This is a genomic window from Microbacterium sp. str. 'China' (genome assembly GCF_002993305.1).
Classification (GTDB): domain Bacteria; phylum Actinomycetota; class Actinomycetes; order Actinomycetales; family Microbacteriaceae; genus Microbacterium; species Microbacterium paraoxydans.
Genome location: NZ_CP027434.1, coordinates 3,255,406 through 3,310,771 on the forward strand (window position 1 = coordinate 3,255,406; position 55,366 = coordinate 3,310,771).

The window sequence follows — 55,366 nt, forward strand, 5'->3', positions numbered from 1 at the left end:
GTCCACATCGAGGGTGTGCGGAGGGTCTGCTCCCCGGTCGCGACGAGGAACATCGTCGTGCCGTACATCAGCATGAGGTCGCCGACCTCGTGGGCGCCGACGCTCACCGCCTCGGTCCAGGCGTCGATCGTGCCGGTGATGACCGGGGTCCCCTCGGGCAGGCCGGTCAGGGCCGCCGCAGCGGCGGTCACGATGCCCGCGCTCTCCCCCGCCCAGCGCAGCGGCGGCTGCTCGACCGTCCCGGCGAACCGCTGCCACCAGGGCTCGTGCCAGCGCTCACCCTCGATGTCGTACAGCGGCGAGACCTGGCTGGCGGACTGGTGGTCGAGGACGTAGGCGCCGGTGAGCTTGCGGGCCAGCCAGGAGGCGGGCATGTAGAGCCGCCGCGCGCGCTGCCAGGCTCCCGGCTCCTCCTCGGCGACCCAGGCGATCTTGGGCCCACCGGCCTGCGAGGTGAGGGTCGAGCCGCCGACGCGGGTGATCTCCTCGACGCCGAGCTCCGCCGTCATGCGCTCGATCTGAGCGGTGGAACGGGTGTCCACGCCGTAGAGGATCGCGGGGCGCACGGGCTCGTCGTCCTCGTCGGCGAGCAGGATGCACGGACCCATGCCGCTCACGCCGACGCCCACGACCTCCGCGTCGGGCACCGCGGCGAGAAGGTCCGCGGCCAGCTCGACGAACTCGTCCCACCAGATCCGGCCGTCCATCTCGACCCATCCGGACTGCGGACGGGAGACGTCGTGCGCGCGGGTCGCGGTCGCGAGGATCGTGCCGGCGGGATCCACGAGGACGCCCTTGCTGCTGGACGTGCCGATGTCCACCCCGAGGGTGCAGCGCATGGTCTCTCCTTCGATACCGACGGTCCGTGCAGGCCTGCACCCAGGCTACGCGAAATCGATTTCACGACGCAAGGAGCTGACTGCTTCTGCACCACGAGGACCGATATCGAGAGTCTCCACGATCTTCGCCTCCGGCCGGAAAAACGCCGGTTCAGCACCGGAATACCGTGACATCCTGACCCCTCCGATCGAGACTGGAGGCATGCCCTTGAACGACCCGCAGGTATGGACGCTGATCGGCATCTTCGTGACGACGATGCTCGGCGGCATGACCCTCATGACGACGCAGTTCGGTCGCGTGCTCCGTGCGGAGATCGGCGGACTGCGGGGAGAGATGACCGGCGAGATCGGCACCCTCCGCACTGATATGACCACCGAGATCGCCGGCCTCCGCACCGAGATGACCACCGAGACCACACGACTACGCAGTGAGATCGGCACCCTCCGCACCGACATGACCACCCAGATCGCCGGCCTCCGCACCGAGATGACCACCGAGACCACACGACTACGCAACGAGATCGGCGCCCTCCGCACCGACATGACCACCGAGATCGCGGGCCTCCGCACCGATACGACGACCGAGGTCAGCGGACTCCACGGGGCGTTGGCGGCGCTGCACGCGGCGATGATGCGCGAGGTCGGAGGGCTGCGCGCGGCGATGGGTGCGCTGCACGGAGCGATGATCGGGCTGCGTGGCGAGATGATCGGCCTGCGTGGCGAGATGACCGCACGGCTCGACGGCCTCGATCACCGCCTCGACCGATTGGAGGTGAAGGTCGACGATCTCGACAAGGAGATGACGAACCTCGCGGCGCGATTCTGGCGCTCGCAGTAGCGACGCTGCGTTCAGGCGCGCGCGGCCGCGCGCTGCACCTCGCCGGAGAGGACGATCGTCCGGGCCGGTTGCTCGTCGCCCTTGATCCGATCCAGCAGCATCCGCGCCGCTGTCACACCCATGAGGCGCGCGGGGAGCCTGACGACGGTGACGGCGGACGGCGACAGCGTCGTGAAGGGCAGCGACCCGATCACCGCGACGCCGAGCTGCGGCGGGGTGAGTCCGCGCTCCGTGAGGACCTGGATCGCGCCGACACCGATGAGGTTGTTCCCGGCGACCACCGCGTCCGGCGGCTCCGGCAGCGCGAGGAGCTCCTCCATGGCCGCGCGCCCGCCCTCGACGCGGAACGTGGCGAAGCGCTGGAGCGAGGAGAGGTCATGATCGGGATCCGTCGCCGAGAGCGCTTCCCGCCAGCCTTCCGCACGCTCCGCCGCGGTGTCGATGTGCGCGGGGCCACCGATGTACGCGATGCGCCGATACCCGGCGTCGAGAAGGCTCTGCGTCGCTGCGGCGCCCGCCTCCCGGTTGGCCATGACCACACCGTCGATGTCGGCGCCCGTGCGACGGTCCACCGCGACGACCGGCCGTCCCATCGCCCGCACCGGCGCCAGATCCGAGTGCTCGTCCGCCGTCGCGATGATGACGCCCGACATGTTCTCGGCGATCGCGATCCGGAGGTACGTCGCCTCCTTCTCAGCCTGGGCGTCGGAGTTGCACAGCACGACGGAGTACCCCGCTTCGGACGCCGCATCCTCCACGCCGCGCGCCATCTCGGTGAAGTACGGGTTCTCGATGTCCGGGATCACCAGGGCGATGACTTCGGAGCTCTGGGTCCGCAGCGTACGCGCCGTCCGGTTCGGGGTGAAGCGCAGTTCCTCGGCCGCCGCCCGCACCGCCGCCGCCTTCTCCTCCGACACGCTCGTGCCGTTGAAGACGCGCGAGACCGTGGCCGGGGAGACGCCGGCCCGCCGCGCGACGTCGTAGATCGTGGCCATGGGCACCCACTGTAACCGGTTTCAGCCTCAGCTCTCCGCGAGGAATCGATCGAGAGTCGTTCCGAGAGCATCGAGCCGGGTTCGAGCCGCACCCGAGAGCGGTCGGAACGGACGACGACAGTCCCCCAGCGCTCCGGCACCTCCCGCACTGCGACCGGAGAGGTACTTCGCCGCGGGGAAGACGTCGATCGCGACGAGCTCGGCGATGACATGGTTGATCCGGCTCTGCACCCGCTGCGCTCCGACCAGGTCTCCGGCGTCGAGGAGGCGCCGCGCCGCCTGGAAGAGCTCGACCTGGAGCCCCACGGTCGTGCCGATCGTCCCGCGAGCACCGGCGGCGAGCGCGGGCACGAACACCTCGTCGAACCCGTTGATGTAGGCCTTGTCGGGGAACGCCGCCTTCATGCGCTCGAGGGCGTACATGTTGTGCGCGGTCTGCTTGAGACCGATCACGCGATCGTCGCCCAGGAGTTCTCCGGCCGTCTCGAGCGTGAACTCGGTCCCCGTGAACTGCGGGATGTTGTAGACGATGAGCGGGAGGTCCACGGCGTCCAGCACCGCGCGGTAGTGGTCGAGGACGGCCTCGATGCCGAAGGCGTAGTAGATCGGCGGGATCATCGAGAGGGCGGAGGCGCCGGCGCGCTGCGCCCGCCGTCCGAGTTCGATCGCCTCCCGCGTTGACAGCGCGCCGACGTGGGCGACGACGGGGATGCGCCCCTCGGCGGCGCGCACGGCGGTCTCCACCACCGCGGTCCGTTCATCCGCCGACAGGAGGAGACCCTCCCCCGACGACCCGCAGCAGTAGATCCCCTCGACGCCGCGGGAGACATAGTCCTCCACGAGCGTCGAGAGCAGTCCGGTGTCCACCGCCCCGTCCGCGTCGTACGGGGTGGCGATCGCGGCCATCAGCACCCCGAGGTCCGCCGCCGTGGTCACCATGCGGTCCACCCCCCGTCCACGACGAGGTTCGCTCCGGTCGTGTAGCGCGAGGCGTCCGAGAGCAGGAAGACCGCGGCCCCGTTGAAGTCGGTCGCCTCCGCCATGCGTCCGATCGGGATGCGCGCCGTGTAGTTCTGCCGGAAGGTCGCGTCCTGCGAGTCCCGACCGACGCCGGAGGGCGTGAGGGTGTTGACCCTGATGCCCTGCCGGCCCCAGTACGTCGCGCAGTACCGGGTGAGGTTGTACAGCCCCGACTTCGCCGCCGAGTAGGCCACCGGCTTCACGAACGGCACCCCGGTCTGCTCCTCCTTGTACGCGTAGATGTCCTGCACCGGCGACACCATCCCGTAGATCGAGCCGACGTTGATGATCGAGCCCGGCTTCCCGGCGGAGCGCATCCGGGCGCCGGCCGCCTGCGTGACGAGGAAGGTGCCGACGAGGTTCACGTCGACCACCTCCCGGAACACGTCGAGGGGGAAGTCCTCGAAGGGACCGGAGACCTCGGGTGGCGCGCTCGGCTGGGTGTCCAGACCGGCGTTGTTGATCACGCCGTCGGGCGCCGCACCCCACACATCGACGATCGCGTCGAGGCCGGCCTCGACGCTGTCCTTCGAGACGATGTCCATGGAGACGCCGAGGAGGCGCGGGCTGTCGGCGATCTCGGGGAACGCCTCCTGCAGGCGCGCGGCGTCGACGGTGCGCGATGCCACGGCCACCCGGGCGCCGCGTCCGTGGAGCTCCCGGACGAAGGCCGATCCGATCTGGCCGAGGCCGCCGGTGACCAGGATGATGCGGTCGGTGAGGTCGAAGATGTCCGCCATGTCGTTCGTCTCCCTCAGCTCACCGCGTGCCGCGCGAGGTTCTCGCGGTCGTACTCCAGGCCGTTCCCCGGCGCTCCGGTCGGCACGAAGAACCCGTTCTGCGGCCGCTGCGGCACGATGACGCCGAGATCGCTGAGCGTGCCGCCGTCCGTCATCTCGCCGAACAGGGCGTTGGGCACCGCGCAGAGCACGTTGGCCGTGAGCTCCATCACGAAGTGCGGCGTCATCGGAGCGTTGTACGCCCGGCCCAGGGCAGCGATGTCCATGTAGGGCGTGATACCGCCCACGCGACCGACGTCGGCCTGGATGAAGTCGCACGCGTCGGCGAGGAGGTACTGGTTGAACTGCTGGAGCGTGTAGACGTTCTCGCCCAGCCCGATCGGGATCGGCGAGCGGGCCCGGAGGCGGGCGTGCGAGGCGACGTCGTCCACGCGCAGCGGCTCCTCCACCCAGTAGAGGTTGAGGTCGCGGAACCGGGTGACCGCCCGGACCGCCTCCCCATAGGTCCATCCCTGGTTGGCGTCGACCATGAGCGGATACTCGCCGACCGCCTCGCGGATCTTGGTGAGCCGGTAGACGTCCTCCTCGAGGTCCGGCTTGCCGACCTTGACCTTCCCGGCGGCGTACCCGTCGGTCTTCCACTCCTTGACCTGCTCGACGACCTCCTCGGCGGAGAGGTTCAGGTTGATGCCGCTGCCGTACAGCGCGACCCGGTCGCGCACCTGGCCGAGGAGCTTCGCGAGCGGCTGCTGGTAGTGCAGCCCCAGCAGGTCCCACAGCGCCACGTCGATCGCGGCGAGGGCGAGCGTCGTGGTCCCGCCGGGGCCGTTGTCGCGCAGGTGCTGCCAGGAGTGCTGCCAGACGGCCCGCGGATTGACCTCGCGGCCGATGAGCGTGGGGATGAGCTCGCGCAGCGCCGCCACCATCATCTGGCCGCCGACACCGGACGTGTGGCTGAAGCCGGTGCCGACCAGCCCGGTGTCGGTGGTGATGTCGGCGAGGATGATCTCGATGTGGGTCACCCGATGGATCTGGTCTCCCCACGGCCCCTTGGGGAGGGGGATGCGGGAGAGCTGGAGGTCGATCGATTCGATTTTCATGCGTGGTCCTTCCGGGACGACGAGGAGGGGACGGGAGCTTCAGCCCTTGACGGCGCCGGCAGCGAGACCGGCGACGAGGCGCTTCTGCACGAGGAGGAAGCCGACGACGACGGGGAGCACCGAGAGCACGCCGCCGGCGGTGAGGAGGTCCCAACGGATCTGGTACTCGCCGATGAACAGGTGCAGGCCGACCGGCAGGGTGCGGGTCGCCGTCTGCGACGTGAAGGTGAGGGCGTAGAGGAACTCGTTCCAGGTGAGGATGAACGCGTAGGTTCCCGCCGCCACCATCCCGGGCCGCAGCAGGGGCAGCAGCAGGATGCGAACGATCTGCGCGGACGAGGCCCCGTCGATCTGGCCCGCCTCCTCTATCTCCCGGGGGATGGAGTCCGCGAACCCTTTGAGCAGCCAGGTGGCGAACGGTGTGGCGAACGCGGCGTGCACGAGGGCGAGACCGAGCGTCGTATCCATCAGCCCCATCCCGCGCAGCTGCCCCTGCAGCGAGATCACGAGCAGCACGGCGGGGAACATCTGCGCGAGCAGCAGCCCGATCATGACGGCACCGCGACCGCGGAAGTCGAACCGGGACATCGCGATCGCGGCGCCGGTGGAGACCACGAGGGTCACCGGGACGGCGATCGCGGCCACGGTGAGGCTGTTCCGCAGATAGGTCAGGAACGGCGTCGTCGACAGCAGCTCGGCGTAGGAGGCGGTCGTGAACTCCGAGGGGATGAGGTTCGCTCCGGCGCCGGCGAGCTGGTCCCGGGGCGTGAGTGACGTCAGCAACATGACGATGTACGGCCCGAGCACCATCGCGAGCACGCCGAGGAGGGCGATCGCGAAGCCGGTCCTTCCCGCGAGGCGGCCGAAGCGGACGGGGGCGGTCGTCGTGGTCATCGCGTGGTGTCCTTCCGGGTGAGGCGCACGTAGAGCGCGATGAAGACGGCGAGGAACAGGGCCTGGATGACGGCGTACGCCGCGCCGGCACCGAAGTCGCTGGCCTTGTAGGTCGTGAGATACGACTCGAGCGCCAGGGTCGTCGAGGACGTGCCCGGCCCGCCGCCGGTGAGGATGAAGATGAGGTCGACGTAGTTCGAGGTCCAGATCAGGCGCAGAAGCGTCGTGATGAGGATCGTCGGGAGGATGGCGGGCAGCACGACGTGGCGGAAGACCCCGACGGGGCCGCATCCGTCGATCTGCGCGGACTCCTTGAGCTCGCCGGACCCGCTCTGCAGCGCCGCGAGGATCATGATCGCGAAGAGCGGGATGCCCTGCCAGACGTCGATCATCACGAGCGTCGGCAGCGCGGTGCTGTTCTGCGACAGGAACTCGATCGGGGCGTCGATGACGCCGGCGTTCAGGAGCCACTGGTTGAGGACGCCGTTGTTGGGGTCGAGGATCCACTTCCACATCAGCGCGACCAGGACGCTCGGCGTCGCCCACGGGATCATGATGAGCCCGCGGTACACGCCCCGCAGGGGGAAGCGGTTGTTCAGCATGAGCGCGAGCGACAGCCCGCCGATCAGCTGGAGCGCGACGGCACCGAAGGTCCAGAACGCCGTGCGGCCCAGCGTGGGGACGAACTCCGCGGTGCCGATGACGCTGGCGAAGTTCTGGAACCCGACGAACTCGAGCACGCCGGTGAAGACGCTCACGTCGTTGAACGAGAACCAGATCGAGCGGACGAGCGGATATCCGGCGAAGACCGCGACGAGCACGATCGCCGGCGCGAGCAGGACGAGGGGGGCGACCGAGCCGCGGCGCGCGCGTCGCCGGGGCCGGGTCACCGGCCGGCGCGGGGCCGGCCGGCCGGTGACGACCGCTTCCGTGAGGGTGGAGCTTGCCATGTCGGTCCTCAGCGCAGCACGTCGGACATCTTCGTCAGCACGTCCTGGCTGCTGATCTCACCCTGGAACGCCTGCTGGATGAGCGGGTTCCACTCCTTCGCGGCGAGCTCGGCCACCCCCTCCAGCGCCGGCCACGTCCTGGCGGTGGGAATGGCGTCGACCGCGACCGCGAGCTGCGGGTCGGACGAGTACGCCTCGGTGTCGATCACCGACTCGAGCACCGGAAGCTGACCCTGCGGCGAGGCGGAGATCTTCTCCATCTGCGCCTCCTCGCTCAGCCAGGAGATCCACTCCCAGGCGGCGTCCTTCTTGTCGGAGCCCTCGAGGATGACGTTGCCGCTCATGCTGCCGAGCGTCGCGCCGGGCTTGCCGTCGGCCGTGGGGATCGGGACGACGCCGAGCTTGTCGCCGAAGACCCCCTGCAGCTCCTTCAGGGAACCCGGGTGGTGGATCATCATGCCGGTGAGGCCCTCGACGAAGTTCGTCTTGACGTCGGCGAAGGCGGCCGTGATCGATCCGGGGGGCGCCGCCTGCAGGTCGGTGACGATGCGGAGGTAGCCCTCGTTCACCGCGACGCCCTTCGCGTCGTCCAGGACGACCTCGCCGGAGTCGTCGACGACCGACGCCCCGCCGGCGTACATCCACGCGAGCCACTGGTCCTGTCCGCCCGCACCGCCGCGGACGTCGATGCCGTACCGGCCGTCGCCGGTGAGGGCGGCCGCCGCGTCGAGGAGGTCCTGCTGGGTGCGCGGCGCGTCGAGTCCGAGCTCCTCGAAGTAGTCCGTGCGGTAGTAGAGGTAGAGCGTCGTGTACTGGTGCGGCAGCATGTACACCGCGTCCTCGCCGGGTAGCTGACCCGTCGCCCAGAGCGAGTCCACGACGTCGTCCGCGGCGTCCCAGCCGTCGACGTACGAGGTGAGGTCGGCGATGGCACCCTGCGGCGCGAACTGCCCGAGCCACCAGTCCTTGCTGCGGGCGGCATCCGGACCGGTGCCGTTCATCGCGGAGGACACGAGCTGGTTCTGGTACTGGTCGAGCGGGATCGTCTCCAGCACGACCTTCACGTCGTCCTGTGCGCCGTTGAACTCGTCCGCGAGCTCCGTCCAGGTGGGGTCGGTCGCGTCGTCCTGCCAGAGCCAGTAGGTGATCTCGACGGGGCCGTCGCCCTCCCCGGACGGGGCGCTGCCGGCACAGCCGGTGGCGAGGGCGACGACGCCGAGGGCGGCCAGGGCGGGGAGGATTCGGGTGGATCTCATGATGCGTACTCCTTCGTCGATCAGATGAGGGTCGTGCGAAATCGATTTCAAGACGGGTGCGACAGAACGCGCCGGCGCGCGGATGGTCAGACCGGCAGCGGGGCCGTGGTGCCGAAGTCGATGTCCGGATAGCGGTTGCGGACACCGTAGAAGTGGGCGTCCAGCTCATGGACGGCCCGGCGGGTGTCGCCGGCCTCGATCGCATCGATGATGCGACCGTGCATCGCGGCGATGGCCGGATCCTCCTCGACGGGCTCCTCGCGTCGCGCGGCGGCGAAGACGACCCAGAAGGACTGCAGGAACTGATCCACGAACGCATTGCCCATCGGCGCGAGCAGCCCGCGGTGGAATTGCTGGTCGAGCTCGGCGAAGCTCTCGTTGCGCAGGGCGCGCTCCACCATCTCCTCCGAGAGCAGCCGCAGACGGGCCAGGTCGCTCGGCTGCAGGCGCGGGATGACCAGAGGCAGCAGAGACGTCTCCAGCGCGTGACGCACCTCCAGGAGCTCGCGGGTGGCGGCTTCGGGGTCGTCGACGAAGCCGATCCAGCGGGTGGCGAGATCGGCGGCGCGGAATCCTCGCCAGACCCGGCGCGCCCCTTGCCGGGACACCACGATGCCGAACGCCTCGAGGACGCTGAGGGCCTCGCGGATGCGCTGCCGTCCCACCTCCAGCACGGCGCCGAGCTCCGCCTCGGTGGGCAGCGGGTCGCCGATCTCCAGGCCGGAACGCTGCAAGTGCTGAGCCAGACGCCGGGCGAGCGCGTCCGACAAGTCGGACCCGGTGACCTCGATCTTGTCTGACATGTTCCGTTCGCCCCTTCGCGATATCGGCGGAATTCCTGGTTCTGAGCCTAGACAGTCGTTGCGCTTGTCGTCAAGTGCCCTCTCACCCATATTCACTTGTCCGACAAGCGAGCGCGGGCACACGCAGAGATGCCGCGACCCGAAGGCCGCGGCATCCCGTCGCGTGCGTGTCCCCGGATTCGCGTCAGCGGTGCGCGGCCACCACCTGCGCGACGGCCGCCCGCTCATCGGCGGAGGGTTCGGCGATGGCCATACGGCAGTGCGTGTCCACGACATCGAGCACGCGGTACGCCTCCTTCATCCGCGCCATGTCGCCGCCGATGAGCGCGACGACGTCGTCCACGGCGGCCTGTGCCGCGGCGATGGCGTCCGTGTCGCCGGAGCGTCCGGCGTCGGCCAGGGCGCGGAAGGGCTTCGGCGTCACGGAGGAGACACCCGAGACGACGCCCTGCGCGCCCGCTTCGACGGCCGCGATGAGGTCGCGGTCGGCGCCGGTGTAGAGCTCGAAGTCGGCCGGCACCACCGCGCGGTACGCCGCGATGTCGTCGAGGGAGAGCTCGCTCACCTTGGCCCCGACCACGTTCGGCAGGGCGGCGATGCGTACGAGCAGCTCCGGCGAGACGGGGTTCCCGCTGCGCGCGGGATAGATGTAGACGTAGAGGCGCCCCTCCCCCACGGCTGCCGAGACCGCGCGGTAGTAGTCGAGGATCGCGTCGTCCGTGGCACGCAGGTAGTAGGGGGTGAGGGCCGCGAACTCCGTGGCCCCCAGCTCCTTCGCGATGCCGACCAGGCGCACGGCCTCGAAGGTGCTCGGCTGTCCGACGTGCACGATCACGCGCATCCGGTCCGCCAGCTCCTCCAGCGCGGCACCCACGAGCGCCCGGAACTCGTCCGCGTCCACGGCGGGGAACTCGCCCGTGGTGCCGAGGACGAAGGCGCCCTCGTTCCCCGAGTCGGCCACGAACCGGAAGATCGCGCGCGACCCGTCGAGGTCGAGGGTCCCGTCGCGGTGGAACGCGGTCGGGACGGCGGTCAGGATGTCGTAGCGGGTCACTTCTCGGTCTCCTCGGGGGTCGTGCTCTTGCGGTTCTTGCGGTCGGCGCGTCCCCGGCGCGCACCGGCGTCGACGTTGCGGACGGTGGAGGTGAGCAGGTCGGGCTGCGCCGCGAGCTCGTCGTGTGCCTTCTCGATCTGCACGATGCTGTCGGTGTGGAGGATCGAGTCCTCCACCGAGGCCCGCTCTGCCCGGGGCGTGCGGGCGGCGCGGATCGCGGGCATCACGATCGACAGCACCGCGAGCGCGAGCAGAACGAGGGCGATCGGGCTGACGACCTCGAAGAACGGCCGCGTCGGCAGGATCGCCAGCGTGCGGGCGAGGTTCTCCTCGGCGAGCGGACCGAGCAGGAGACCGAGCACCACGGGTCCTGCCGGGACCTGCATGCGCTTGAGCAGCACGCCGACCACACCGAAGACGAGCATCGTGACGACCGTCGACAGGCTGTTCGAGGTGGCGTACGTGCCGATGATGCAGAAGATGAGGATGCCGCTCCACAGATACGGCTGCGGCACGTCGAGCAGCTTGACCATGCCCTTCATCCGCACGAGGCTCAGCGCGAGCGACAGGAGGGTCGCGACGAGCATGATCCCGACGATCGAGACGACGAGGTCGGGGCGGTTGGTGAACAGCGTGGGCCCGGGGGTGATGCCCCAGATGATCATCGAGCCGATCATCACCGCCATCACGGAGTCCCCGGGGATGCCGAGTGCCATCGTGGTGGTCAGCGAGCCGCCGAGCGTGGCGCTGGAGGCGGTGTCGGACGCGGCGACGCCCTCGATCGATCCCTTGCCGAACATCTCCGGGTGCTTCGACGCCTTGCGCGCCCGCTCCCAGCCGATGAGCCCGGCGATGTCGCCGCCGGCCGCGGGGATGAGGCCGACACCGAGGCCGACCGCGCCGCCGACCGCGGTGGCCCGTCCGCTCTGCTTCAGCTCCGCGCGGTTCGGCCACCACCGCCCGAGGCTCGAGATCGGTCGGACGTGCGACTTCCGGTGCGTGAGGAGCTGGTCGAACAGCTCGGCGATGCCGAAGAGGCCGATGATGACGGCGATGAAGTTCACGCCCTCGACGAGTTCCAGCACACCGAACGTGAAGCGCTGGTCGGCCGTGGCGGCGTACGTTCCGACACTGCCGAGCATGAGTCCGAAGAGGCCCGCGAGGATGCCCTTGAGCATCGACTTGGACGAGATGCCGATCATGATCGCGATGCCGAAGACGACGAGCGCGAACAGCTCGGGCGACTTGAAGTAGTCCCGGGCGAAGCTGGCGATCGGCACGGCGGCGACCGAGAAGAGCACGAGCGAGGCGAGGATGCCGACGGCCGACACGATCGCGGAGATCGTCAGCGCGAGACCGGCCCTGCCCTGTTTCGCCATCGGATAGCCGTCGAGGGTGGTGGCGATGGAGGCGGGAGTCCCCGGGGTGTTGATGAGGATGGACGGCACCCGGTCGCCGAAGTTCGCCGCGACGTAGATCGTCAGCAGCACCGCGAGGCCCTGCACGGGTTCGAGGGTCATGGTGAAGCCGGCCGCAAGCGCGACGGCCATGGTCGCGGTGATGCCGGGGAAGGCGCCGACCATGAAGCCGAGGACGAGGCCGACCGCCATGTACAGCAGGATCGAGATGTCGAGGAGCGAGTTCAGCCCCTCCAGGAGCGCGTTCACAGGGGGATCCTCAGGAGCATGCCGAAGACGACGTAGACGAACGCCGTGACGGCGGCGGAGTAGATGACGAGGCTCAGCCAGCGGCGGTGGCCGTAGAGGAGCATCAGTGCGGCCATGAGCAGGGCGCAGGCGATCGGGAAGACCTCGATCCGGTAGCCGAAGAGGATGACCGAGCCGAGGGACCAGAGCGCGATGAAGGCACCGGCGATCGCGATCGTCGTGACCACCCGGAGGACGCCGCCCGGCTGGATGCGCTCGAGGTCCTCCCGCGTGGGTGCCGGTCGCGTGATCGCCACGGCGAGCAGGGCGATCGCGATCACGACGCCGGTCACGCCGATGACGAGCGGCCAGAAGCGGGCGTCGATCTGTCCGGGGGCGGCCTCGCGGCGCAGCGGGATCTGCGTGGCGAGGAAGAGATAGCCGGCGGTGATCGCGAGGGCGACGGCGGCGAACGCGATCTCGAGGGGTCGCGAGGCAGTCGCCCCCTCGTAGCCGCCCGGCGCGGCCGACTCGGCCGCGGTGTCGGGGCTGGTCATGGTGCTCCTTCGTCGGAGGACGCGGTGGGGCCGGCGCGTGCCGACCCCACCGGAGGTGTTCAGCCCAGGAGGTCCTGGAACAGGGCGAACTGGTCGTCGACGAACCCGGTCCACTCCGCGGAGTCGCGGTAGACCACGAGGTTGCCGGCGTCCGCCTGGAACTTCTGGTAGCTCTCGGACTCCACGGCCTCCTTGACGGCGGCCTCAAGGGCGTCGTGCACGTCGTCGGGCAGGCCGGCCGGTGCGTAGATGCCGCCCCAGCCGCCGAAGACGACCTCTTCGCCGATGGCCTCCTCGACCGTCTCGACGTCCTCCGCGTCCGGGTGACGCTCGTCGTTCATGACCGCGAGGATGCGGACGGCCTCGCCCTGCGCGAGGGCCTCGCCGAGTCCGGAGACGGCGGCGACGGTCTCACCGGATGCGGCGGCGGCGACCGCCGTGGCGCCACCGTCGTAGGGGACCGGGGTGAAGTCGGCGTCCGTGGCCTTGCCGAGGCCGAGGGTGGCGGCCTCCCAGATCGAGCCGGCGCCGGAGTTCGCGACCGTGACCGCGCCGGACTTCGCCTGGGTCACGAGGTCGTCGAGGGTCTCGATGCCGCTGTTGGCGCCCACCGTGATGACGCCGGGGGCGAGCATGATCTGCCCGAGCAGGTCGAAGTCGTCGGGCAGCACGTCGGCGCTCTGGGTCGTGTTGAGCATCGCGATCTCGACCGGGGCGAACCCGATGACGTAGCCGTCCGGATCCTGCGAGCCGACGTACTCCATCGCGAGCGCTCCCGCGGCTCCGGGCATGTTCTCCGGGATCACGCTGACGCCGAGGATCTTCTCGAGTTCGGTGGCGAGCGCGCGGGACGACAGGTCGGAGCCGCCACCGGGGTTGGCTTGGATGATCAACCGGATGTCGTCCTCGGGATAGGTCGAGGCGGCCCCCTCGCTCTCGTCGACCTTCGTGCAGGCCGACAGCACCAGAGCGGTGGCGGCGAGGGCGGCGAAGGCAGCGGCCGCCCGAGTGATGCGCATGCGGGGCATCTTTGCTCCTCTACGTGGGTCGACCGTGTTGTCGACACCGCGAGGCTACCAGTGTTGACTGTTAACAGTCAACACTGTGGCCGAGTCACCGCACGCGACACACGGCCAGGAGGTGCGGGCTCAGCTCCCGGATTCCGGGAACGGTGCTCCCGGCTCGCGCCAGCTGGAGGGCCGCCTGCGTGAGCGCCGCCTCCTCCACGGGCATCCCCTCCAGCAACAGCCCGCCGGGCCCTTCGACGCCATGGACCTCCAGAACGTCGAGTCCGGCGGAGACGGCCTCCTCGGCGAGCGACTCCGCCGTATGGAAGTGCCCCGCCGGGAACCGACCCCGCGAGGAGGGAGTCCCGTGTTCCAGCAGGGCGCCGTGTTCGTCGTCGAGGTGGAGGTCGGTCACGCCGAGCGCGAGCTGACCGAATCCGACGAACCGCGAGAGGCCTGCCACGAACACCCAGCCGCCGGATCGCACCACCCGTGCGGCCTCGCCGAGCGCCTGGAGACGCTCCGCGCGATCGGCCAGGTGGTACAGCGGACCGAGGAGAAGGGCGGCATCGAAGCTGTCCGCGGCGAACGGCAGCGAGCGCGCGTCGCCCACGCGGGCGTCCACACCTCGCTCCGCCGCACTCCGGACATGGCCCCGCACCGGGTCGACGAGGGTGACCCGATGTCCGCGGTCGAGAAGCGAGCGCGCATGGACGCCCGCCCCGCCTCCGACATCGATCACGCGACCCTCGGCGAGGTGCTCCGCGATCAGCTCCTGGATGCGCTGGTGCTCGAGCGGTCCCTGCGCCGACCGGGTCGTCAACCGCACCGATTCGTCGAACCGCTCCTCGTAGTAGTCGCGGATCCGCTCGTCGAGCTCGCGCTGGTCCATGGTCGGCCTCCGATCGGTAGGCCTCCATCATCCACGCCCGTCCGCGCGACGCACGGCGCCAGGCGGGGATGTCCGCCTGGCGCCGTCCCTCCGCGTCTGACCGGCTCTAGCCGGCTGTCGCGTTCTCGTACGCCCGCATCGCGGCCTCCTGCGCCTCCTTCAGCGCGTCCGCCGGCGACTTGTCCCCGAGCAGCGCCGCCGTGATGGCGTTGTTGAGCTCGTTCTGGATCTCCTGGCCCGCCGGGGAGGAGCCGAACGACTGCCCGTAGTCCACCACGTCGTAGTAGGTGGAGATGACCTGATCGAAGCCGGCGTTGCCGCTGTCGGTGACGAAGGTCTCGCGGATCGACTGGTCGGCGGACGGCGACCCGGTGAACAGCCCGGTGTTGATCCCGCCGTCGGTCTTCAGGGTCTCGGCACGTGCCTCGCCCGCCGCATTCCACGCGTCGTCGGAGGTGAGGTTCACCATCCACGCGCACGCCGCCGCGGGGTTCTCCGCTCCGGCCGGGATCACGAACGCGGTGCCGGAGGCGACAGAGAACGGCTCGCCGTCGGCGTTCCGGAACGGCACGGCCTCGAGGTCGATCTGGTCGGCGTAGGGGCTCAGCACGTTCGGATACCACTGTGCGTTCACCTGCGCGCCCACCTGCTGGGCGACGAACTGGTTCTGATCGCCGAAGGCGTCGAACGAGTCGGTGAAGCTCTTGACGGCAGCGAAGCCGCCCTGCGCGTCGGTGATCTGCTTGAGCATCTCGATGCCGGCCACGTTGCTGGAGTCGTCCAGGGTGGGCGCCCCCTTCTCATCGTTGAGCTGGCCGCCCATGCCGAGGATCCACAGCCCGGCCTGACCGGTCGCGACCGGATCGAACCCGAGCCGCGTGGGTACGCCGCCGGACTCCTGGTACATCTTCTCGATCGCGCCGAGCAGCACGTCGGGCTTCGAGGTGTCGATCTCGTCCGCCGTCACCCCCGCCTCGTCGAGCACGGCCTTGTTCAGCAGGATCGCCGGCGGCTGGTAGAACTGCGGCACCGCCCACACCGCGTCGTCGTAGGTGACGTCGTCGACGACGAAGGGGTACCAGTGGTCGCGCGGCGAGACGTCCTGGGCCGCGAAGCATTCGTCGAGCGGCATGATGAGGTCCTGCGCGGCATACGTGGTCACGTACCGGCGATCCATCTGCACCACGTCGGGTACGTCGCCGCTCGCGATGCGGGTGGTGAACTTCTGTGCGTCGAAGGCCGTCGCGTCGAGGTCGACCTCGACGTCCTTCAGCTGCTCGGCGGCGTAGTCCATGCGCGAGGTGCCAACGTCGTCGGCGTTCTCGAAGCCCCACGCCTTCAGCGTGCCGCTCGGCTCCGCCCCGAAGTCGGCGTCGGCCGCCTGGTCGTCTCCCCCTCCCCCGCCGCACCCGGCGAGGACGAGGACGGATGCCGCGGCGACCGCGGTGATTCCCAGCATGCGTGTGCGCATGACTGCTCCTTTCGATCTGTGGTTCGTCATCCCTTACGCCCCTGGGTCGCGACGCCCTCGATGAAGGCGCGCTGCCCGAAGGCGAAGAGGATGAGCATCGGGAGGGTCACCAGGAGGGAGGCGACCATGACGTACTGGTAGTCGCCATGACCGCCCGCCGTGGGGCTGTACTTGGTCATGGCGTACGCGATGCCGAGCGGCGCGGTGAACTCGTCCACCGACCCGGCGTTGAGGTAGATGAGGGCGGCCTGGAGGTTATTCCAGCTCGCCTGGAACTCGAACAGGAACACGATGACGAACGACGGGATCGACAGCGGCATCGCGATCCGCCAGAAGAGGCCCCAGGCGCTGGCCCCGTCGAGCCGCGCCGCCTCGAACAGCTCCCGCGGCAGGCCGAGGAAGAACTGCCGCTGCAAGAAGATGTAGAAGGCCGATCCGAAGAGGTTCATCCCCCACAGCGGCACCCAGGTGCCGAGGAGTCCGGTCTCCTTCCAGATGAGGTAGATCGGGATCATCGTCACCGCGCCGGGAAGCATCATCGTCGCGAGCACGAGGCCGAACAGCAGGCCGCGCCCCGGGAAGCGGAAGTAGGCGAACCCGAACGCCACGATCGAGCTGGAGATCGCGACAGCACCGGCGGCGAGCAGCGCGATGGCGATGCTGTTGCCCATCCAGTTCAGCAACGGGAGTTGATTCCACACCTCCACGTAGTTCTCCGGCACGAAGGTCTTCGGGATGAGGGCGTTGTCGAACACCTCCCCTCGTGGCTTGAAGCTCGCCGCGAGGAGCCACGCGAAGGGGTGCAGGAACAGCAGCGCGAACAGCACGAGGATGACGTTCAGCACGATTCGGGCGATGAGGCTCTTCGGCTGCCGCAGCTGCCGTCGCCAGCGCGAACGGGTGGCGACGGTGGTCGTGAACGTGCCAGGGGACTTCTCGGGCTCCGCCTCGACGGGGACCTGACGCAGGGTCTGGGACATCAGCGGTCTCCCTCGTAGTAGACGAAGCGGTTGCCGACCTTCACCTGGATGAGCGTGATGATCATGATGATGACGAAGAGCAGCCACGCCATCGCCGCCGCGAAGCCGAAGTTGAACTGCCGGAAGGCCTGCTGGAACAGGTAGATCGCGTAGAAGAGGGATGCCTCCGGTGACGAATTGCTCTGATCCCGCCAGAACAGCAGGTACGCCTGGTCGAAGATCTGGAACGCGGCGATCGACAGCACGATGACGTTGAAGAACATGGCCCCCGAGATCATCGGGAGGGTGATCGAGAAGAACTTCCTGATCGGTCCCGCCCCGTCGAGCGAGGCCACCTCGTACAGCTCGACGGGCACGTTCTTCAGCGCCGCGAGGAAGATCACCATGGTCCCCGCGACGGTCCACAGCGTCATGATCACGATGCTCGGCTTGACCCATGCGGGGTCGACGAGCCACTGCGGCCCCTGGATGCCGAACACCCGGAGGAACTGGTTGATCGCCCCGGAGTTGCCGTTCAGGAGGAGGAAGAACACCGCGGCGGTCGCGACGGCCGGCGTCATCTTCGGCAGGTAGTAGAGCACCCGGAAGGCACCCGCACCCCGTCCGACGCGGTTGAGCAGCAGGGCGAGGATCAGCGCGAACACGATCTCCAGCGGCACCGCCATCACCACGTAGAACAGCGTGTTCGCGAGCGAGACGCCCACCCGCGGGTCCTCGAAGAGGTTGGCGTAGTTGTCGATGCCGACCGGGCGGGCGCTGTTCGTGGCGAGGTTGTAGCTGCTGAACGAGATGTACAGGCTGTAGACCATCGCGCCGGCCGTGAAGATGAGGAATCCGATGAGCCAGGGCGAGATGAAGAGATAGCCGGCGAGGGCCTCCCGGCGGTTGTACCGGTCCCGCTGGCGGGTCTTGAGCGGCATCCACCTGCCTCCTTTCCGAGGACGTGCAGACACGACACTCCCGTCCTGGCGCGATGCTAGATCCGGAGAAGCGGTTCTCCGCGGGGCTTGCGCAGAACCGTTTCCTGTGGTTCACCTGAATGCCGCGTGGGCGCCCTGGTGCCCCGGCTGCGGTTCCTCCCTAGGATGAGGGGAATAAACACGGAGGAGGGCCGGGGGAATGTTCGACGAGCGACGGCGACAGGCAGCGCTCGAGGAACTGGGGATCCTTGACACACCACCCGATGAGCGGGTGGATCGGGTGGCACGACTGGCGAAGGAGATGTTCGGCGTGCCGATGGTCAGCGTCTCGCTGATCGACCGCGACCGACAGTGGCGCAAATCGCAGATCGGCCTCGGGGGGAACGAGGCACCGCGCCAGGACTCGTTCTGCGACTACACCGTGTCGCAGGACCGGACCGTGGTGGTGGAGGACGCGAGCACCACCGACCTCTTCGCCGAGAACCCGTTCGTGACCGGCGATCCGCACCTCCGCTTCTATGCGGCCCATCCGCTGCACGCGCCGGGCGGCGAGCCGGTCGGGACGCTGTGCGTGCTCGACACGGAGCCGCACACCTTCACCGACGCCCAGCAGGACCTCCTGCGCGACCTCGCGTTCTGGGTGCAGACGGAGCTGGCACAGGACGCGGACATCGACCATGCCGCCGTGGTGCAGCGGGCGCTGCGCCCGCGGGTGCATCCGGAGATCGAGGGCTACACGATCGCCGCCGGCGCCGCCCCACGCGGCATGCTCGCCGGCGACTACTACGACTTCTCGCGACACGGCGACGCCCTGCGCGTGACGCTGGCTGACGCGATGGGCAAGGGCACGGGACCGGCGCTGGTCGCGGCCACGGTGCGCGCCTCCCTGCGGACGGCGCCGGAGCGCTCGCTGTCCGACGCCGTGATCGAGGTGGACCGCCTGCTCGAGGACGATCTCGCTGACACGTCGATGTTCGTCACGGCCGTCGTCGCCGAGCTGCGGCCGGAGACGGGAGACCTCGAGGTCATCGACGCCGGTCACAGCCTCGCTTTCGTCGTCCGGGCGGACGGGTCGTGGACGCCGCTGCGCTCCACGAACCTGCCGCTGGGCATGGGGATGGGCCTGGCCGACCCCCGCGTCCCGGTGACCACCCGTCTGGAACCGGGCGACGCGTTCATCTGCTGCAGCGATGGACTCCTCGACGTGCTCGACCCGGACGACCCGTTCGGCCACGTCGAGCGCGTCCTCGCGGAGATGGGCCCCGGCGGCGCTGTCGGCGAGGCGCTGCGGCTCGCGAACGATGACCGCGCCACCGACGACATCACCGTCGTGGTGGTGCGGAGGGACGCATGACCGCGCGGTTCGCGACGATCCGCGTCCTCGCCCTCCTCTCGGTCCTGCTGGGCGTGAACTACGTCGCCTGGCGATGGCTGGAGTCGGTGAACTGGTCGGCCTGGTGGATCGCGGTGCCGCTCGTGATCGCCGAGACCTACAGCCTCATCGACACCTTCCTGTTCTGCCTCACGATGTGGCGCGCGAAGGAGCGTCCGGCGCCGGTATCGCCGCCGCAGGGCACCGTCGACGTGTTCATCACGACCTACGACGAGCCGATCGAGCTCGTCATGACGACGGCCAGGGCGGCGAAGCGGATCGCCTATCCGCACTCCACCTGGATCCTCGACGACGGCTCCCGCCCCGAGCTCGAGGCCGAGGCCCGGGCCGCGGGCGTCGGTTACCTCACCCGCTCCGAGGACTGGACCGGCAAGCCCCGGCATGCCAAGGCGGGCAACCTCAACAGCGCGCTCTTCCAGACCGACGGCGAGTTCCTCCTCATCCTCGACGCCGACCAGGTGCCCGACCCGCTGATCCTGCACCGCACGCTCGGCTACTTCGCGGATGACCCGGAGGTCGCCCTCGTGCAGACGCCGCAGTGGTTCGTGAACGTCGACGAGGCCGATCCGCTCGGCAGCCAGGCGCCGCTGTTCTACGGGCCGATCCAGCAGGGGAAGGACGGCTGGAATGCGGCCTTCTTCTGCGGGTCGAACGCCGTGCTCCGCCGCGAGGCGCTCATGCAGCTCGGCATCGTGGGCTACGTGCGGAACGTCACCGACTCCGCCGCGCGGGCGCTCAAGACCTCCGAGGTGCTGATCGCCCGCGAGGCCGAGGCCGCGACCGACCCCGCGCTCGCCACCGAGCTCGGGGCGCTCCGCATCGCGATCGCCCGCGGGCGGAAGGAGCTCGCCGGCGGCGACTCCGTCGCCGAGGTCGCCGCGCGCGTGGGGGAAGCTGTCGACAACGCCTCCCGGATCCTCGTGGCGCACGACTTGGAGGGCATCCGTGCCGACCTCGCGGTGATCGAGTCCCTGCCGGTGCAGCACGACGCGGAACTCGGGCAGGTGATCGTGGACGAGGCCGGGCTCGACGCTCTGGCCGCCTCCGACCTCTCCCCCCTCACCGCCGTCGAGGCCGTCCGCGGACTGCTCAACGCGCTCCGCCTCGACCGGGCCGATGAGGCGCAGCCCATCCTCCCGCTCGCCACGATCTCGGTGACGGAGGACATGGCGACGGCGATGCAGCTGCACGCCCTCGGCTGGAAGAGCGTCTACCACCACGAGATCCTGGCGCACGGCCTCGCCCCGGAAGACCTCCGGACGATGCTCACGCAGCGGCTGCGGTGGGCGCAGGGGACGCTGCAGGTGATGCTGCGCGACAACCCCCTGGCCAAGCGCGGACTCTCGGTGGGGCAGCGCCTCATGTACTTCGCGACGATGTGGAGCTACCTCTCCGGCTTCGCCGCGATCGTCTACCTCGCGGCGCCGGTGATCTACCTCGTGTTCGGGGTGCTCCCCGTCACCGCCTGGTCGGTCGACTTCTTCGTGCGGTTCCTGCCGTACTTCCTCGTCAACCAGGCGCTGTTCCTCGTGGTCGCGAAGGGGGTGAAGACCTGGCGAGGCCAGCAATACTCGCTCGCACTGTTCCCCGTGTGGATCCGCGCGTGCTGGACGGCCTTCGCCAACGTGGCGCTCGGCCGGCCGCTGTCCTTCGCCGTGACGCGGAAGGACGGCCGAGACCCGCGCGGCGTCCCGTGGCGCGAGATCTGGCCGCAGCTGACCGCGATGGTCGTGCTCGTGATCTCCCTCGTCATCGGGGTCGCCCGGGTCATCGTCGGCACCGGCGACGGCACCGGCACCCTCGTCAACACCGCCTGGGTCCTGTACGACCTGGTCGTCCTCAGCGTCATCATCCAGGCGGCGCGCTATCGCGGTCCCGCCGCACAGGTCCTCGAGAAGGAGTCGAATGAACGTCAGCACTGACACCAGGGACGGCTACGCCGTCGTCGCGATCACGGGGCGCCTGACCGCCTCGGGCGCGCCGTTGCTGCGCAACGCGGTGAGCGACCTCGTCGCCGCCGGGCAGCCGCGCATCGCGATCGACCTCAGCGGCACCGAGTTCGTCGACTCCTCGGGCCTCGGCGCCCTGGTGGGCGGCCTCAAGAGCGCCCGGGTGGCCGGGGGCGATCTGCGCATCGCCGCGGTCCCCGAGGCCGTGCGCACCGTCCTCCACCTCACCAACCTGGATCGCGTGCTCCGCGACTACCCGACGCCGGAATCGGCGTTCGATGGACGCTGACACCCGGGCCTTCCACATCGACGGGCCCGCCGGGCTCGCCCTCGTCGACCGCGCCCTCGACGAGCTCGACCGACTCTGGACTCAGGCTCCGGAGGTACCGGCGCAGGACCAGGTGCTGTTCACCCTGGCGTTGAGCGAGGTCACGACCAACGTCGCGCAGCACAACGAGCACGCGGACGTCGTCCTGAGCATCGACGTCCGCGTGACGGCGGAGGAGCTGCGCGCCTACATCCGCGACACCGCCCCGCCGGCACCGATCGACTGGGACGCGGTGACGATGCCGGGCGAGGAGGCGGAGAGCGGACGCGGACTCGCGCTGTCGCAGGCGGCGCTCGACGAGTTCACCCACACGGTCACCGATCTCGGCAACACCTGGGTGCTCGTCCGGCGCGTGGATCCCGCGCGCGACGCGGGCGGCTGACCCGTCAGGCGAGCCAGGCCGGCGCGCGCCCGCGCAGGGCGGCGGCGTCGATGGAGTAGCGCCCCGCCCCCGTGAGCGCGAGCGCGAGAGCCGCGGCGCCGAGCACGGCGACGAACTCGTAGCCGCCGGCCGTCACCCACAGGCCCGCGGGCAGGTGCACGAGCACGAGGGCGACCAGCATGTCGACGGCGAGGAGGATGCCGACCGGACGCGTCAGCAGTCCGAGGATCAGCAGGATCCCGCCGACGAGTTCGAGGAAGGCCACGACGGGCGCGGCGATCTCGGCGAGCGGGACCCCCATGCCGGCGAAGCTGCCGATGGTCCCGGGGATCGTGAACTCGAAGATCTTCTGGGCGCCGTGGGCGGCGAAGATCGCGCCGACGACGATGCGCAGGACGAGGAGTCCGAGCGACGAGGCGGAGGAGGCGGAGGCTGTGGTGTTCGTCATGAGGAGGTTCTTCCTTCGTGGCAGGACACCCGCGCGGGCGCGGACCAGGGCTCTTGCCCTGGCCCCCACGGTAGGAACCGTTCTTTTCCGTCCGCTGAACGCCTCGGGTTCGCGGACGCGGCGACCTCAGCGGGAGCCGACCTCGTGGAGCATCCGCTCCCTGGCGCCGTCGAGGTGAGCCGAGAGCACCGCGGCGGCGTCCTCCGGGGCTCCTGTCCGCATGACGTGGAGCAGTTTCACGTGGTCGTCCGACGACTCGTGCAGGTCTTCGTCGTGGTTGATCGTGACCTCGAGCAGCGCCGTGAACGTGGGGAGGTACTGGTTCCAGGCGCCCTCCAGCCGCGGGTGATCGGCGAGGGCGTAGATCTGGGAGTGGAAGTCGAGGTCGGCCGTGACGAAGGCCGCATGGTCACCGGCGTCCGCGGCCTCGGCCATGCGCTGGACGGCGTCGGCCATCGGCTGCCACCGGTCGTCGTCGTCGACCCGCATCGCCCGCGAGAGGGCGAGTTGCTCCAATGCGCCGCGGAGGCTGTAGAGCTGGTCGACGTCGTCGCTCGTGAGGCCCACGATGTAGACCCCGCGCGGGCGCTGCACCTCGACGAGCTTCTCGAAGCTGAGCTGAGTCAGGGCATCGCGCACGGGACCGCGGCTGACGGCGAACTCCTCGGCGAGGGCCTCTTCGGTGAGGCGAGCCCCCGGTGCGAGCTCCCCTCGGACGATGCGCTGGCGCAGCACGCGCGCGACCTGCGCTCCGAGCGACTCCCCGCGCGTGACGGTCTGCGTCATGGTGACCTCCTGTTAACAGTTGACAGGATACACACCGGGGTACGCGGTCAGGCTCCGGAGCGCGGACTCCAGAGCACGAGCTCGGTCGAACGGCGGATGCGGCGACCGGTGGGCATGGGCACGACCCCCGCAGCTCCGGCGGCGAACACCCGCACGCCGGGACGGTTCTCGCGCTCGGCGCGGAGAGCGCTCTCGAGCGCGATGACACGGTCGCGCAGCATCCGGTTCTCGTCCTCCAGGTCGAGGAGCCGGGCGATCGCGGGGAGACTGACCCCTTCGGAGGAGAGCTGGGCGACCTCGCGCAGCTGCTCGATGTTGCGGTGAGAATAACGACGGGAGCCGCCGGGCGTCCGTCCCGGCACCACGAGGCCGATCCGGTCGTACTGACGGAGGGTCTGGGGGTGCAGGCCGGAGAGCTTGGCGGCTGCGGCGATCGCGAAGACCGGGGTGTCCGCGTCCATCACGCCTTCCTTCCTGATTTCACGTCAGGCCGCCGCGCCAGGTCAGGCAACTCCCTTCCGGAAGCGCCTGACCCGACGCGAAAGCCTGTGCTCGTCAACGGCGGGCTTTCGCCATGAGCTCGGCCCGCGGGTTCTCCTGCGGTTCCAGCTCCTGGAACCTCTCGAGAGCCTCGCGCGCCGCGTCGTCGAGGTGCGTCGGAACCGCGACCTGGAGCTCGGCGAGCAGGTCACCGGTCCCCTTCGCGGTCGCGACACCCCGACCCTTGACGCGGAGCACGCGACCCGACGGGGTCCCGGGGGCCACACGCAGCTTCACCACGTCGCCGCCGAGCGTCGGGACCTCGATGGTCGCGCCCAGCGTCGCCTCGGTGAAGGTCACCGGGACCACGAGGCGGAGGTTGAGGCCGTCCCGCGTGAAGACCGGGTGCGGACGCACCGTGATCTGCACCACGATGTCTCCGCTCTCCCCACCGTCCGGCGAGGGGCGACCACGGCCGCGCAGCCGGATCTTCTGCCCGTCGGCGACGCCTGCGGGGATCTTCACCTTGAACGGCTTGCCGTCCTCGCCCTGCAGCGTGATGGTCTCGCCCTGCACGGCGGTGCTGAAGTCCAGCGTGGTGCGTGCTGTGACGTCGGCGCCGCGCTGCGGACCACCGAAGCCACGGAAGCCGCCGCTCGGCTGCCCGAACCGGCCACCGCCGAACGAGCTGCCCTGGCCCTGGTTGAACATCGCGAAGATGTCCTCGAAGTCGGCGGTCTGGCCGCGCCCCTGCTGTCCGAACCGGCTGAAGACGTCTTCGAACCCGCCGGCGCCCGAGCCGCTCGCCGTGAAGCGAGCGCCCGAACCCATGGCGCGGATCTCGTCGTACTCCTTGCGCTGCTCGGCGTCGGAGAGCACCGAGTAGGCCTCGCTGATCTCCTTGAACTTGGCCTCGGCCTTCGCATCGCCCTGATTGGAGTCGGGGTGATACTTGCGCGCGAGCTTGCGGTACGTCTTCTTCAGGTCAGCGTCGCTGACGTCCTTCGAGACCCCGAGGGTCTTGTAGAAATCCTTGTCGAACCAATCCTGGCTGGCCATCGATCACCTACTCCGCAGGGACGGCGACGACGACCTTCGCAGGACGCAGCTCGACCTCGCCGAGGCGGTAGCCCACCTCGACGACCTCGAGCACCGTGGTCTTCGAGGTGCCGGGGGTCGGCTGCTGGAAGATCGCCTCGTGACGCTGGGGGTCGAACTCCTCGCCCTTCTCGCCGTAGGCGACCACGCCGAGGCGCTCCACGACTGCGCGCACCTTCTCGGCGATCACGGCGAAGGGGCTGCCCTCGACCAGATCACCGTGCTGCTCGGCGCGGGCCAGGTCGTCGAGCACGGGGATGAGGCCCTTGGCGGCCTCGCCCTTCGCGCGCTCGATCTCGATCTGGCGCTGCTCCTCGGTGCGGCGGCGGTAGTTCGCGTACTCGGCCTGCAGGCGCTTGAGGTCGGTCAGCAGGGCGTTCTCGGCGTCGGCGATCGCGGCGTCGCCCGCGGCGGCATCCGCCGTCTGCGCGGCACCGAGGATGTCCTCGACCGTCAGCCCTTCCTCCGCCTCGGCAGCCGCGTCGACCGGGGTCTCGTCGGAGCCCTCGGCGGCCTTCGCCTCGCGGGAGTCCTGGTTCTGCGGCACGGGGCCGGATGCCTGAGCATCCGACCCCTCCGGAACCTCGTTCTCGTCGAAGTTCTTGTCCGTCATGATTACTTCTTCTCGTCCTCGTCGTCGACGACCTCGGCGTCGATGACGTCCTCGTCGGAGGAGGGGGCGTCACCGGTCGGGGTCTCGCCCTCTGCCGAAGCGCCGGCGGCGTCCGCCTGCGAGGAGGCGTAGATCGCCTCGCCGAGCTTCGACTGGGACTGGTTGAGCTTCTCGAACGCGGTCTTCACGGCCTCGTCGTCGTCGCCGGCCAGTGCCGTCTTGAGCGCATCGACGTCGGCCTTGACCTCGGTCTTCACGTCGTCAGGGAGCTTGTCCTCGTTCTCGGAGATGAGCTTCTCGATGGAGTAGGCGAGGGTCTCGGCCTGGTTGCGGGTCTCCGCAGCCTCACGGCGCGCCTTGTCCTCGGCGGCGTGCTCCTCGGCCTCGCGCACCATGCGCTCGATGTCCTCCTTCGACAGCGACGAACCGCCGGAGATGACGATCGACTTCTCGGTGCCGGTGCCCTTGTCCTTCGCGGACACGTGGACGATGCCGTTGGCGTCGATGTCGAAGGTGACCTCGATCTGCGGGATGCCACGGGGCGCCGGCGCGATGCCGGTCAGCTCGAACGTGCCGAGCGGCTTGTTGTCGCGCGTGAAGTCACGCTCGCCCTGGAAGACCTGGATCGCGACGGACGGCTGGTTGTCGTCGGCCGTGGTGAAGGTCTCGCTCCGCTTGGTCGGGATGGCCGTGTTGCGCTCGATGAGCTTGGTCATCATGCCGCCCTTGGTCTCGATGCCCAGGGAGAGCGGGGTGACGTCGATCAGCAGGACGTCCTTGCGCTCGCCCTTGAGGACACCGGCCTGCAGCGCGGCGCCGACGGCGACGACCTCGTCCGGGTTCACACCCTTGTTGGCTTCCTTGCCGGTCTCGCGCTTGACGAGCTCGGCGACGGCGGGCATACGGGTCGAACCACCCACGAGGACGATGTGGTCGATGTCGGACACCTTGATGCCGGCCTCGCGGATGACGTCCTCGAAGGGCTTCTTGGTGCGGTCGAGCAGGTCCTTCGTGAGGTCCTCGAACTTGGCGCGGGTCACGGTCTCGGAGAGCGAGACGGGGCCCGAGTCGGTCAGCGACAGGTAGGGCAGGTTGATGCTCGTGGACGTGGAGCTGGAGAGCTCCTTCTTCGCCTGCTCCGCAGCCTCCTTCAGGCGCTGCAGGGCGATCTTGTCACCCGAGACGTCGACGCCCGTGGTCTCCTTGAACTGCTTGATCAGGTAGTCGACGAGACGCTGGTCCCAGTCGTCTCCACCGAGACGGTTGTCACCGGCGGTGGCGCGCACCTGGATCGTGGAGAAGTCGTCGTCCTTGCCCACCTCGAGGAGGGAGACGTCGAACGTTCCGCCACCGAGGTCGAAGACGAGGATGAGCTCGTCCTCCTTGCCCTTGTCGAGGCCGTAGGCCAGGGCAGCCGCGGTCGGCTCGTTGATGATGCGGAGCACGTTGAGGCCCGCGATCTCACCGGCCTCCTTGGTGGCCTGACGCTCGGCGTCGTTGAAGTACGCCGGAACCGTGATGACGGCGTCAGTCACGGTGTCGCCGAGGTAGGACTCGGCGTCGCGCTTGAGCTTCTGGAGGATGCGCGCGGAGATCTCCTGCGGCGTCCACTTCTTGCCGTCGACGTCGAAGCTCCAGTCGGTGCCCATGTGGCGCTTGACCGAGGCGATCGTCCGGTCGACGTTGGTGACGGCCTGGCGCTTCGCGGTCTCACCGACGAGCACCTCCCCGTCCTTGGTGAAGGCGACGACCGAAGGGGTCGTGCGGAAGCCCTCGGCGTTGGCGATGACCTTGGGCTCGCCACCCTCGAGGACGCTGACGACGGAGTTGGTGGTTCCGAGGTCGATACCGACAGCACGTGCCATGTGTTCTCTCCTTTGTTGGGAAGTCTGTAGTGGTCTGGAAACCTGCGGCGATCAGGGAAACCTGAGTCGCGATGGCTCAAGTGTACGCCGAGCCCCGAAGGCTGTCAAATGAACTTGATATGAACAGGCTCAAGTTTTCCGGCCGGGCGGTCAGATGTCCGCGAGCCGCCATGCTTGACTCTCACACGGTGTCAGACGGGAGAACAGAGACATGTTGTCCATCGGAGCGTTCGCGCAGATCGGTCAGGTGACCCACCGGATGCTCCGGCACTGGGACACGGCCGGGCTGCTCGTGCCCGCCCACGTGGACGAGTTCACCGGCTACCGGTCGTACGACCCCTCGCAGCTCGAGCGGCTGCACCGGATCGTCACCCTGAGGCAGCTCGGATTCGGCCTCGACGCCATCTCGTCGATCCTCGCGGAGGGCGTCGACGCCGACCGGATCGCGGCGCTGCTGCGCATCCGGCGCGCCGAGGTGGAGCAGGAGCACCGGCTCGCCGCCGCGCGACTCGTCGATGTGGAGCGGCGCCTCCACCTCATCGAGAAGGAGAAGCACATGTCGCAGATCGAGATCGTCCAGAAGCCCCTCCCCGCCGTGCGCCTGGCGGCCGTGCGCACCGTCGTCGCCGAGCAGCCGGCGGTCGCCGAGGTCGTCGGCCCCTCCTTCGATGCCGTGGCCGAGGTCATCGGCGACGAATGCGGCGCCCTCACCACCCCGATCGCCCAGTACCGGACGCTGCCGGACGGGATGGAGGTCATCGCCGGATACTCCTACTCCGGCCCCGCCGCCGACGCGATCGAGATCATCGAACTCCCCGCCGAGGAGGACGCCGTCTGCGGGGTGCACCTCGGCTCGATGGAGCGGATCGCGGAGAGCTGGCACGCCATCCACACCGAGGTGGTCGCGCGCGGCCTCGTGCACGCCGGGCCGTGTCGGGAGCTCTACGTCCGCGCCGTCGGGGACGACCAGTCGGACTGGGTCACCGAACTCCAGCAGCCCGTCGCGCGGCGCTGACGCGGAGGCCGCGCAGACGGGGCGACGCGGCGATCACTTGCCCCCGGGCGGGCCGACCAGCAGCAGGATCACGTACAGCGCGACGATGCCCACGACCAGCAGCACCGCGAGCACCCAGGGGCGGCGGAGGAACCAGCGCATCAGGCGGTCGTACCAGCGGCGGTCACGCGGGTCGTCGGTCGCGTCGAGGCGCCAGTCGCCCTGGAGATGACCCGTGCGGTGCAGCCAGATCTCCATCGGGATGGTCGCGTACGGCACGACGGCGCTGAGGACCGCCAGCACACCGACGCCCGGATGCCACCGCTGGTTGAGCGCGACGAGGACGGCGGTCGCGGCGTAGGCGAGGAATACGAACCCGTGGATACCGCCGCCGACCGTCACCACGACTCCCGGGGCACCGACGGCGCGGGCGATGATCGCGGCGATGAGGAGGGTCCAGGTGATCGCCTCCGCGATCGCGAGGACACGGTACAGGCGGCCAGGGGTGCGGAACACGGAACTCCTCGGGTGGGGTACCCCTCCAGCGTATCCCGCTTCGAATCGCCCACTTTGCCCCATCCGCCGCCGAAATGGAGCAAGGTGAGCGATTCGAAGGGGAATAGGGGGACGGCAGCCGACGTTGCCGAAGGCATGGTGACGGTGGACGCGGATGCGCTGTCCGCTGTGCTCGGCACGGTGGACCTGCGCGTGGGGATCGCCCGCCGGGTGCGGCTGACCTCGGGAGGACTCCTCCCGCTGCCGCCCGGTCGCATCACCCTCGTCTACATCGCCGACGGCGCCGTGCACGGGCATCCGCCTCTGGGCACGGGGTGCCGCCTCGACGTGGACCGTGCCTCGCAGCAGCTCACGGTCGAAGAGCCAGGACACCGCGATCGACTCGTGTCCGGCGACGCCTTCCTGCTGCTCCGCGGTGACACCTTCGCACTGGAGGCCGATGCCGACACCACGCTCCTCGTCGTCGACATCGAGCTCGCGGACACCGCCTCTCCCCTCCCCGCGCTCCTGCCACCCTTCCTCACGGTGACCGGATTCGACGCGCTGGAGCCGGCCGCCGCCGCCCTGGCCGAGAACATGGGCGTTGTCGACGAGGCCGCGTGCCCGGTGCGCCAGGGCGACCCGCTGATCTGCCGGATGATGGCGACCACCGTGCTGCTCTCGGTCATCAGGGCCTGGGCGGCGAACGGGTGTGCACCCGCGGGGTGGCCCTCGTTGTCGAAGGACCCCTTCCTCGACCGCGTGGTGGACGCCATCCACGAGCAGCCGGGACGGGACTGGACCGTCGAGCGCCTGGCCGCCGTCGGGGCCATGTCGCGCTCGGCCTTCGCGGAGCGGTTCCGTCTCACCGTGGGTCGCTCCCCGGCCGACTATGTGACCGAGGTGCGGATCGACGCCGCGAAGCGGATGCTCCAGGCGGGGCAGTCCGTCTCGAGCGTCTCGCGCGAGCTCGGCTATGCCTCGGACGAGGGCTTCAGTCGTGCCTTCCGCCGCCGGACGGGCATGACCCCGTCCTCCTGGCGCGCCTCGCACTCCCTCGTCCCCGCCTGATCCCACGACCTCGCCCCAGCCTGGGCGGGCATGGCTTCGGAGCCACAGGACGACACGCCGGCCCCGGGCCCGCGGGGACGGCGTGTCTTCGGCCTGCTCCGAAATCGTGCCCGGGCGAGCCCGGGAGTCAGGGGCGGGAGCTGCGGCGGTTCGAGAGGCCGAAGAGCACGGCACCGGCGAGGAGCGAGACCGCACCGATGATGTAGACGAGCTCGACGCTCAGGGTGTCGACGAGGAGTCCGCCCACGCCGGCCGCGAGCGTGATCGCGCCCTGGAACCCGACGACCACGAGGCTCCCCCCGGCTTCCAGGCGGTCCGGCATGCGGTGGCCCACCCAGGTGTTCACGACGATCAGCCAGGACGAGAAGAAGAAGCCCCAGAGGAGCACGACTGCGCCGATGCCGATGACCGATCCGGAGAAGAGCACCATCGACAACACGGCGGCCGAGATCACCAGCGGCGCGAACACCGCGAAGAAGGCGAAGGAGCGGTCAATCACCAGGCCGATGGAGAGGTTGCCGAGGAGGCCGCCCACGCCGAACAGCGCCAGCAGCACGACGATCGTCGACGCATCCACGTCCGGGATGCGCTCCAGCGCGAGGCGGACGTAGGTGTAGGCGAGGAAGTGCCCGAGCACGACGAGCACGTGTCCGACCATCCCGAGGCCGATGCCCGGACGCCGCACCGTGTCGACGAGCAGACGCAGGCTCGACGCCCGCTCGGCCGGGACGGTCGGCAGCGCCCACCGCAGGGCCACGGCCAGCACCACCATGAGCACTCCCGCGATCGCGAACACGGCGCGCCAGTCGACGACCTCGCTCAGCATGACTCCGAGCGGGACGCCGGCGACGGTGGCGAGCGAGACGCCGGCGGAGGTGAACATCACCCCGCGACCGAGGTGCTCCGGCCCAGCGAGCCGCGCGGCGACCGTGATCGACATCGTCCAGTAGGCGCTGATCGCGGCACCCAGCAGGAACCGCGCCAGCAGCACGACCACGAGGTTCGGCGCGATGGCGACCACGAGGTTCGACACAGCGGCGGCGAGCGCCATCCACACCAGCAGCGACCGGCGGTCCAGCCGGGGGAACACGAGGCCAACGGTCGGGGCGACGAAGAGCCCGACGAGGGCCGTGACCGTGACGGTCTGCCCGGCCTGGCCCGGGGTCACCCCGAGGCCGTCCGCCATCTCGGTGAGCACTCCGTTGGGGAGGAACTCGGCGGTCACCAGCAGGAACCCCATCACCATGAGGGCGATGAGCCCTCCGTAGCGGATGCGGTCGCCGCGGGTGGTCGGCAGGGTCGGGACGGGGGCGGTCGTGGTCATGCTTCCAGACTCGCAACGAGGACGGGTCTGCGCCCGACCGGTCGTCCGCCGCACCCGACCGATCGTCCGCCCCTGGACAACCTCCGTCCGGGCCCCTAGGCTCGACGACGCACCGGGATCCGCCCGGGAAGCCCGAGCGAAGGAGGCGATGAGATGAACGCAGTCGTCGTCGCGCCTTTCGCCGACCACCTTCCCTTCGAGGCCACCCGCTCCTGATCGCCGCGTGGCCTCCCTTCCCGGAGCCACACCGTGACCGAATTCCCCGCTTCCTCGGAAGCCGCGTCCTTCGACGCCACCTCCTTCGACTCCCTCGAGACCGCCCTCTCCTTCGCCGAGGTCGAACCCGGCGCGAACCAGCGCTGGACGACCTGGCCGTCGTCCACCCCCACCGAGCGGGGGCCGGAACCCCGCCCCGCCTGGGTGGTGACCTCCGCCGGCGCCCTGGACACCGAGCTCGGCATCCTGAAGACCGGCAAGGAGGCCGACGTGTTCCTGCTGGAGCGCGCCGTGCCTGACGACCCGATGCAGCGCACCCTCCTCGCCGCCAAGCGCTACCGCGGCATCGAGAACCGGAGCTTCCAGCGCTCCGCCGTCTACACCGAGGGGCGCAGCACGCGGAACACCCGGGATACGCGCGCCCTCGCCAAGAAGACCGCCCACGGACGGGAGGTCGCCGCAGCCCAGTGGTCGCGCGCGGAGTTCGAGGCCCTGTGCCGGATGTGGGAGCGCGGCGCCCCGGTCCCCTATCCCGTGCAGGTCAGCGGCACCGAGGTGCTCATGGAGTTCCTCGGCGACGACCAGGGCATCGCGGCACCGCGGCTCGCCCAGGTGCGCGGATCAAAGGCCGAGATGCAGGAGTACTTCACGCAGGTGGCCGACCTCATGCGGGTCTTCGCCGCCGCGGGCTTCGCGCACGGGGACCTCTCCGCCTACAACCTCCTCGTGCATGAGGGGCGTGTGCGGGTGATCGACCTGCCGCAGATCGTCGACGTGATCGCGAATCCGCAGGGCCTCGACCTCCTGCACCGCGACTGCGTCAACGTGTGCGACTGGTTCGCACGGCGACGGGTGGAGTGCGACGCCGAGGCCCTGTTCGCCGACCTCCTCGGGACCCTGTTCTGACTCCCGGTGTCAGGAGGCGAGTCGGGCGGCGAGAAGGGTCACCAGCTCGTACACGACGTGGCTCGCGGCGATCCCGGTCATCTGGGCGTGATCGTACGCGGGCGACACCTCCACGACGTCGGCGCCGACGATGTCCCGGTCGCGCAGCGCCCGGAGGATGCGCAGCAGCTCGCGGCTCGTGAGCCCTCCGGCCTCGGGGGTCCCGGTGCCGGGCGCGTGCGCGGGGTCGAGCACGTCGATGTCGATCGAGACGTACAGCGGCTTGTCGCCGATGCGGGTGAGGATGCGGTCGATCGCCGCCTCCACCCCGTGCTCCTCGATGTACTCGCTGGAGACGATGGAGAAACCGAGGCGCTCGTCGTCCTCGAGATCCTGCTTCGAGTACAGGGGTCCGCGGGTGCCGACGTGGCAGCTCGCGGTGAGGTCGATCAGCCCCTCCTCGCTCGCGCGGCGGAACGGAGTGCCGTGCGTGATGGGGGCGCCGAAGTAGGTGTCCCAGGTGTCGAGGTGCGCATCGAAGTGGAGGACCGCGACGGGACCGTGCTTCGCGGCCACCGCCCGCAGCAGAGGAAGGGCCACGGTGTGGTCGCCGCCGATCGTGACGAGGCGCTGCACCTGCTCGCCGAGCGCCAGCGCCGCGCGCTCGACCTCGGTCACCGCCTCGGTGAGGTCGAACGGGTTCACCGGGATGTCGCCGGCATCCACCACCTGGGCGAGCTGGAACGGCGACACGTCCTGCGCGGGGTTGTAGGGCCGCAGCAGCCGGGACGACTCGCGCACGTGCGACGGGCCGAAGCGGGTGCCGGGGCGGTAGCTCACGCCGGAGTCGAACGGGATGCCGACCACCGCGATGTCGGCGCGCGGCACGTCCTCGATGCGGGGCAGGCGGGCGAAGGTGGCGATGCCGGAGTACCGCGGGTTCACGGAGGCGTCGACGGGGCCGATGTTGTCGGTCATTTCTCGTTCCTGTTCGTCGGGAGGTGTGGGTCTCAGAGGGCGTGCTGCAAGATGTGCACGAGCTGCACCCCGCCGTCGGCGATGGCCGCGCGGATGCTCGGGGCGATGTCGGCGCGCGATGCCACCCGTCGCCCCGCCGCCCCGAAGGCGGTGGCGAGCGCGGCCCAGTCCGGCTGCACGAGGTCGACGCCCACCGGGGTCATGCCCCGGTCGACCTCGTTCTGGCGGATCTCCGCGTACCCGCCGTTGTCGACGCACACCACGGTGACGTCGAGGCGCTGCTCGACGGCGGTGACGAGCTCGTTCACGCAGAACATCAGGGCGCCGTCGCCGATCACGGTGACGACCGGGCGTTCGGTCTGCGCGACGGCCGCACCGATCGCGGCGGGGAGGCCATAGCCGAGCGTGGCGTAGGTCGGCGTGTAGAGGAGGGAATGCGGCTGCTCCTGCCGCAGCACGCTGCCGAGCGCCATGTACACGATCTGGGAGGAGTCGCCCGCGACGATCGCGTCAGCGGGAAGGGCGGCGGCGATGATCTCGGCGAGCTCGACGGTGTCCGGCGCCGTCTCTCGGGACTCGGCCTCGATCGCGGCCCGCTCGGCCGTGAGGTCGCGGGCGGGACGGGCGGGGTCCGGCAGCAGGGGCAGGAGGGCGTCGGTCACCGCGGCGGCGTCCCCCGTGAGACCGACCGTCGCGGTGAGGTTCTTGTCCCGCTGCTCCGGAGAGATGTCGACGCGAATCACGGCGCCGCGCGCCTCGAGCCGCGGAGCCCAGAGCTCCGCCTCGCCCAGCTTCGAGCCGACCACGAGCAGCACGTCGGCGTCTTCGGCCACGGCCCGTGCGGCGGCGAGACGCAGGTTCGAGCCGAGGGACAGCGGGTGGTGCTCGTCGAGCACCGCCTTGCCGTTCAGGGTCGTGAGCACGGGGGCTCCGAGCCGTTCGGCCACCGCGGCGATCTGGTGCGCGGCGTCCACCGCACCCCCACCGGCCACGATCACCGGGCGGCGGGCGGCGGACAGCAGCCGGGCGGCCTCGGCGAGCGCGATCGGATCCCCGGAGACGCGGTCGGGCATCGGGCGCGGCTTCCGGTCCTCCGCGGGCACGGCGGCGGGCGCCTCCAGCACGTCCAGCGGGATCTCGATGTGCACGGGACGGGGGCGGCCGGTGCGGAAGAGGTGGAACGCGTCGTGCACGGCCTGCACCGCCTCCGCCGCGGTCGACACCCGCCGCGACCACTCCGCGATCGCGCCGACCATGGCCGTCGCGTCCTTGGTCTCGTGCAGCGTGCCGACGTCGGCGAACTCCGCCCCGAGCGGCACCCCGGGCGAGAGCACGATGAGGGGTCGCGACTCGCAGAAGGCCGTGCCGATCGCGCTCATCGCGTTCTGCAGCCCGGGGCCGGAGGTCGTGATCACCACGCCGGGGAGCCCGGTCTGCTGCGCCCAGCCGTCGGCACCGTACCCCGACCCCTGCTCGTGGCGGTTGGTCACGGCACGGATGCCGAGGTCGGCGAGGGGCCGGTAGAGCTCCAGGTTGTGCGTGCCGGGGATGCCGAAGATCGCGGTCACCCCGTAGGCGCGGATGGTCTCCAGGACCGCACGGCCCGCGGTGTCGGCGTACCGGTCGTCTGCGATGGTGTCGGTGCTCATCGTGTCATCCTCACATCGCGTGCCGACGGACGCCGTCGACCCAGGTCTCACGGACCTCGATCGCCGCGATCTCCTCGGCCGGCACCGCGAGCGGGTCGTCCGAGAGCACCGCGAAGTCGGCGTACTTGCCCGGCTCCAGGGAGCCGAGGTCGTCCTCGCGGCCGATCGAGACCGCGCCCTCGATCGTGTGCGCCCGCAGCGCCGCGGTCGCGGAGATGCGCAGATCGTCCGGGCCGAGCTTGTGCCCGCGCCGGGTGACCCGGGTGACCGCGGTCTGGATCGCCTCCAGCGGGATGGGCTCGGCGACCGGGGCGTCCGAGGAGATCGTGATGGGTACGCCCGCACGCTCGAACTCCCCGAGCGGGTTGAAGCGCTCACCGGGCGTGCCGATGGCCTCCTCCACGCCTTCGCCCCAGTTGAAGTAGTGCTGCGTCTGGTTCACGGGACGGATGCCGGCGGCCGCCATCCGCTCGATCTGCGCGGGGGTCGGCAGCCCGCAGTGCTCGATGCGGTGCCGGGCATCCGCGTCCGGATGCTCCGCGAGCGCGGCCTCGATCGCCGACACGACCATCTCGATCGCGGTGGGCGACTGGGCGTGGGTCGCGGTCTGGAGGCCGGCCGCGTGGGCCTTGCGGATGAGCTCCGCGTAGTCGGCGGGCTCGTGGTAGAGCTGGCCGGTGCGGCAGGGGTCGCCGACGTAGCCGTCCGGGAAGTACGCGGTCCAGCCGCCCAGGGTGCCGTCGGCGTAGAACTTGATGCCGGCGAAGCTCAGGTGGGCGTTGCCGAACTGCCCGACGAGCCCCATCTCCAGCGCCTCGTCGAGCAGGTGCGACAGCAGGTACATCGACACGCGCAGCTCCAGCCGCCCGGCCTCGGCGAGCCGCAGGTACATGTCGAACTCGCGCCGCGTGACCTGGCAGTCGCCGATGGAGGTGACCCCGCCCGCGAGGAACCGCTGCGTCGCCGCGTCGAGCTGGCGCAGGTGCTCCTCCGGCTCGTCCGCGAGATGGAAGTTCGGACCGTGGTGGCCGATCTTCACCCCGTGGACGCCGGTGAGGATGTTGCACGCGGCGTCGGACAGTTCGCCGGTGAGCTCGCCGTCGGCGTCGCGGAAGAACTCGCCGCCGTCCGGGTTCGGGGTGTCCCGGTCCACGCCGTTGCGGTCGAGCGTGTACGAGTTCACCACCCCGCCGTGGCCGGAGGCGTTCATGAGGTACACCTCGCGGTCGGCGGCCACCTCGTCGAGCTCGAACCGCGTGGGGTGCCGCTTCTCGGCGAGGTTCCGCTGCTCGTAGCCGTAGCCGCGCACCGGACGTCCGGCGGGGAGATCCGCGGCGGCGGCCTTCAGCAGCGCCACGATCTCCGGGATGCTCCCCGCCTTCTCCGGACCGCAGTCCACCCAGGTCATCATCTGCCCGAACATCAGCGGATGCGCATGCGCGTCCACGAAGCCGGGCACGACCACCGCCTCCCCCAGATCGACGCGCTCAGGGGTGAGGCCGGCCCGCGCCGCCACGTCCTCGCACTCCGCCGCCGTGCCGAGGGCGACGATGCGCCCCCGGTCGGTCAGCATCGCGGTGACGGTGGTGTCCGCCGCGTCTGCCGTGTGGATGGCTCGCGCGGTGACGAGGACGGGAGCGGCCTGGGCCGAGCGGTCGAAGGGGGTGAGCTTTCTCATGATGCCTGTTCGCGGTGGTGTCGTGCGGGGGAATAGTGCCGGTCAGGGCAGGCGGTTCGCCGTGGTGTCGGTCCGGGCGGTGAACGACGCCGTGACCGGGGCCTCGTCGGAGTGCTGCGGCGCGAGACGCGTGCAGATCCCGGCGATGACGGCCATGCCCACGAACATCGCGATGACCGACCAGACACTGCCGGTCCAGGCGATGAGCTGCGTCGCGAACCAGGGCGAGAATCCGGCCCAGATGGCGGCGCCGACGCCGTACGACAGCGCGATCGAGGTGTAGCGCGCCTGCGGACGGAACATCTGGGCGAGGATCGCCGCGATCGGGGCGTACGTGGCGCTCATCGCGATGCGCACGAGCGAGGCGAAGAGGAAGATCAGCGGCTCCACGCGACCCGGCATCAGCAGCAGGAAGGGCGCGAAGGTCAGCACCGAGGTGATCAGGCCGATGTACATCACGTTCTTCCGGCCCCACTTGTCACCGAGCCAGGCGACCGGCAGCGTCACGACGAACTCCACGAAGGAGGCCAGGGTCATCGCGTCGAGGATCACCTGCTCGCTGATCGCGATGGGCTCGCCGGTCGCGTACGCGGTGGCGAAGGTGGTGGCCAGGTAGTAGCCGCCGGTGGAGATGGGCAGGATCCCGATGCCGAGGAGGATCGGCTTCCAGTTGACGCGGAGGGCGAAGGCGAGCGGCATGGACTGCTTGCGGCCCTCGATCTTCTCCTCGAAGACCGGCGACTCCTCGACGCGATACCGGACCCACAGCCCCACACCGATCAGCACGATCGACAGCAGGAACGGGATGCGCCAGCCGCCGTCCATGATGAACGTGTCGCCGCCGCGGGACATGATCGCGAAGATGCCGGAGGCGAGGAGGGCGCCGGCCGGGTTGCCGAGCTGGGTGAAGCCGCCGTAGAACGTCTTCGACTTCTCGGGAGCATGCTCCACGCTCATGAGCACCGCGCCGCCCCATTCGCCGCCGACCGCGAGGCCCTGGACGGCGCGGAGCAGGATGAGGAGGATCGGCGCGAGGATGCCGATGTTCTCGTAGGTCGGGAGGCAGCCGACGAGGACGGTCGCGGCCCCCATCAGCAGCAGCGTGATGACGAGCGAGACCCGCCGGCCGAGCTTGTCGCCGATGTGGCCGAAGACGATGCCACCGAGGGGGCGGATGAGGAAGGCCACCGCGAACGTCGCGAAGGCGGCGGCGGTCTCGGCCAGACGGTCGCCGCTCGGGAAGAACAGCGGGCCGAACACGAGGGCGGCGGCCGTGGCGTAGACGTAGAAGTCGTACCACTCGATGGTGGTGCCGACGAAGGCGGCGAAGCCGGCGCGGCGCGCGCGGCTGTGGACGCCGCTTCGGGGGGTGGGGGTAGTGGTCATGGACCCGCTCCTTCGCGGATGGTGTCGGATAGCGAAGGATGCTACGGACGTGGAGCGCCGCGGGCAAGGGCAGAACTCCAGCAATACGCGTCATTCACTGGATTTGTGTCGGACGCACCGCGCACTCCAGGCCTTCCGCTCGGTCGAACCGCGCTCTACACTGCTTTTCTGCGGGGACGAGCGTGCACTGCGGGGAAATCGACGGAATCGGACGGCACATGGACTTCGACGCGGAACTCATCCGGGCTCTGCAGGAGGACGGCCGCGCCAGCATCCTCTCCCTCGCCGAGCGCGTCGGCCAGTCCCGCGCCGTCGTGGCGGCCCGTCTGCGCGCGCTGCTCAGCGACCGCACGGTGCGGGTGGTCGCGGCCGTCGACCCCGTGTTCCTCGGCCAGCACGTGCTCGCCCACGTGTCGATCCGGACCGACGGCGCCGTCGAGGTGGTCGCCGAGCACCTGCGCGACATGTCCGAGACCGTGCTGGTGTCGGCGGTCGGCGGCGCCCACGACATCGTGACGGAGGTGCGGGTGGGTTCGATGTCGGAGCTCCACGACCTGCTCGCGCGCATCCGCGGGAGCGCCGGCGTGCTCGACATCAACACGATCATCTACTCGACCGTGATCAAGGGCTTCTTCGTCTCGGAGTATCACGGCGGCGTGACCCTCGACGGCATCGACGAAGCCCTCATCGAGCACCTGCAGTCCGACGGGCGGATGAGCTTCCGTGCCCTCGGCGAGCAGGTGCGGCTCTCCCCCAGCGCGGTCGCCACCCGGGTGCAGCGGCTCATCGACGCCGGTGTCATCAAGATCAGCGCCGTGGAGGCCCGAGGGCTCGCGCATCGGCAGCTCTCGATGGGCGTGGGCATGACGCTCGGAGACGACGACGAGGCCGTGATCGACGAGCTGCGGCGGGGTCGTGGCGTCGACTTCGCGGCGCGGACCCTCGGGCGGTTCGACGCCGTCGCGACCCTCGTGGAGCCCTCCGCCGGAGCCCTGTACGCGAGTCTCGAGCGGCTGCGCGCGCTCCCCGGAGTGACCCGGATCGAGGCGTGGCTGCATCTCGCGGTGCTCAAGGAGGACTACGCCCGCACGCTCCGCCCCCTCCGCACGGACTGAGTCCGCCCCGTCCCCGGCCCCGTCCGGCCCCCCTCCCGCCCGGTCCCGTCCCGTCCCGTCCCGTCCCATCCCGTCCGCGCCCCCTCCGGTCCCGCCCGGGATCAAAACCGCGCCTCTTTCACCCATCCCCCGCACGTTTCTGCACACCTACCGCGGGGTGTCCCCCACGCGGGATGAATACGGCGCTTCGGGAGGCGCGTGGAGGACCCTCTTTGATCCGGCGCCCTCCGCATTTCCGCCGGGAGGGGTTCCCCACGCGGGATGAAAACGGAGCTTCGGGAGGCGCGGGGAGGGGCCTTATCGATCCCGGGATCGGGGCGGGATCGGGAAGGGGCGGGGGGTCAGGGGGTGAGGGGGGCGAGGAAGGCGCGGCGGATGGCGGCGACGTCGGCGTCCTCGCGCGTGGGGTGCACGCGGTTGAGGAGCAGCACGCCGTAGGCGCCCGTCTCGGGGACGACCGCGAAGCACGTGCCGGTGAAGCCGGTGTGGCCGACCGCATCGAGGTCACCCATCCACGCGGCATCGCGCACGCGCAGACCGATCGCCTGGCCGTAGCCGGCGTCGGCCTGGATCGAGGGGGTCGTCATCCCGCGGAAGGACTCCCGTGACAGCACGCGCCCGTGCGGCCCCTCGCCCTCATCGCGGAGGAGACGGGCGAGAGCGGCGACATCCGCCACCGTGCCGAACAGTCCCGCGTGGCCGGCGGGACGGCCGAGCGCATGGGCGAGCTCGTCGTGCACCTCACCGCGCACGTTCCCGCGGTGCGGCTGCGTCTCCGTGGCGACCGCACGCTCCCGCTCCGGAGCCATGGTCAGCGACGCGGCGCCGATCCCCGTGGCCACCTCCGCCCAGAGCGCCGCGAGCGGCCGCCCGGAGACCCGTTCCAGACAGTCTCCGGCCGCGATGTACCCGACGTCGGAATACAGATGGCGAGCGCCCGGCTCGGCACCGAGCGCCCGACGCTGGACGCGGGCACGCAGTTCGTCCCCGCGCACGCCCTCCCGCCACTCGCGCCCCTCCGCCGGCAGCCCGGAGGTGTGGGTGAGGAGGTGCCGGAGGGTGATCCGCTCCGCTCCGGTGCCGCTGCCCACCGTGAGGACGCGCTCGACGGGCTCATCGAGGTCGATCACCCCCGCGTCGACGAGCCGCAGGGCGGCGATGGCGGTGAAGACCTTCGTCAGCGATGCGAGATCGAAGAGGTGCGCGGCGGTGAGCGGAGCGGGATCGTCGTGCGCCGGCGACCCGAGGAGTTGCAGCTCTTCCGCGCCCCCGGCGACCGCCCGCACCGACGCCCACGCCGAACCCGGGGCTCCGTTCACCATGATCCGCCCGCGGCCGTCACTTACTCATGCCGGAGGTGAGGCCGTTGATGATCTGCTTCGTCGCCAGCAGGAACAGCACCACGAGCGGGATGGTGGCGATCGTGAGTCCGGCGAACAGCTGCGGCCAATCGGTCGAGTACTCCCCGAAGAACCGGGTCAGGCCCACGGGGAGCGTGTACGAGTCGCGGTCGCGCAGCAGGATCAGCGGGTAGAAGAAGTCGTTCCAGACCGGCACGAACCGGAAGACGATCACGGTCGCGAGCGCCGGGCGCACGAGCGGCAGCAGGATCTGCAGGAACGTGCGCAGCGGTCCGGCGCCGTCGATGCGCGCGGCCTCCTCCAGCTCGATCGGCAGCGCCCGGAAGAACACCGTCAGCACGAACGTGGTGAACGGGATGCCGAGGGCGCCGTAGACGAGGATGAGGCTGAAGACGTTGCTCGTCATCTTGAGCGCGTCGAGCAGATAGAACAGCGGCAGGATCGCCAGGTGCACCGGCAGCATGAGGCCCGAGAGGAACACGGCCTCGATCCCGCGGAAGAACTTCGCCCTGGCCCGCGCGAAGGCGTAGGCGGCCAGCACCGACACGACAGTCGTGACGATGACCGACCCGACCGTGACGGTGATCGAGTTGACGAAGTACGTGTCGAACGAGGCGGTGATCCACGCGTTCTGGAAGCTCGTGAACGTCGGGGGGACGGGGAGTCCGAGCGGCTCGGTGGCGATCTGCTGCTGCGTGCGCAGGGAGTTGTTGACCATGAGCAGCAACGGACCGATCGCGACCAGCGCGTATCCCCACAGGAACACGTTGGCGAGGAGGCGGCCCACGAACGGGGTGTCGTTCGTGCGACGGGAGCGGCGCCGCGGGGCGGATGTCCGGCCGGAGACGATCGCCTCCGTGGTCGGTTCCTGACGGGTGTCGAGGGCGGTGCTCATCAGAACAGCTTTCGTTCGGCGCGGCGCATCGTCGTCGTGATGACGACGGAGATGACCATGATGAAGATGAACAGGACGGTCGCGAGGGCCGACGAGACCCCGATGGAATTCGGGTTCCCGGACTCGAACGCGGTGCGGTAGAAGAGCAGCATCATCACGTCGGTGGAGCCGGCGGGAGCGCCGTTGGACCCGGCGAGCGCGAACGGGATGGCCATCGCCTCCATGCTGCCGATGAAGGTGAGCACGGTGATGATGCCGATCGTCGGCGTGAGCATGGGGAGCGTGATGTAGCGGAAGCGCTTCGCGGCCGTGGCGCCGTCGAGCGACGCCGCCTCCTCGATCTCCTCGGGGATGCCGCCGAGGGCGGCGCCGTACAGCAGGATCGGGAATCCGATCCACTGCCAGGCGCTGACCAGCACGATGACCCAGATCGCGAGCTGCGGATCGCCGAGCCACGGCAGCGCGAGGCTCTCGAGGCCGACGCCGCGGAGGATCGCGTTCACCGGCCCGAACAGCGGAGACAGCATCAGCGACCACAGGTAGCCGATGACCATCGGGCTCACGAGGTAGGGCAGGGCGAAGATCGTCTGGAAGAACCGCTTGGTGCGCTTGCGGCGGTGCAGCAGGGTGGCGATGCCGAGGCCGAGCGAGTTCTGGAAGACCAGGGCGCCGACGAAGAGCAGCAGGTTGTGGCCGAACGCGTTCCACAGCTCGGAGGCGTAGGGCTCCTTGGTGAGGAGCGTGAGGTAGTTGCCGATACCGGCGAATCCACCCTGCTTGGTGCCCTGCCAGTCGAAGAACGAGTAGCTGAGCGCGGCGAGCATCGGGTAGAGGATCAGCACCGCGAAGAGCACGGCGGCAGGGAGCACGAACAGCGCGGCCGTCGGCGTCGACAGCGCGATGCCGGTGCGGGGGCGCCGGCTCTTCGGCGGGCGCACGGGGAGGGTCAGAGCCATGGGGGGTCCTTCGCTCGTGGTGGGGCGCCGGATGCGGCGCCCCACCACGCTCGGATCAGGAGGAGGGGGTGAACCAGGTGGAGATGCCCGACTGCAGGTCGGCGCCCAGCTGCTCCGGGGTCTTCTGACCGAGGAACATGGCCTGGATGTCCGGGCCGAGCACCGCGGTGCCGGTCGGGTCGCCGTAACGGAAGTCGACGAGCAGCAGGTACGGAGCCGGGTTGGCGGTGTACTGCTCGTTCATCTCCTGCATGAGCGGGTCGGAGTACTCCACCCCGGGGAGCGCGGAGAACTGGTCGACCTCGTCGGCGACGAGCTGGCCGAACTCCTTCGTGGTCATCCAGTTGAGCAGCTCGGTGGCCGCCTCCTGGTTCTCGCTGGCCGCGTTGATGCCGAAGCTGCCGTCCGCGTAGCCCGGGGTGACCGCGTGGTCGAGCGCGCTGTCGGGGGACGGCGGGACCTCGTAGACGCCCCACTCGGTGTCGGGCGCGGAGCTCTGGAACGTGGGCAGGTCGAACGAGCCGCCGGGCCACTGCGCGGCCTGGCCCGAGGTGAACTGCAGGACGGCGTCGGCGACGGCGATCGCGTTGACGTTCTTGTCGAGGTACTTCTGCATGTCCTGCACGATCTGCAGAGAGGACACGTAGGCGGGGTCGGTGAAGTCGACGTCGCCGGCGAGCACCTTCTCCTCGAAGGCCGCACCGCCGTAGTGGGCCGAACCGACGATGTCGTGGAACATCGGCAGGACCCAGTCCTCGCGGGCGCCGAGCGCCATGGGGGTGACGCCCTCCTTGAGGAGGGTCTCCTGCAACTCGATGAACTCGTCCCAGTCGGTGGGCTCCTCGAGGCCCATCTCGTCGAACATGGTCTTGTTGTAGAACATCTGCATGGTCTGGTACGCGAAGGGGACGCCGTAGGTCTTGCCATCGTCCTTGCCCTGGGCCGCCCGCAGGACCGTGGGGTCGAACTGGTCGAGTCCGTCGACGATGTCGTCGATCGGCACGATCTGCTCCGACTGGATCGCCGACTGCACGCCGCCATAGGCGCGCAGCATCGCGATGTCCGGACCGTCGCTGCCCTCGAGGCCGGTGGCGAGGATCTGGTTGTACTCGGTGGGCTGGAAGCCCTCGAACTCGATGGTGACGCCGGGGTGGGACTCTTCGTAGGCGTCGAACACGGCCTCCCACTTCGGGGACGACGAGGCCTGCCAGGACCAGATGGTCAGGGTGACATCATCCTGACCATCGCCGCTCGAGGCTGCGGGCGCGCAGCCGGCGACGGCGAGTCCGGCGACCAGGATCCCTCCGGTGAGAGCGAGGCGGACGGGGCGGTTTCGCATGGTGTTCCTCTCGGGTGACGTCTTCGTCGCGGCACGGGGACGATGCCGACACTGCCACTGTGGGCAATCTCTTACAAAAATGCAAGCGTTTCTGAAAATTCCTACCGAGTGTGGACCCGACCTGCCATCATGGGCTCGTGCCGAACAGTGTCGTGACAGCCATCCATCAGCGCCTCTCCGCGCTCACCCCCACGGAACGCCGCATCGCCGAACGCGTGCTCGCCGAACCGCAGGCGGTCCTGGAGAACTCCATCACCCGCCTCGCCGAGGAGTGCGGGGTGTCGGTCGCCAGCGTCGCCCGCTTCACCCGCAGCCTCGGGTTCCCCGGGTACCCCGACCTGCGGATCGCCCTGGCCGGAGAGCTCACGCGGAGCGCGTCCGAGCGCGAGCGCTTCCAGGTGTCCGCGGGCGATGTGAGCCGTCACGACGACGCCGCGACCACGGTGCGCAAGATCGCCTTCGCGGAGGCCGAGGCCATCGAGCGCACCGCCCGCCAGCTCGACATCGCCGAGCTGGAGCGGTGCGTCGCCGCGGTCCGCGGCGCGCGTCGCATCGACATCTACGGCGCGGCCTCCAGCGGACTCGCCGCGCAGGACCTCGAGCAGAAGCTCCATCGCGCCGGCCTCGTCGCCCAGGCGCGGACCGACCACCACCTCGCTCTCACCGGCGCCGCGCTCCTGGACGATCGGGACGCCGCGATCGCCATCTCGCACTCCGGCCGCACCCTGGAGATCGTGCAGGCGGCCGAGGTGGCCGCCGCCGCCGGCGCCACCACCATCGCCATCACCAACAACCCGCGCTCGCCGCTCGCCCGCGCGTGCGCGCACACCCTCGTCACGGCGGTGTCGGAGTCGACCTTCCGCTCCGGCGCGATGGCCAGCCGCATCGCCCAGCTCGCCGTCCTCGACTTCCTCTACACGCGCATCGCCCAGGCCGACTACGACCGGATCTCCGCGAACCTCCAGCGCACGCACGACGCCGTCACCGCTCACAGAATCGATTGATCATGCAGCTCGGAATCGACCGCCTCCTCCACGACGACCTGACGCAGCCGCAGCGGGACCGCCTCCGGGGCGCCCGACTCGGGATGGTCACGAGCGACCTGGCCCTCACCTCGACCCTCGCCCGTGGACGCGCCGGCCTCGCCGACGCCGGCTTCCCGCTCACGCTCCTCTTCGGCCCCGAGCACGGCCTGGACGGCCGGGCCAGGGAGGGAGAGCTGATCGGGGATCTGCGCGACACGCCGACCGGGCTCCCGGTGCGCAGCCTCTACGGCGCGGACGTGCGTCCCGCGGCCGCCGACCTCGCCGACCTCGACGTCGTGCTCGTCGACCTTCCCGACGTGGGTGCGCGTTTCTACACGTACATCTGGACGATGAGCCATGTGCTCGAGGCGTGCGCCGACGCGGGCGTCGCCGTGATGGTGCTCGACCGCCCGAATCCGCTCGGCGGACGCCTGGAGCAGGCCGAGGGGCCGATGCTCGACGAGGCGGCGAACTCGCTCGTCGGACGGTGGACGATGCCCGTCCGCCATGGTCTGACGATCGGCGAGCTCGCGCGGCACTGGGTGCGCACGCGCGGGATCGACGTGGAGCTCCACGTCGTCGAGGTGCAGGGATGGACGCGCGATCAGACCACCCTCGGCCGGCAGGAGCTGACCTGGATGCCGCCCTCGCCGAACCTGCCCAGCGCCGCGACCATCCTCCTGTACCCCGGCACGTGTCTGGCCGAGGGCGTGAACGTCTCCGAGGGGCGCAGCACGGCCGTGCCCTTCCGCGTCGTCGGCGCCCCGTTCATCGACGCCGAGGAGTACACGACCGCGTTCGTCGAGCTCGCCCTTCCCGGCGTCACCGCCTCCCCCTACGGCTTCACCCCCCTGGTGCGGGATCACGCCGGCGAGGCCTGCCAGGGGCTCCTCCTGCACGTGACAGACCCGGCCGCCTTCCAGCCGGTGCACACCGGAGTCCGCCTGCTGTCCCTCCTCGCCACCCTCTACCCCGAGGCCCTGACCGAGCGGGCGCTGGTGCCGATGCCCGGGGAGTCCGACTGGTCCCCTCTGGAGAAGCTGTTCGGGGTAGAGGGCGCCTTCCGCCGGATCACGGCGGGCGAGTGGGACGAACCGGAGTCGCTCGCGGTGCCGGACTGGCCGGGGCTCGTCGACGCCGACCTCCTCTACCGCTGACCGACAAGCCGCGCGGACGTCAAGGGGATGGCGGGGCGCGCGGCCGCCGCGCAGGATGGCCGGTATGACGGACGAGGGCCCCGCGCAGACCGCGGACGGACACCACATCGTCGTGAACGGCCGGCGGTGGCGCGCCACCGATCCGTCGATCCCCGAGAACCTGCGGCAGGAGCTCGTCGACGAGCTCATGGCCGCACGGCGCGCGGTCAAGGCGGCGGAGCCCGACGCCCGCCGTCGCGTGCAGGATGCGAAGACCGCCCTCGGCGAGCGGGGTGCCCCGTGGTGGGAGGAGCCCTCCGCGGCGCAGGCCGAGGAACGGATCGCCGCGACGATGCGCGCCCTCACCCGGAAACGCGCGGACTCGTCGATCTGCCCGAGCGACGTCGCCCGCGCGGTCGGCGGCGCGGAGTGGCGCGACCGGATGCCCGACGTGCGCCGCATCGCCGCGGATCTCGCCTCCCGCGAGGTGGTCGTCGTCACGCAGAAGGGCGAGCAGGTGAGCATCGCCGACGTCCGGGGCCCCGTCCGCATCCGCCGCGGCCCCGCCCTCTGAGCGCCTCGGTCGCCCGACACCGACGGCGCGCCGTCACCGGGCGTTCACCGTCCGCGGCCAGACTTCGACCATGACCTCACCCGATCCCGCGGCGGGCGCCCCCGAGCCCGTGGCGACAGCGAACAGCGGCGCCGTGGCCGTCGTCGGCCTCGATCTGCGCGGAGACACCCCCGCGCCTCGGAAGCAGGTGTACTCCTGGGCGCTGTGGGATTGGGCGACGCAGCCGTTCAACACCGTCATCCTCACGTTCGTCTTCACCGCGCTGTACCTCGTCAGCGCCTCGTTCCTGCCGCCGGAGATCGCCGCCCTCGACCCGAGCGACCCGGTCCGCGTCGCCGCCGAGGCCGACCTCGCCTCCGGTCTCGGACTGGGTTCCACGATCGCCGCCCTGGGCATCCTCCTGCTCGCCCCCGTCCTCGGTCAGCGCGCCGACGCCGCCGGACGACAGAAGCTCTGGCTGGGCATCGGCACCGGCGCTCTCATCCTCTGCATGCTCGGACTGTGGTTCGTGGAGCCGCAGCCGGCCCTGTTCTGGCTCGGCGTCGCGCTGATCTCCGCCGGTTCCGTGTTCGGCGAGATCGCCGCGGTGAATTCCAACGCCATGCTCATCGGGATCGCGAACCCGAAGAACGTCGGCCGCATCTCCGGACTCGGCTGGGGCTTCGGCTACCTCGGGGGCATCATCGCCCTCGTCATCGTCGTCCTGCTCGACACCTTCGACTGGTTCGGCATGTCCACCGACAACGGCCTCGCGTACCGGCTCATCGCCGTGGGGTGCGCGGTCTGGGCGATCGTCTTCAGCATCCCGATCTTCCTCAACGTGCCGGAGCCGTCGCTCGGGCGGCCGGAGCGCAAGGTGGGGTTCTTCCGCTCCTACGTCCTCCTCGTGCAGGACGTGATCGGCCTCTACCGCGACCCGCAGACCCGATCGACGTTCTGGTACCTGCTCGCCAGTGCCGTGTTCCGCGACGGCCTCGGCGGGGTCTTCGCGTTCGGCGCCATCATCGGCACCGCGGTGTTCCGGTTCGGCACCCAGGACATCATCGTCTTCGGCATCGCCGCGAACCTCGTCGCCGGCGTCTCGACCATCATCGCGGGCCGCCTCGACGACCGCCTCGGCCCCAAGCGGATCATCCTCGGCTCGATCGGATCGATGATCGTCGCCGGCCTCGCCGTGTTCCTGCTGCGGGATGCGGGGTCGCTCGTGTTCTGGATCGGCGGTCTCGTGCTCTGCGCCTTCGTCGGTCCGGCTCAGGCGGCGGCGCGCTCCTTCCTCGCCCGCGTCACCCCGGCCGGCCGGGAGGGCGAGATCTTCGGTCTCTACGCCACGACGGGCAGGGCCGCGAGCTGGATGGCCTCGGCCGCCTGGACCGTGCTCATCGTCGCGACGAGCCAGACCGCCTACGGGATCCTCGGCATCGTCATCGTCCTCATCATCGGGTTCCTCCTCCTGCTCCCGGTGAAGGCGCCGCGCTGAACCCGCTCCGGGCGCCGGACGGATCGGGCGGGAGTAGCCTGACCCGGTGACCGTCGTCCTCGCCTTCCTCGCCAACATCCTCGTCGCGATCGCGAAGACGGTCGCCGCCGTCATCACCTCGTCCGCGTCGATGGTGGCCGAGGCCGCGCACTCCTGGGCGGACGCGGGGAACGAGGTCTTCCTGCTCATCGCCGACCGCCGGGGCGCGAAGACCAAGGACGCCCGGCATCCGCTCGGCTACGGCCGCAACGCGTTCGTCTGGTCTCTCATCGCGGCGTTCGGCATCTTCACCGCCGGCTCGATCGTGTCGATCATGCACGGCATCCAGGAGCTGTCCGACACCGGCCCCGTGGAGAGCCCGGTCGTCGCCTACATCGTGCTCGGCATCGCCTTCGTCCTGGAGGGGGCGTCGTTCACGCAGGCGATGGTCCGCTCCCGTCGGCTGGCCCGGGAGCGCGGATCCTCCACGTGGGACTTCGTGCTCGAGACGAGCGACACCACGCTCCGGGCGGTGTTCTTCGAGGACTCCGCCGCCCTCATCGGCCTCGTGCTGGCGGGCGGATCGATCCTCCTGCATCAGCTCACCGGTGTCGCCGCGTGGGATGCGATCGGGTCGATCCTCGTCGGGATCCTGCTGGGCGTCGTCGCCGTGATCCTGATCGGACGGAACATCGCGTTCCTCGTCGGCACGTCGGTGTCCCCCGCGCTGCGCTCGCGGGTGGGCACTGCCCTCCTCGGGATGGACGACATCGAGCGGGTCACCTACCTGCACATCGAGTACGTCGGGCCGAACCGGCTGTTCCTCGTCGCCGAGGTCGACCTCGCGGGCGATGCGCGCGAGCACGACGTCGCCCGGCGGCTGCGGGAGGTGGAGCGGCGGATCGAGGCGCACGACGCGGTGGAGACCGTCGTGCTGTCCCTCTCGGTGGACGACGAGCCCTCGCTCGACTTCGCCCGCGTGTGAGGCCGGTCAGGCGCGCCAGTTGTCGGCGAGCTTGGTGAGCAGTCGCGCGAGCTCCGTGCGCTCCTCCGCGGTGAACGACTCGAGCGCGCGGCCGAGCAGCTCGCGGCGTTCGCCCCGCATCCCGCGGGCCAGTCGCCGACCCTCGTCGGTCAGCGCGATGCGGGTGCGGCGGGCGTCGTCCGGGTCGGCCTCGCGCCGCACGAATCCGGCCTGCACACCCTGCTGCACGAGCCGCGACGCCCGCGGCTGATCCACGCCGATCGCCTGCCCGAGCGCACTCACGCTGAGGGGTTCCGGCGCGGCGGCAAGGGCTTCGAGCATGCGGAGACGGGCCGGTCCGCCGAGGCGGCCGCCGTCGACCATCCAGGGCGGCATCCCCGGGTGGCCGCGGTGGTGGGCGAAGTGCTCGCGCGGGTCGCCGTGGGGCCCGTGCCCGTGTGCACCGCGTGGCCCTCCGTGCTCGCGGCCGCCGGGTCCGGGTCGGCGTCCGCGCAGCCGGGAGAGCGCCTGCGCGATCGCTTCGGCGGCGTCGGGGGACGCGGGGTCGATCGGATCGGTGGCCATGTCCCGATTTTACATGCAGCTTGACATGCGTTTGCTTTCCATGTCACACTGCATGTACATGCACAGTGACATTGATATGTCGGATGACATCCGTCATCGGTGCACCACAGACACGAAGGATCACCATGAACACCACTGCAGACAGCACTTCTGACAACACCTCCCGCCCGTTCGGTTTCTGGCTCAAGGCCGTCGACCGTCTGATGGCACACGACTTCGCCACCGCTTTCGCCGCGGAGGGCGCGACCCGCCGCGACTGGCGGCTGCTGAACGTCGTCGACGGGACGGTCCCCGTGCGCCGCCCGCTGCACCCGCACAAACTGCACGATCTCGTCGACCGCGGCTGGGTCGAGGCGGACGGCGACGGGTGGGCACTGACCGACGAGGGCCGCGCGGCGAAGGAGCGCCTCGGCGCCACCGTCGACGGCATCCGCGCGAAGGTCGCCGACGCGGTCTCCGACGAGGAGATGGCGACGACCCTCGCGGCGCTCGAGAAGATCGCCCGCGCCTTCGGGTGGGACGAGGAGACACCTCTCCCCCGGAAGCGGCGCCCCGGGTTCGGCTTCGGTCCCCGGCACGGCTTCGGGCGCGGGCACGGGTTCGGTCCCGGACACGGCTTCGGTCCCGGGGACTTCGAGCCCCGGCGCGGCTTCGGTGCCGGGCACGGCTTCGGCCCCGGGGACTTCGAGCCCCGGCACGGCTTCGACCGTCACGATGGCGAGGAGGACGGCGGGTACCGCGGACGCGGTCACCACGACGGTCACGCACACCGCGATCACGGTCACGCGCGTCGCAGCCACGGCCACCGCGCGCAGCGGATGGCGGAGCGCGCATTCGAGCGCGGCTTCGACGCCGGATTCCGCCACGGCCACGCCGCCTGATCGTCCCCCTCGAGCGCCTCACCCGAATCCCGGGTGAGGCGCTTTGCTCTTCGCGAAACCCGAGCCGGGATCACTTCCGCACCTCCCGAGCGCCCCCGCGGCACATTCCCGATCCGCCACCCGCACCCCAGCCCGACCCGAGGTGAGGTCGGGGCGAAGCGCCCCGAGTCGAGGCAGGATCAGAGTCGCGCCTCCCCAGCCGTTCCAAGGCACGTTCTCGATCCCCCACCGCGGCGACGCGCACACCACTCTCCGAACGGGATCAGAGAATCGCCCCTCCTGAGCGCCCCAGCGGCACGTTTTCGATCCCGCACGGTCATCCAGGCGGGGGGGCGGCGCCCGGTGGAAACACAAGCGCCCGAGGTAGCAGGCGACGGGAAGGCGGGTGCGCGGATCAAGCACGACCCTTCCATCGCGCAGGATCGAAAACGACCCTTCCGACGGACCCCGCGGCCCCTCTTTCATCCCGCACACAAGAAGGCCAGGGACCGACCGCCAGGCGGGATCAGAAACGACCCTTCCGACGGACCTCGCGGCCCGATTCCCATCCCGCACGCAAGGAGGGCAGGGCCCGACCGTCGGGCGGGATCAGGAACGGGCCTTCGAAGCGGGAGTGCGGTGCGTTTCTGAGCTCGCAGGCGAACGCGGCCGCGAGGCCCGGACGCGGCACGGAGCTAAAGGGCGAGGAGGGCGAGGGCGGTGTCGGGAGCGCCCGCGTCACGGAGGCGTGAGCGCATCGCGGCCGCCGCGAGCGCATACGGCCGGTCGCTCCGCAGGAGGAGCGACCGCGCGTTGGCCTGCTCATTGAGGGCGACGAGCTCGAACGCCAGCACCTCGACGTCGGCCGCGCCGACCTCTCCCTCCGCGGCAGCGAACCGCAGCTGGGCCTCGATGTATCCGTACCAGTCGACGAGGGCCGCCCGCACGGCGTCGCTCACGGGACCGGGCTTGGAGTCGACGTCCGCCGCGGTCGCCGCGAAGAAGCAGCCGCCGGTGAAGACGCGGTCCTTCGAGTAGACCAAGGCGTTGTGGAGGAGCGCGGCCAGGCGGTGCGCTCCCCTCGGCTGGACGCGGGCGGGCTCGATGATCCGCTCGACGAAGATGTCCCGAGCGGCGGCGACCGTCGCGAGCTGCAGGCCCTCTTTGCTCTGGAACAGCGTGGCGATGCTGCTCTTGCTCGACCCCGAGGCAGTGGCGAGGCGTCCGATCGTCACGCCGTCCAGACCCTCGACGGAGGCGAGGTCGGTCGCACTCTCCAGCACGATGCGGCGGGAGGCGTCCCCGCGTGCTCGCCGGCCGTCCTGCACCACGCCATCCACCATGCCTCTAGTATACGAACGACCGTTCGCCTAGTATACGGATGATCGTTCGTATAGTTCGGTGAAGGAGCCTCCATGCCGTCCGCGTCCTCTCTCCTCGTCCGCCACCTCCCGACTGTGGGACGCCTCTCCCCTCGCCTCGCCGGCGATCTCGCCTACCGACTGTTCTTCTCCACCCGCCCACGGATGGCCGTGCGCTCCGCCGACGCCGCCACCCACGACGACGCCCGCCGCGGGAGCCTCCTCGTGCGCGGCATCCCCGTCACGACCTACACGTGGGGCACGGGTCCGCGCACCGTGCTGCTCCTGCACGGCTGGCGGGGCCGCGCCTCGCAGTTCGCCCCGCTCGTGCGGGAGCTCGTCGCCGAGGGGTTCCGGGTCGTCGCCTTCGATGCCCCGGCGCATGGCTCCTCCGGCGGGCGGCACACCGATATCCGCGACTGGGTCGACGCCGCGGAGCAGCTGGACCGCACCCACGGCCCCTTCTCCACTCTCATCGGACACTCCTTCGGCGGGCTCGCGGCGCTGACCGTCGCCCGGTCGTCCGGCTCGGTCCCCGCCGTCGCCGTCGTCGCCGGGGCCGCCGCGCCTGAGGCGTTCCTCGCCCAGTTCGTCGGTGACCTCCGGCTTGACGCCGCCACCGCAGACCGACTCCGCACCCGCTTCCACCGCCGCCTCCGGCTCGATCCCGCAACCGCCGCCGAACGGTATGACGCGGCCGCGCATCCACTCCCCGCCGGCACCGCACTGCTCATCGTGCACGACCGGGGCGACCGCCGGATGCCCGATCACGACGCCCTCCGGCTGCACGCCGCCCATCCCGGCCGCTCCCGTCTCGTCCGTACGGTGGGTCTCGGTCACACGAGAGTGCTGTCGGCCGATCCGACCCTTGATGCCGTGGTCGCGCTCGTGACCGGGGGTCTCGAGGCCGTGGATGCGCTCGGCACCGCGTCGGGACGAGCCGCCATCGATGCCGCACCGGCCGACCCGTCCGCGGCCCTTCGGAGCCCTACACCCGGGTCGACAGGAAGCCCGCGCTCGGGTCGGCGGCCGCGAACGGCAGTCCGACAGTGGTGATCAGCACGACGAGCGTCACCACGGCCGCCGCGAGCAGGAGGAAGAGCACGACGAACACGACCACCGCAAGCATCCGGTAGCTGCCGGTGTCGGCGACCTCCGGGGCGATCGATCGCTGCGCCCAGTCGTCCGCAGCCGCCGCGGGCTGCTCGCCCTGGAGGATCGCGGGCGTCGGACGGGATCGCTCCGAGCGACGGGTCGGTGCCGGAAGCGCATCGCCTGCGGCGTCCGGTGCCGTCAGCAGCCCCTCCGGGATCGGCGTCTCCGGCGGCGGAGGCGGGATCACGGCGTCGGCCGGCGGGATCACCGCGTCGGCGGGAGCGATCTCCAGCCCCGGATCCTCCGGCAGTGCCGCCCCACCGGGCAGCGCGGACTCGTCGGAACCCGTCCCGCTCGCGTCGCTCATGTCAGCCTCCGACGGCTCCGATGTCGGTCACTCCCACGTCGGTGCGGTGGAAGTTCTGGAACGAACGGGACGCCGTCGGGCCCCGCTGACCCTGGTAGCGGTTGCCGTAGGGGCCGGAGCCGTACGGGTTCTCCGCCGGCGAGGTGAGCCGGAAGAAGCAGAGCTGGCCGATCTTCATGCCGGGCCACAGCTTGATCGGCAGCGTCGCCACGTTCGCGAGCTCCAGCGTCACATGCCCGGAGAAGCCCGGGTCGATGAAGCCGGCGGTCGAGTGGGTGATGAGCCCGAGGCGACCGAGCGACGATTTCCCCTCCAGCCGCGCGGCGATGTCGTCCGGCAGGGTGACCTGCTCGAACGTGGCCCCCAGCGCGAACTCGCCGGGGTGGAGGATGAAGGGCTCGTCCGGGTCGACCTCGATCAGCCGCGTGAGCTCGGGCTGGTCGACCGAGGGATCGATGAACGGGTACTTGTGATTGTCGAAGAGGCGGAAGTAGCGGTCCAGTCGCACGTCGATGCTCGACGGCTGGATCATCTCCGGCGCATGCGGTTCCAGGCCGACGCGGCCGGAGGCGAGTTCTGCTCTGATGTCGCGATCGCTGAGAAGCACGGCACAAGCCTAGTCATGAGCACCCCGCGCTTTGGCCATCCGGCCCTCGACAGGTAGGCTTGCTCCACCTGCTCTCGGGCGGGTGCGGGGCTGTAGTTCAATGGTAGAACTTCTGCTTCCCAAGCAGACAGCGCGGGTTCGATTCCCGTCAGCCCCTCCACTTCTCTGATCCTCGCCTCGATGCGACCGGTTCGGCGTGCCCGACCCCGCCCGACCGGGATCCATCGAAAGAGGGAGACTTCCCTCCATCGTCTTGACGATGTCGCCGCACGACGCTCCTGGTGGAGTGACAGGTATGGCAGATTCTCGCGCTCTTCGGCGCTTTCCCGAGTGGATGACCTCCCGTGGCGGCGCTTGGATCACACTCGGCGCGGTCCTCCTGATCATGACGACTCTCTTCGGCCTGTTCGGGTCGGCGAAGGCACCCGCCGCCAACGAGCAGGCCCCCGCGGGGTCGGAGTCGGCGCGCACGAGCGCCCTGTTGGCGGAGTTCCCGAACGCGGATCGGCAGTCCGTGATCGTGGTCGCGTCGCGCGACGACGGCGCGACGCTCTCGGCACCGGACGTCGACGCCCTCGAAAGTCTCCTCCCGGTGCTCGGCACGCACGCGGACGCGGATCCGACCGGGCCTCTCGTGAGCGAGGACGAGAAGGCCGCGGTTCTGGTGACGCCGATCGCGGTCGGCCAGACGAGCACCGACACCGCCGCGGTGATCGCGGCGCTCCGCGCCGACATCGACGAGCACGCACCGGACGGGATGACCCTGCTCGTGACCGGCGGACCGGCCTTCGGCGCCGATATCGCCGCCTCCTTCGAAGGCGCCGACTTCACTCTGCTCCTCGTGACCGTCCTGATCGTCGCCGTGCTCCTCATCGTCACGTACCGGTCACCGGTGCTGTGGCTGCTGCCGCTCGCCGCCGTCGGCCTGGCCGACGGACTCGCCGGACGATTGACCGCGGCTGCCGGTTCCGCCTGGGACCTGCAGTTCGACGCCGGGATCATCAGCGTCCTCGTCTTCGGCGCCGGGACCAACTACGCCCTGCTCCTGATCTCGAGATATCGGGAGGAACTCACCACCACGACGGACCACCGCCGCGCGCTCAGCACGGCCTGGCGCGGGACCGCTCCGGCGATCCTCGCCTCGAACCTCACGGTCGTCCTCGCCCTCCTGACACTCGCCCTGGCGGTGATCCCCGGCACGCACGGACTCGGCGTCTCGTCCGCCATCGGGCTGCTGGTCGCCCTCGCATCCGTCCTCTTCCTGCTGCCTCCCCTGCTGGCGGTATGCGGACGGAAGGTGTTCTGGCCGTTCGTCCCTCGTCCCGGAGCTGCCGCACGGCGCGGCGGGGTGTGGCGGTCGATCGCGACGCGCGTCGTGAGCCGGCCGGTCGTGAGCCTCCTCGGGGGCGCGGCTCTGCTGGCCGTGATGACGGTCGGCCTCGTCGGGACGACCGTCGGGCTCGACCAGGTCGACAAGTTCCGGGTCCCGTCCGAGTCCGCGACGGGTCTCGAGGTGCTCTCGAACCACTTCCCGGCAGGAGAGGCGCAGCCGATCCTCATCGTCACGGACAGCGGCGAAGCCGACGCCGTCCTCACCGCGGCGCGTGGAGTGGAGGGCATCGTCCGCGCCACTCCGGTCGGGACCACGCACGATGAGAGGCTCACGAAGATCCTGGTGACCAGCGAGTAT

54 protein-coding genes and 1 tRNA gene (2 of these 55 running past the window's edge) are annotated in these 55,366 nt (G+C 70.2%); 18 read left to right on the forward strand and 37 right to left on the reverse strand.

Annotated elements, in window-relative coordinates; all coding sequences use genetic code 11:
- On the reverse strand, window positions 1-839 hold the 5' portion of the coding sequence (locus C6C15_RS15805; RefSeq protein WP_105950591.1) for an FGGY-family carbohydrate kinase. It extends 679 nt beyond the left edge of the window; the window shows 839 of its 1,518 coding nt (coding positions 1-839); the start codon lies at window positions 837-839; its stop codon lies off the left edge, out of view.
- A gap of 202 nt (window positions 840-1,041) precedes the next feature.
- Between C6C15_RS15805 and C6C15_RS15810 the strand changes: the two genes are divergently transcribed.
- Window positions 1,042-1,677: a hypothetical protein gene (locus C6C15_RS15810; RefSeq protein WP_105950592.1), complete on the forward strand. Its 636-nt coding sequence runs from the start codon at window positions 1,042-1,044 to the stop codon at window positions 1,675-1,677.
- A gap of 11 nt (window positions 1,678-1,688) precedes the next feature.
- Here C6C15_RS15810 and C6C15_RS15815 read toward each other — a convergent pair whose 3' ends face one another.
- From C6C15_RS15815 to C6C15_RS15890, 16 genes are all read right to left on the reverse strand, one after another.
- A complete protein-coding gene (locus C6C15_RS15815; RefSeq protein WP_105950593.1) occupies window positions 1,689-2,672 on the reverse strand; it encodes a LacI family DNA-binding transcriptional regulator in 984 nt (327 codons plus the stop codon).
- A gap of 27 nt (window positions 2,673-2,699) precedes the next feature.
- The gene (locus C6C15_RS15820; RefSeq protein WP_105950854.1) at window positions 2,700-3,611 is read right to left on the reverse strand and encodes a dihydrodipicolinate synthase family protein; all 912 of its coding nucleotides are present in this window, start codon (window positions 3,609-3,611) and stop codon (window positions 2,700-2,702) included.
- Entirely contained in the window at window positions 3,605-4,432 is an 828-nt protein-coding gene (locus C6C15_RS15825) for an SDR family oxidoreductase (protein ID WP_105950594.1), read from the reverse strand. The genes C6C15_RS15820 and C6C15_RS15825 overlap by 7 nt, the downstream gene beginning before the upstream one ends.
- A 14-nt stretch (window positions 4,433-4,446) precedes the next feature.
- Window positions 4,447-5,532 (reverse strand): mandelate racemase/muconate lactonizing enzyme family protein, encoded by a 1,086-nt coding sequence (locus C6C15_RS15830; protein WP_105950595.1) that lies wholly within the window; start codon window positions 5,530-5,532, stop codon window positions 4,447-4,449.
- Window positions 5,533-5,571: 39 nt separating this feature from the next.
- Complete coding sequence (locus tag C6C15_RS15835) at window positions 5,572-6,426, reverse strand: carbohydrate ABC transporter permease (protein WP_060923454.1); 855 nt, start codon at window positions 6,424-6,426, stop codon at window positions 5,572-5,574.
- The gene (locus C6C15_RS15840) at window positions 6,423-7,376 is read right to left on the reverse strand and encodes a carbohydrate ABC transporter permease (RefSeq protein WP_105950596.1); all 954 of its coding nucleotides are present in this window, start codon (window positions 7,374-7,376) and stop codon (window positions 6,423-6,425) included. The genes C6C15_RS15835 and C6C15_RS15840 overlap by 4 nt, the downstream gene beginning before the upstream one ends.
- Window positions 7,377-7,384: 8 nt before the next feature.
- Window positions 7,385-8,632 (reverse strand): ABC transporter substrate-binding protein, encoded by a 1,248-nt coding sequence (locus tag C6C15_RS15845; RefSeq protein WP_105950597.1) that lies wholly within the window; start codon window positions 8,630-8,632, stop codon window positions 7,385-7,387.
- Window positions 8,633-8,718: 86 nt separating this feature from the next.
- Entirely contained in the window at window positions 8,719-9,435 is a 717-nt protein-coding gene (locus tag C6C15_RS15850) for a FadR/GntR family transcriptional regulator (RefSeq protein ID WP_060921604.1), read from the reverse strand.
- A 184-nt stretch (window positions 9,436-9,619) separates the two neighbouring features.
- Window positions 9,620-10,489: a dihydrodipicolinate synthase family protein gene (locus C6C15_RS15855; protein ID WP_105950599.1), complete on the reverse strand. Its 870-nt coding sequence runs from the start codon at window positions 10,487-10,489 to the stop codon at window positions 9,620-9,622.
- A complete protein-coding gene (locus C6C15_RS15860) occupies window positions 10,486-12,156 on the reverse strand; it encodes a tripartite tricarboxylate transporter permease (protein ID WP_085605100.1) in 1,671 nt (556 codons plus the stop codon). Before C6C15_RS15860 ends, C6C15_RS15855 begins: the two co-directional genes overlap by 4 nt.
- A complete protein-coding gene (locus C6C15_RS15865; protein ID WP_105950600.1) occupies window positions 12,153-12,692 on the reverse strand; it encodes a tripartite tricarboxylate transporter TctB family protein in 540 nt (179 codons plus the stop codon). Before C6C15_RS15865 ends, C6C15_RS15860 begins: the two co-directional genes overlap by 4 nt.
- Window positions 12,693-12,751: 59 nt before the next feature.
- A complete protein-coding gene (locus C6C15_RS15870) occupies window positions 12,752-13,711 on the reverse strand; it encodes a tripartite tricarboxylate transporter substrate binding protein (RefSeq protein ID WP_231729519.1) in 960 nt (319 codons plus the stop codon).
- 94 nt (window positions 13,712-13,805) lie between these two features.
- Window positions 13,806-14,591 (reverse strand): class I SAM-dependent methyltransferase, encoded by a 786-nt coding sequence (locus tag C6C15_RS15875; protein ID WP_105950601.1) that lies wholly within the window; start codon window positions 14,589-14,591, stop codon window positions 13,806-13,808.
- Window positions 14,592-14,697: 106 nt separating this feature from the next.
- On the reverse strand, window positions 14,698-16,062 hold the full coding sequence (locus tag C6C15_RS15880; protein ID WP_105950602.1) for an extracellular solute-binding protein: 1,365 nt from the start codon (window positions 16,060-16,062) through the stop codon (window positions 14,698-14,700).
- 26 nt (window positions 16,063-16,088) lie between these two features.
- Window positions 16,089-17,042, reverse strand: coding sequence for a carbohydrate ABC transporter permease (locus C6C15_RS15885; protein WP_105950603.1), 954 nt, complete (start codon window positions 17,040-17,042; stop codon window positions 16,089-16,091).
- Window positions 17,042-17,962 carry a carbohydrate ABC transporter permease gene (locus C6C15_RS15890; protein ID WP_085605109.1) on the reverse strand — a complete coding sequence of 307 codons (921 nt, stop codon included), beginning with the start codon at window positions 17,960-17,962 and terminating at the stop codon, window positions 17,042-17,044. The genes C6C15_RS15885 and C6C15_RS15890 overlap by 1 nt, the downstream gene beginning before the upstream one ends.
- Before the next feature lie 199 nt (window positions 17,963-18,161).
- Between C6C15_RS15890 and C6C15_RS15895 the strand changes: the two genes are divergently transcribed.
- From C6C15_RS15895 to C6C15_RS15910, 4 genes are read left to right on the forward strand one after another with little or no spacing between them, the layout of a single operon-like run.
- The gene (locus tag C6C15_RS15895; RefSeq protein ID WP_082749981.1) at window positions 18,162-19,316 is read left to right on the forward strand and encodes a PP2C family protein-serine/threonine phosphatase; all 1,155 of its coding nucleotides are present in this window, start codon (window positions 18,162-18,164) and stop codon (window positions 19,314-19,316) included.
- Window positions 19,313-21,277, forward strand: a complete 1,965-nt coding sequence (locus C6C15_RS15900) for a glycosyltransferase family 2 protein (protein WP_105950604.1) — start codon at window positions 19,313-19,315, stop codon at window positions 21,275-21,277. The genes C6C15_RS15895 and C6C15_RS15900 overlap by 4 nt, the downstream gene beginning before the upstream one ends.
- Window positions 21,261-21,593 carry an STAS domain-containing protein gene (locus C6C15_RS15905; RefSeq protein ID WP_025102664.1) on the forward strand — a complete coding sequence of 111 codons (333 nt, stop codon included), beginning with the start codon at window positions 21,261-21,263 and terminating at the stop codon, window positions 21,591-21,593. Before C6C15_RS15900 ends, C6C15_RS15905 begins: the two co-directional genes overlap by 17 nt.
- A complete protein-coding gene (locus tag C6C15_RS15910) occupies window positions 21,583-22,014 on the forward strand; it encodes an ATP-binding protein (protein WP_105950605.1) in 432 nt (143 codons plus the stop codon). Before C6C15_RS15905 ends, C6C15_RS15910 begins: the two co-directional genes overlap by 11 nt.
- Window positions 22,015-22,018: 4 nt before the next feature.
- Here C6C15_RS15910 and C6C15_RS15915 read toward each other — a convergent pair whose 3' ends face one another.
- From C6C15_RS15915 to dnaK, 6 genes are all read right to left on the reverse strand, one after another.
- Window positions 22,019-22,462 carry a DoxX family protein gene (locus C6C15_RS15915; protein ID WP_105950606.1) on the reverse strand — a complete coding sequence of 148 codons (444 nt, stop codon included), beginning with the start codon at window positions 22,460-22,462 and terminating at the stop codon, window positions 22,019-22,021.
- Between the two features lie 126 nt (window positions 22,463-22,588).
- Complete coding sequence (locus C6C15_RS15920; RefSeq protein WP_105950607.1) at window positions 22,589-23,248, reverse strand: GntR family transcriptional regulator; 660 nt, start codon at window positions 23,246-23,248, stop codon at window positions 22,589-22,591.
- 47 nt (window positions 23,249-23,295) lie between these two features.
- The gene (locus C6C15_RS15925) at window positions 23,296-23,709 is read right to left on the reverse strand and encodes a heat shock protein transcriptional repressor HspR (protein WP_060921593.1); all 414 of its coding nucleotides are present in this window, start codon (window positions 23,707-23,709) and stop codon (window positions 23,296-23,298) included.
- 94 nt (window positions 23,710-23,803) lie between these two features.
- Window positions 23,804-24,787 carry a DnaJ C-terminal domain-containing protein gene (locus C6C15_RS15930; protein ID WP_060921592.1) on the reverse strand — a complete coding sequence of 328 codons (984 nt, stop codon included), beginning with the start codon at window positions 24,785-24,787 and terminating at the stop codon, window positions 23,804-23,806.
- 7 nt (window positions 24,788-24,794) lie between these two features.
- Window positions 24,795-25,439 (reverse strand): nucleotide exchange factor GrpE, encoded by a 645-nt coding sequence (gene grpE / locus C6C15_RS15935; protein ID WP_060921591.1) that lies wholly within the window; start codon window positions 25,437-25,439, stop codon window positions 24,795-24,797.
- A 2-nt stretch (window positions 25,440-25,441) separates the two neighbouring features.
- A complete protein-coding gene (gene dnaK / locus C6C15_RS15940; protein ID WP_060921590.1) occupies window positions 25,442-27,304 on the reverse strand; it encodes a molecular chaperone DnaK in 1,863 nt (620 codons plus the stop codon).
- Window positions 27,305-27,515: 211 nt separating this feature from the next.
- Between dnaK and C6C15_RS15945 the strand changes: the two genes are divergently transcribed.
- Window positions 27,516-28,319, forward strand: coding sequence for a MerR family transcriptional regulator (locus C6C15_RS15945; RefSeq protein ID WP_105950608.1), 804 nt, complete (start codon window positions 27,516-27,518; stop codon window positions 28,317-28,319).
- 33 nt (window positions 28,320-28,352) lie between these two features.
- Here the strand turns inward: C6C15_RS15945 and C6C15_RS15950 are convergent, their stop codons facing one another.
- Window positions 28,353-28,814, reverse strand: coding sequence for a DUF3817 domain-containing protein (locus C6C15_RS15950; protein WP_105950609.1), 462 nt, complete (start codon window positions 28,812-28,814; stop codon window positions 28,353-28,355).
- A gap of 84 nt (window positions 28,815-28,898) precedes the next feature.
- Here C6C15_RS15950 and C6C15_RS15955 point away from each other — a divergent pair, with 84 nt between their 5' ends.
- Window positions 28,899-29,864, forward strand: coding sequence for a helix-turn-helix transcriptional regulator (locus C6C15_RS15955; RefSeq protein ID WP_234024169.1), 966 nt, complete (start codon window positions 28,899-28,901; stop codon window positions 29,862-29,864).
- Window positions 29,865-29,991: 127 nt separating this feature from the next.
- Here C6C15_RS15955 and C6C15_RS15960 read toward each other — a convergent pair whose 3' ends face one another.
- A complete protein-coding gene (locus C6C15_RS15960) occupies window positions 29,992-31,188 on the reverse strand; it encodes an MFS transporter (RefSeq protein WP_105950611.1) in 1,197 nt (398 codons plus the stop codon).
- 249 nt (window positions 31,189-31,437) lie between these two features.
- On the opposite strand from C6C15_RS15960, the gene C6C15_RS15965 reads away from it, so the two are divergent.
- Entirely contained in the window at window positions 31,438-32,310 is an 873-nt protein-coding gene (locus C6C15_RS15965; RefSeq protein WP_105950612.1) for a serine protein kinase RIO, read from the forward strand.
- 9 nt (window positions 32,311-32,319) lie between these two features.
- On the opposite strand, the gene speB is transcribed toward C6C15_RS15965, so the two are convergent.
- Genes speB through C6C15_RS15985 form a run of 4 tightly spaced genes read right to left on the reverse strand, consistent with a single transcriptional unit; the run spans window position 32,320 to window position 37,980 of the window.
- Complete coding sequence (gene speB, locus C6C15_RS15970) at window positions 32,320-33,267, reverse strand: agmatinase (protein WP_025102677.1); 948 nt, start codon at window positions 33,265-33,267, stop codon at window positions 32,320-32,322.
- A 32-nt stretch (window positions 33,268-33,299) separates the two neighbouring features.
- Window positions 33,300-34,916 (reverse strand): thiamine pyrophosphate-binding protein, encoded by a 1,617-nt coding sequence (locus C6C15_RS15975; protein WP_105950613.1) that lies wholly within the window; start codon window positions 34,914-34,916, stop codon window positions 33,300-33,302.
- Between the two features lie 10 nt (window positions 34,917-34,926).
- Window positions 34,927-36,594 carry an amidohydrolase gene (locus C6C15_RS15980; protein ID WP_105950614.1) on the reverse strand — a complete coding sequence of 556 codons (1,668 nt, stop codon included), beginning with the start codon at window positions 36,592-36,594 and terminating at the stop codon, window positions 34,927-34,929.
- A 42-nt stretch (window positions 36,595-36,636) separates the two neighbouring features.
- Entirely contained in the window at window positions 36,637-37,980 is a 1,344-nt protein-coding gene (locus tag C6C15_RS15985; protein WP_105950615.1) for an MFS transporter, read from the reverse strand.
- A gap of 218 nt (window positions 37,981-38,198) precedes the next feature.
- On the opposite strand from C6C15_RS15985, the gene C6C15_RS15990 reads away from it, so the two are divergent.
- A complete protein-coding gene (locus tag C6C15_RS15990) occupies window positions 38,199-39,095 on the forward strand; it encodes an Lrp/AsnC family transcriptional regulator (RefSeq protein WP_060921581.1) in 897 nt (298 codons plus the stop codon).
- A gap of 341 nt (window positions 39,096-39,436) precedes the next feature.
- Here the strand turns inward: C6C15_RS15990 and C6C15_RS15995 are convergent, their stop codons facing one another.
- The 4 genes from C6C15_RS15995 to C6C15_RS16010 are packed head-to-tail and all read right to left on the reverse strand — an operon-like array spanning window position 39,437 to window position 43,646.
- Entirely contained in the window at window positions 39,437-40,417 is a 981-nt protein-coding gene (locus tag C6C15_RS15995) for a serine hydrolase domain-containing protein (RefSeq protein WP_060921580.1), read from the reverse strand.
- Window positions 40,418-40,433: 16 nt separating this feature from the next.
- Window positions 40,434-41,351, reverse strand: a complete 918-nt coding sequence (locus C6C15_RS16000; protein WP_060921579.1) for a carbohydrate ABC transporter permease — start codon at window positions 41,349-41,351, stop codon at window positions 40,434-40,436.
- Window positions 41,351-42,307 carry a carbohydrate ABC transporter permease gene (locus tag C6C15_RS16005; protein WP_105950616.1) on the reverse strand — a complete coding sequence of 319 codons (957 nt, stop codon included), beginning with the start codon at window positions 42,305-42,307 and terminating at the stop codon, window positions 41,351-41,353. Before C6C15_RS16005 ends, C6C15_RS16000 begins: the two co-directional genes overlap by 1 nt.
- Window positions 42,308-42,362: 55 nt before the next feature.
- Complete coding sequence (locus C6C15_RS16010; RefSeq protein WP_105950617.1) at window positions 42,363-43,646, reverse strand: ABC transporter substrate-binding protein; 1,284 nt, start codon at window positions 43,644-43,646, stop codon at window positions 42,363-42,365.
- A 137-nt stretch (window positions 43,647-43,783) separates the two neighbouring features.
- Here C6C15_RS16010 and C6C15_RS16015 point away from each other — a divergent pair, with 137 nt between their 5' ends.
- From C6C15_RS16015 to C6C15_RS16035, 5 genes are all read left to right on the forward strand, one after another.
- A complete protein-coding gene (locus C6C15_RS16015; protein ID WP_060921606.1) occupies window positions 43,784-44,650 on the forward strand; it encodes a MurR/RpiR family transcriptional regulator in 867 nt (288 codons plus the stop codon).
- A 2-nt stretch (window positions 44,651-44,652) separates the two neighbouring features.
- Window positions 44,653-45,828: an exo-beta-N-acetylmuramidase NamZ family protein gene (locus C6C15_RS16020; RefSeq protein ID WP_105950618.1), complete on the forward strand. Its 1,176-nt coding sequence runs from the start codon at window positions 44,653-44,655 to the stop codon at window positions 45,826-45,828.
- Window positions 45,829-45,892: 64 nt separating this feature from the next.
- Entirely contained in the window at window positions 45,893-46,381 is a 489-nt protein-coding gene (locus tag C6C15_RS16025) for a DUF3253 domain-containing protein (RefSeq protein ID WP_234024170.1), read from the forward strand.
- A gap of 70 nt (window positions 46,382-46,451) precedes the next feature.
- Window positions 46,452-47,858 carry an MFS transporter gene (locus C6C15_RS16030; RefSeq protein ID WP_060921575.1) on the forward strand — a complete coding sequence of 469 codons (1,407 nt, stop codon included), beginning with the start codon at window positions 46,452-46,454 and terminating at the stop codon, window positions 47,856-47,858.
- Between the two features lie 46 nt (window positions 47,859-47,904).
- On the forward strand, window positions 47,905-48,822 hold the full coding sequence (locus C6C15_RS16035) for a cation diffusion facilitator family transporter (protein WP_060921574.1): 918 nt from the start codon (window positions 47,905-47,907) through the stop codon (window positions 48,820-48,822).
- Window positions 48,823-48,828: 6 nt separating this feature from the next.
- Here C6C15_RS16035 and C6C15_RS16040 read toward each other — a convergent pair whose 3' ends face one another.
- Complete coding sequence (locus C6C15_RS16040; protein ID WP_231919533.1) at window positions 48,829-49,386, reverse strand: MarR family winged helix-turn-helix transcriptional regulator; 558 nt, start codon at window positions 49,384-49,386, stop codon at window positions 48,829-48,831.
- Between the two features lie 125 nt (window positions 49,387-49,511).
- Between C6C15_RS16040 and C6C15_RS16045 the strand changes: the two genes are divergently transcribed.
- Window positions 49,512-50,267 (forward strand): MarR family winged helix-turn-helix transcriptional regulator, encoded by a 756-nt coding sequence (locus C6C15_RS16045; RefSeq protein ID WP_105950620.1) that lies wholly within the window; start codon window positions 49,512-49,514, stop codon window positions 50,265-50,267.
- Between the two features lie 674 nt (window positions 50,268-50,941).
- Here the strand turns inward: C6C15_RS16045 and C6C15_RS16050 are convergent.
- The gene (locus C6C15_RS16050) at window positions 50,942-51,589 is read right to left on the reverse strand and encodes a TetR/AcrR family transcriptional regulator (protein WP_105950621.1); all 648 of its coding nucleotides are present in this window, start codon (window positions 51,587-51,589) and stop codon (window positions 50,942-50,944) included.
- Window positions 51,590-51,661: 72 nt separating this feature from the next.
- Here C6C15_RS16050 and C6C15_RS16055 point away from each other — a divergent pair, with 72 nt between their 5' ends.
- Window positions 51,662-52,663 (forward strand): alpha/beta fold hydrolase, encoded by a 1,002-nt coding sequence (locus C6C15_RS16055; RefSeq protein ID WP_105950622.1) that lies wholly within the window; start codon window positions 51,662-51,664, stop codon window positions 52,661-52,663.
- Here the strand turns inward: C6C15_RS16055 and C6C15_RS16060 are convergent.
- Window positions 52,596-53,069 carry a hypothetical protein gene (locus C6C15_RS16060; RefSeq protein WP_105950623.1) on the reverse strand — a complete coding sequence of 158 codons (474 nt, stop codon included), beginning with the start codon at window positions 53,067-53,069 and terminating at the stop codon, window positions 52,596-52,598. The genes C6C15_RS16055 and C6C15_RS16060 overlap by 68 nt on opposite strands.
- Window position 53,070: 1 nt before the next feature.
- Window positions 53,071-53,676: a dCTP deaminase gene (gene dcd, locus C6C15_RS16065; protein ID WP_025102697.1), complete on the reverse strand. Its 606-nt coding sequence runs from the start codon at window positions 53,674-53,676 to the stop codon at window positions 53,071-53,073.
- Window positions 53,677-53,762: 86 nt separating this feature from the next.
- Here dcd and C6C15_RS16070 point away from each other — a divergent pair.
- A tRNA-Gly gene (locus tag C6C15_RS16070) sits at window positions 53,763-53,836 on the forward strand.
- 135 nt (window positions 53,837-53,971) lie between these two features.
- On the forward strand, window positions 53,972-55,366 hold the 5' portion of the coding sequence (locus C6C15_RS16075; RefSeq protein ID WP_199787665.1) for an MMPL family transporter. It continues 675 nt past the right edge of the window; the window shows 1,395 of its 2,070 coding nt (coding positions 1-1,395); the start codon lies at window positions 53,972-53,974; its stop codon lies off the right edge, out of view.

Bases quoted from the DNA above. Each gene is read 5' to 3' on its own strand.
- C6C15_RS15870 (WP_231729519.1), bottom strand. From the start codon at position 13,711: ATGCGCATCACTCGGGCGGCCGCTGCCTTCGCCGCCCTCGCCGCCACC.
- C6C15_RS15815 (WP_105950593.1), bottom strand. From the start codon at position 2,672: ATGGCCACGATCTACGACGTCGCGCGGCGGGCCGGCGTCTCCCCGGCC.
- C6C15_RS15910 (WP_105950605.1), top strand. From the start codon at position 21,583: ATGGACGCTGACACCCGGGCCTTCCACATCGACGGGCCCGCCGGGCTC.
- C6C15_RS16005 (WP_105950616.1), bottom strand. From the start codon at position 42,307: ATGGCTCTGACCCTCCCCGTGCGCCCGCCGAAGAGCCGGCGCCCCCGC.
- C6C15_RS15885 (WP_105950603.1), bottom strand. From the start codon at position 17,042: ATGTCCCAGACCCTGCGTCAGGTCCCCGTCGAGGCGGAGCCCGAGAAG.
- C6C15_RS16045 (WP_105950620.1), top strand. From the start codon at position 49,512: ATGAACACCACTGCAGACAGCACTTCTGACAACACCTCCCGCCCGTTC.
- C6C15_RS15895 (WP_082749981.1), top strand. From the start codon at position 18,162: ATGTTCGACGAGCGACGGCGACAGGCAGCGCTCGAGGAACTGGGGATC.
- C6C15_RS15960 (WP_105950611.1), bottom strand. From the start codon at position 31,188: ATGACCACGACCGCCCCCGTCCCGACCCTGCCGACCACCCGCGGCGAC.
- C6C15_RS16055 (WP_105950622.1), top strand. From the start codon at position 51,662: ATGCCGTCCGCGTCCTCTCTCCTCGTCCGCCACCTCCCGACTGTGGGA.
- C6C15_RS16040 (WP_231919533.1), bottom strand. From the start codon at position 49,386: ATGGCCACCGATCCGATCGACCCCGCGTCCCCCGACGCCGCCGAAGCG.
- speB (WP_025102677.1), bottom strand. From the start codon at position 33,267: ATGACCGACAACATCGGCCCCGTCGACGCCTCCGTGAACCCGCGGTAC.
- C6C15_RS16000 (WP_060921579.1), bottom strand. From the start codon at position 41,351: ATGAGCACCGCCCTCGACACCCGTCAGGAACCGACCACGGAGGCGATC.
- C6C15_RS15825 (WP_105950594.1), bottom strand. From the start codon at position 4,432: ATGGCGGACATCTTCGACCTCACCGACCGCATCATCCTGGTCACCGGC.
- C6C15_RS15945 (WP_105950608.1), top strand. From the start codon at position 27,516: ATGTTGTCCATCGGAGCGTTCGCGCAGATCGGTCAGGTGACCCACCGG.
- C6C15_RS15875 (WP_105950601.1), bottom strand. From the start codon at position 14,591: ATGGACCAGCGCGAGCTCGACGAGCGGATCCGCGACTACTACGAGGAG.
- C6C15_RS15920 (WP_105950607.1), bottom strand. From the start codon at position 23,248: ATGACGCAGACCGTCACGCGCGGGGAGTCGCTCGGAGCGCAGGTCGCG.
- C6C15_RS16020 (WP_105950618.1), top strand. From the start codon at position 44,653: ATGCAGCTCGGAATCGACCGCCTCCTCCACGACGACCTGACGCAGCCG.
- C6C15_RS15865 (WP_105950600.1), bottom strand. From the start codon at position 12,692: ATGACCAGCCCCGACACCGCGGCCGAGTCGGCCGCGCCGGGCGGCTAC.
- C6C15_RS15925 (WP_060921593.1), bottom strand. From the start codon at position 23,709: ATGGACGCGGACACCCCGGTCTTCGCGATCGCCGCAGCCGCCAAGCTC.
- C6C15_RS15985 (WP_105950615.1), bottom strand. From the start codon at position 37,980: ATGACCACTACCCCCACCCCCCGAAGCGGCGTCCACAGCCGCGCGCGC.
- C6C15_RS15845 (WP_105950597.1), bottom strand. From the start codon at position 8,632: ATGAGATCCACCCGAATCCTCCCCGCCCTGGCCGCCCTCGGCGTCGTC.
- C6C15_RS16025 (WP_234024170.1), top strand. From the start codon at position 45,893: ATGACGGACGAGGGCCCCGCGCAGACCGCGGACGGACACCACATCGTC.
- C6C15_RS16030 (WP_060921575.1), top strand. From the start codon at position 46,452: ATGACCTCACCCGATCCCGCGGCGGGCGCCCCCGAGCCCGTGGCGACA.
- C6C15_RS15810 (WP_105950592.1), top strand. From the start codon at position 1,042: ATGCCCTTGAACGACCCGCAGGTATGGACGCTGATCGGCATCTTCGTG.
- C6C15_RS15915 (WP_105950606.1), bottom strand. From the start codon at position 22,462: ATGACGAACACCACAGCCTCCGCCTCCTCCGCCTCGTCGCTCGGACTC.
- dnaK (WP_060921590.1), bottom strand. From the start codon at position 27,304: ATGGCACGTGCTGTCGGTATCGACCTCGGAACCACCAACTCCGTCGTC.
- C6C15_RS15980 (WP_105950614.1), bottom strand. From the start codon at position 36,594: ATGAGAAAGCTCACCCCCTTCGACCGCTCGGCCCAGGCCGCTCCCGTC.
- C6C15_RS15880 (WP_105950602.1), bottom strand. From the start codon at position 16,062: ATGCGCACACGCATGCTGGGAATCACCGCGGTCGCCGCGGCATCCGTC.
- C6C15_RS15840 (WP_105950596.1), bottom strand. From the start codon at position 7,376: ATGGCAAGCTCCACCCTCACGGAAGCGGTCGTCACCGGCCGGCCGGCC.
- C6C15_RS15890 (WP_085605109.1), bottom strand. From the start codon at position 17,962: ATGCCGCTCAAGACCCGCCAGCGGGACCGGTACAACCGCCGGGAGGCC.
- grpE (WP_060921591.1), bottom strand. From the start codon at position 25,439: ATGACGGACAAGAACTTCGACGAGAACGAGGTTCCGGAGGGGTCGGAT.
- C6C15_RS15850 (WP_060921604.1), bottom strand. From the start codon at position 9,435: ATGTCAGACAAGATCGAGGTCACCGGGTCCGACTTGTCGGACGCGCTC.
- C6C15_RS15900 (WP_105950604.1), top strand. From the start codon at position 19,313: ATGACCGCGCGGTTCGCGACGATCCGCGTCCTCGCCCTCCTCTCGGTC.
- C6C15_RS16060 (WP_105950623.1), bottom strand. From the start codon at position 53,069: ATGAGCGACGCGAGCGGGACGGGTTCCGACGAGTCCGCGCTGCCCGGT.
- C6C15_RS16050 (WP_105950621.1), bottom strand. From the start codon at position 51,589: ATGGTGGATGGCGTGGTGCAGGACGGCCGGCGAGCACGCGGGGACGCC.
- C6C15_RS15930 (WP_060921592.1), bottom strand. From the start codon at position 24,787: ATGGCCAGCCAGGATTGGTTCGACAAGGATTTCTACAAGACCCTCGGG.
- C6C15_RS15830 (WP_105950595.1), bottom strand. From the start codon at position 5,532: ATGAAAATCGAATCGATCGACCTCCAGCTCTCCCGCATCCCCCTCCCC.
- C6C15_RS15820 (WP_105950854.1), bottom strand. From the start codon at position 3,611: ATGGTGACCACGGCGGCGGACCTCGGGGTGCTGATGGCCGCGATCGCC.
- C6C15_RS15990 (WP_060921581.1), top strand. From the start codon at position 38,199: ATGGACTTCGACGCGGAACTCATCCGGGCTCTGCAGGAGGACGGCCGC.
- C6C15_RS15975 (WP_105950613.1), bottom strand. From the start codon at position 34,916: ATGAGCACCGACACCATCGCAGACGACCGGTACGCCGACACCGCGGGC.
- C6C15_RS16010 (WP_105950617.1), bottom strand. From the start codon at position 43,646: ATGCGAAACCGCCCCGTCCGCCTCGCTCTCACCGGAGGGATCCTGGTC.
- C6C15_RS15835 (WP_060923454.1), bottom strand. From the start codon at position 6,426: ATGACCACGACGACCGCCCCCGTCCGCTTCGGCCGCCTCGCGGGAAGG.
- C6C15_RS15995 (WP_060921580.1), bottom strand. From the start codon at position 40,417: ATGGTGAACGGAGCCCCGGGTTCGGCGTGGGCGTCGGTGCGGGCGGTC.
- C6C15_RS15905 (WP_025102664.1), top strand. From the start codon at position 21,261: ATGAACGTCAGCACTGACACCAGGGACGGCTACGCCGTCGTCGCGATC.